The 55,352-nt window shown below is 74.6% G+C and carries 52 protein-coding genes (1 of these 52 running past the window's edge); 24 read left to right on the forward strand and 28 right to left on the reverse strand.

The window, feature by feature from the left end; genetic code table 11:
* Positions 1-54: 54 nt before the first annotated feature.
* A complete protein-coding gene (locus ABT160_RS31750) occupies positions 55-2,583 on the forward strand; it encodes a DUF6493 family protein (RefSeq protein ID WP_351651386.1) in 2,529 nt (842 codons plus the stop codon).
* A 76-nt stretch (positions 2,584-2,659) separates the two neighbouring features.
* A complete protein-coding gene (locus tag ABT160_RS31755) occupies positions 2,660-4,117 on the forward strand; it encodes a GNAT family N-acetyltransferase (RefSeq protein WP_351651387.1) in 1,458 nt (485 codons plus the stop codon).
* A gap of 44 nt (positions 4,118-4,161) precedes the next feature.
* Here ABT160_RS31755 and ABT160_RS31760 read toward each other — a convergent pair whose 3' ends face one another.
* On the reverse strand, positions 4,162-5,469 hold the full coding sequence (locus tag ABT160_RS31760) for a trans-sulfuration enzyme family protein (RefSeq protein ID WP_351651388.1): 1,308 nt from the start codon (positions 5,467-5,469) through the stop codon (positions 4,162-4,164).
* A 60-nt stretch (positions 5,470-5,529) separates the two neighbouring features.
* Here ABT160_RS31760 and ABT160_RS31765 point away from each other — a divergent pair, with 60 nt between their 5' ends.
* The 3 genes from ABT160_RS31765 to ABT160_RS31775 all read left to right on the forward strand — a co-directional run bounded on the left by ABT160_RS31765 (position 5,530) and on the right by ABT160_RS31775 (position 8,768).
* Entirely contained in the window at positions 5,530-6,027 is a 498-nt protein-coding gene (locus tag ABT160_RS31765) for an Lrp/AsnC family transcriptional regulator (RefSeq protein WP_351651389.1), read from the forward strand.
* Between the two features lie 48 nt (positions 6,028-6,075).
* Positions 6,076-7,764, forward strand: coding sequence for a DUF885 domain-containing protein (locus ABT160_RS31770; protein ID WP_351651390.1), 1,689 nt, complete (start codon positions 6,076-6,078; stop codon positions 7,762-7,764).
* Positions 7,765-7,985: 221 nt separating this feature from the next.
* Entirely contained in the window at positions 7,986-8,768 is a 783-nt protein-coding gene (locus tag ABT160_RS31775) for an ATP-grasp domain-containing protein (RefSeq protein ID WP_351651391.1), read from the forward strand.
* A 48-nt stretch (positions 8,769-8,816) separates the two neighbouring features.
* On the opposite strand, the gene ABT160_RS31780 is transcribed toward ABT160_RS31775, so the two are convergent.
* A complete protein-coding gene (locus ABT160_RS31780; protein WP_351651392.1) occupies positions 8,817-9,314 on the reverse strand; it encodes a rhodanese-like domain-containing protein in 498 nt (165 codons plus the stop codon).
* 94 nt (positions 9,315-9,408) lie between these two features.
* Between ABT160_RS31780 and ABT160_RS31785 the strand changes: the two genes are divergently transcribed.
* On the forward strand, positions 9,409-9,855 hold the full coding sequence (locus ABT160_RS31785; RefSeq protein WP_351651393.1) for an Lrp/AsnC family transcriptional regulator: 447 nt from the start codon (positions 9,409-9,411) through the stop codon (positions 9,853-9,855).
* Positions 9,856-9,902: 47 nt separating this feature from the next.
* Here ABT160_RS31785 and ABT160_RS31790 read toward each other — a convergent pair whose 3' ends face one another.
* The 3 genes from ABT160_RS31790 to ABT160_RS31800 form a co-directional block, all read right to left on the reverse strand.
* A complete protein-coding gene (locus ABT160_RS31790; protein WP_351651394.1) occupies positions 9,903-12,923 on the reverse strand; it encodes an AAA family ATPase in 3,021 nt (1,006 codons plus the stop codon).
* Positions 12,920-14,092, reverse strand: coding sequence for an exonuclease SbcCD subunit D (locus ABT160_RS31795; protein ID WP_351651395.1), 1,173 nt, complete (start codon positions 14,090-14,092; stop codon positions 12,920-12,922). The genes ABT160_RS31790 and ABT160_RS31795 overlap by 4 nt, the downstream gene beginning before the upstream one ends.
* Before the next feature lie 387 nt (positions 14,093-14,479).
* Entirely contained in the window at positions 14,480-15,100 is a 621-nt protein-coding gene (locus ABT160_RS31800) for a YigZ family protein (protein WP_351651396.1), read from the reverse strand.
* 68 nt (positions 15,101-15,168) lie between these two features.
* Between ABT160_RS31800 and ABT160_RS31805 the strand changes: the two genes are divergently transcribed.
* The gene (locus ABT160_RS31805) at positions 15,169-15,576 is read left to right on the forward strand and encodes a CoA-binding protein (protein ID WP_351651397.1); all 408 of its coding nucleotides are present in this window, start codon (positions 15,169-15,171) and stop codon (positions 15,574-15,576) included.
* A gap of 21 nt (positions 15,577-15,597) precedes the next feature.
* Here the strand turns inward: ABT160_RS31805 and ABT160_RS31810 are convergent, their stop codons facing one another.
* The gene (locus ABT160_RS31810; protein WP_351651398.1) at positions 15,598-16,404 is read right to left on the reverse strand and encodes an alpha/beta fold hydrolase; all 807 of its coding nucleotides are present in this window, start codon (positions 16,402-16,404) and stop codon (positions 15,598-15,600) included.
* 141 nt (positions 16,405-16,545) lie between these two features.
* Between ABT160_RS31810 and ABT160_RS31815 the strand changes: the two genes are divergently transcribed.
* Complete coding sequence (locus ABT160_RS31815; protein ID WP_351651399.1) at positions 16,546-17,469, forward strand: helix-turn-helix domain-containing protein; 924 nt, start codon at positions 16,546-16,548, stop codon at positions 17,467-17,469.
* 40 nt (positions 17,470-17,509) lie between these two features.
* On the opposite strand, the gene ABT160_RS31820 is transcribed toward ABT160_RS31815, so the two are convergent.
* Together ABT160_RS31820 and ABT160_RS31825 are read right to left on the reverse strand one after the other, a co-directional pair.
* Positions 17,510-18,073, reverse strand: a complete 564-nt coding sequence (locus ABT160_RS31820; RefSeq protein ID WP_351651400.1) for a YbaK/EbsC family protein — start codon at positions 18,071-18,073, stop codon at positions 17,510-17,512.
* 42 nt (positions 18,074-18,115) lie between these two features.
* Complete coding sequence (locus ABT160_RS31825; RefSeq protein WP_351651401.1) at positions 18,116-18,955, reverse strand: acyltransferase; 840 nt, start codon at positions 18,953-18,955, stop codon at positions 18,116-18,118.
* Between the two features lie 200 nt (positions 18,956-19,155).
* Between ABT160_RS31825 and ABT160_RS31830 the strand changes: the two genes are divergently transcribed.
* A complete protein-coding gene (locus ABT160_RS31830; protein WP_351651402.1) occupies positions 19,156-19,686 on the forward strand; it encodes a gamma carbonic anhydrase family protein in 531 nt (176 codons plus the stop codon).
* Positions 19,687-19,895: 209 nt separating this feature from the next.
* Here the strand turns inward: ABT160_RS31830 and ABT160_RS31835 are convergent, their stop codons facing one another.
* The 3 genes from ABT160_RS31835 to ABT160_RS31845 form a co-directional block, all read right to left on the reverse strand.
* Positions 19,896-20,555: a DedA family protein gene (locus ABT160_RS31835; protein ID WP_351651403.1), complete on the reverse strand. Its 660-nt coding sequence runs from the start codon at positions 20,553-20,555 to the stop codon at positions 19,896-19,898.
* Between the two features lie 236 nt (positions 20,556-20,791).
* Positions 20,792-23,347: a beta-glucosidase family protein gene (locus ABT160_RS31840; protein ID WP_351651404.1), complete on the reverse strand. Its 2,556-nt coding sequence runs from the start codon at positions 23,345-23,347 to the stop codon at positions 20,792-20,794.
* Positions 23,348-23,640: 293 nt separating this feature from the next.
* Positions 23,641-24,093, reverse strand: a complete 453-nt coding sequence (locus ABT160_RS31845; protein ID WP_351651405.1) for a DUF4442 domain-containing protein — start codon at positions 24,091-24,093, stop codon at positions 23,641-23,643.
* 106 nt (positions 24,094-24,199) lie between these two features.
* Here ABT160_RS31845 and ABT160_RS31850 point away from each other — a divergent pair, with 106 nt between their 5' ends.
* Both ABT160_RS31850 and ABT160_RS31855 read left to right on the forward strand, forming a co-directional pair.
* Positions 24,200-25,300 (forward strand): DUF8017 domain-containing protein, encoded by a 1,101-nt coding sequence (locus ABT160_RS31850; protein WP_351651406.1) that lies wholly within the window; start codon positions 24,200-24,202, stop codon positions 25,298-25,300.
* Between the two features lie 84 nt (positions 25,301-25,384).
* Positions 25,385-26,743 (forward strand): MFS transporter, encoded by a 1,359-nt coding sequence (locus tag ABT160_RS31855; protein ID WP_351651407.1) that lies wholly within the window; start codon positions 25,385-25,387, stop codon positions 26,741-26,743.
* A 76-nt stretch (positions 26,744-26,819) separates the two neighbouring features.
* On the opposite strand, the gene ABT160_RS31860 is transcribed toward ABT160_RS31855, so the two are convergent.
* From ABT160_RS31860 to tuf, 3 genes are all read right to left on the reverse strand, one after another.
* The gene (locus ABT160_RS31860; protein ID WP_351651408.1) at positions 26,820-27,665 is read right to left on the reverse strand and encodes a spermidine synthase; all 846 of its coding nucleotides are present in this window, start codon (positions 27,663-27,665) and stop codon (positions 26,820-26,822) included.
* A 4-nt stretch (positions 27,666-27,669) separates the two neighbouring features.
* On the reverse strand, positions 27,670-28,530 hold the full coding sequence (locus ABT160_RS31865; protein WP_351651409.1) for a patatin-like phospholipase family protein: 861 nt from the start codon (positions 28,528-28,530) through the stop codon (positions 27,670-27,672).
* Between the two features lie 195 nt (positions 28,531-28,725).
* Positions 28,726-29,898, reverse strand: a complete 1,173-nt coding sequence (gene tuf / locus ABT160_RS31870; RefSeq protein WP_351651410.1) for an elongation factor Tu — start codon at positions 29,896-29,898, stop codon at positions 28,726-28,728.
* 451 nt (positions 29,899-30,349) lie between these two features.
* Between tuf and ABT160_RS31875 the strand changes: the two genes are divergently transcribed.
* The 3 genes from ABT160_RS31875 (at position 30,350) to ABT160_RS31885 (ending at position 33,040) form a co-directional block, all read left to right on the forward strand.
* On the forward strand, positions 30,350-31,063 hold the full coding sequence (locus tag ABT160_RS31875) for a DNA alkylation repair protein (protein ID WP_351651411.1): 714 nt from the start codon (positions 30,350-30,352) through the stop codon (positions 31,061-31,063).
* A 155-nt stretch (positions 31,064-31,218) separates the two neighbouring features.
* On the forward strand, positions 31,219-31,932 hold the full coding sequence (locus tag ABT160_RS31880; RefSeq protein ID WP_351651412.1) for a TVP38/TMEM64 family protein: 714 nt from the start codon (positions 31,219-31,221) through the stop codon (positions 31,930-31,932).
* Between the two features lie 235 nt (positions 31,933-32,167).
* Entirely contained in the window at positions 32,168-33,040 is an 873-nt protein-coding gene (locus ABT160_RS31885) for an undecaprenyl-diphosphate phosphatase (RefSeq protein WP_351651413.1), read from the forward strand.
* A gap of 28 nt (positions 33,041-33,068) precedes the next feature.
* On the opposite strand, the gene ABT160_RS31890 is transcribed toward ABT160_RS31885, so the two are convergent.
* Positions 33,069-33,377, reverse strand: a complete 309-nt coding sequence (locus ABT160_RS31890; protein ID WP_351651414.1) for a hypothetical protein — start codon at positions 33,375-33,377, stop codon at positions 33,069-33,071.
* Between the two features lie 344 nt (positions 33,378-33,721).
* On the opposite strand from ABT160_RS31890, the gene ABT160_RS31895 reads away from it, so the two are divergent.
* The 3 genes from ABT160_RS31895 (at position 33,722) to lnt (ending at position 36,425) form a co-directional block, all read left to right on the forward strand.
* Positions 33,722-33,901 (forward strand): hypothetical protein, encoded by a 180-nt coding sequence (locus ABT160_RS31895; RefSeq protein WP_351651415.1) that lies wholly within the window; start codon positions 33,722-33,724, stop codon positions 33,899-33,901.
* A 230-nt stretch (positions 33,902-34,131) separates the two neighbouring features.
* A complete protein-coding gene (locus ABT160_RS31900; RefSeq protein WP_351651416.1) occupies positions 34,132-34,602 on the forward strand; it encodes a nuclear transport factor 2 family protein in 471 nt (156 codons plus the stop codon).
* Between the two features lie 104 nt (positions 34,603-34,706).
* Entirely contained in the window at positions 34,707-36,425 is a 1,719-nt protein-coding gene (gene lnt, locus ABT160_RS31905) for an apolipoprotein N-acyltransferase (RefSeq protein WP_351651417.1), read from the forward strand.
* Here the strand turns inward: lnt and ABT160_RS31910 are convergent.
* A complete protein-coding gene (locus ABT160_RS31910) occupies positions 36,349-37,254 on the reverse strand; it encodes a Gfo/Idh/MocA family protein (RefSeq protein ID WP_351651438.1) in 906 nt (301 codons plus the stop codon). The genes lnt and ABT160_RS31910 overlap by 77 nt on opposite strands.
* A 322-nt stretch (positions 37,255-37,576) precedes the next feature.
* Between ABT160_RS31910 and ABT160_RS31915 the strand changes: the two genes are divergently transcribed.
* A complete protein-coding gene (locus tag ABT160_RS31915; RefSeq protein ID WP_351651418.1) occupies positions 37,577-38,038 on the forward strand; it encodes a hypothetical protein in 462 nt (153 codons plus the stop codon).
* Positions 38,039-38,150: 112 nt separating this feature from the next.
* Here ABT160_RS31915 and ABT160_RS31920 read toward each other — a convergent pair whose 3' ends face one another.
* The 7 genes from ABT160_RS31920 to ABT160_RS31950 all read right to left on the reverse strand — a co-directional run bounded on the left by ABT160_RS31920 (position 38,151) and on the right by ABT160_RS31950 (position 44,219).
* On the reverse strand, positions 38,151-38,603 hold the full coding sequence (locus ABT160_RS31920; protein WP_351651419.1) for a hypothetical protein: 453 nt from the start codon (positions 38,601-38,603) through the stop codon (positions 38,151-38,153).
* A 173-nt stretch (positions 38,604-38,776) separates the two neighbouring features.
* On the reverse strand, positions 38,777-39,445 hold the full coding sequence (gene ung / locus ABT160_RS31925) for a uracil-DNA glycosylase (protein WP_351651439.1): 669 nt from the start codon (positions 39,443-39,445) through the stop codon (positions 38,777-38,779).
* Positions 39,446-39,598: 153 nt separating this feature from the next.
* On the reverse strand, positions 39,599-41,176 hold the full coding sequence (locus ABT160_RS31930) for an ABC transporter substrate-binding protein (RefSeq protein ID WP_351651420.1): 1,578 nt from the start codon (positions 41,174-41,176) through the stop codon (positions 39,599-39,601).
* Positions 41,177-41,293: 117 nt separating this feature from the next.
* On the reverse strand, positions 41,294-42,055 hold the full coding sequence (locus ABT160_RS31935) for an SDR family oxidoreductase (protein WP_351651421.1): 762 nt from the start codon (positions 42,053-42,055) through the stop codon (positions 41,294-41,296).
* 23 nt (positions 42,056-42,078) lie between these two features.
* Positions 42,079-42,840 carry a 3-oxoacyl-ACP reductase FabG gene (fabG, locus tag ABT160_RS31940; protein WP_351651422.1) on the reverse strand — a complete coding sequence of 254 codons (762 nt, stop codon included), beginning with the start codon at positions 42,838-42,840 and terminating at the stop codon, positions 42,079-42,081.
* A gap of 127 nt (positions 42,841-42,967) precedes the next feature.
* Entirely contained in the window at positions 42,968-43,363 is a 396-nt protein-coding gene (locus ABT160_RS31945) for a DUF3037 domain-containing protein (protein WP_351651423.1), read from the reverse strand.
* Positions 43,356-44,219 (reverse strand): HipA family kinase, encoded by an 864-nt coding sequence (locus ABT160_RS31950; RefSeq protein ID WP_351651424.1) that lies wholly within the window; start codon positions 44,217-44,219, stop codon positions 43,356-43,358. The genes ABT160_RS31945 and ABT160_RS31950 overlap by 8 nt, the downstream gene beginning before the upstream one ends.
* A gap of 108 nt (positions 44,220-44,327) precedes the next feature.
* Between ABT160_RS31950 and ABT160_RS31955 the strand changes: the two genes are divergently transcribed.
* Both ABT160_RS31955 and ABT160_RS31960 read left to right on the forward strand, forming a co-directional pair.
* The gene (locus tag ABT160_RS31955; protein WP_351651425.1) at positions 44,328-46,478 is read left to right on the forward strand and encodes a prolyl oligopeptidase family serine peptidase; all 2,151 of its coding nucleotides are present in this window, start codon (positions 44,328-44,330) and stop codon (positions 46,476-46,478) included.
* 65 nt (positions 46,479-46,543) lie between these two features.
* Positions 46,544-47,002, forward strand: coding sequence for a Rieske (2Fe-2S) protein (locus tag ABT160_RS31960; protein WP_351651426.1), 459 nt, complete (start codon positions 46,544-46,546; stop codon positions 47,000-47,002).
* A gap of 48 nt (positions 47,003-47,050) precedes the next feature.
* Here the strand turns inward: ABT160_RS31960 and ABT160_RS31965 are convergent, their stop codons facing one another.
* The gene (locus tag ABT160_RS31965) at positions 47,051-47,716 is read right to left on the reverse strand and encodes a cysteine hydrolase family protein (RefSeq protein WP_351651427.1); all 666 of its coding nucleotides are present in this window, start codon (positions 47,714-47,716) and stop codon (positions 47,051-47,053) included.
* Between the two features lie 221 nt (positions 47,717-47,937).
* On the opposite strand from ABT160_RS31965, the gene ABT160_RS31970 reads away from it, so the two are divergent.
* Positions 47,938-48,408 carry a pyridoxamine 5'-phosphate oxidase family protein gene (locus ABT160_RS31970; RefSeq protein WP_351651428.1) on the forward strand — a complete coding sequence of 157 codons (471 nt, stop codon included), beginning with the start codon at positions 47,938-47,940 and terminating at the stop codon, positions 48,406-48,408.
* Positions 48,409-48,532: 124 nt separating this feature from the next.
* Here the strand turns inward: ABT160_RS31970 and ABT160_RS31975 are convergent, their stop codons facing one another.
* A complete protein-coding gene (locus tag ABT160_RS31975) occupies positions 48,533-49,435 on the reverse strand; it encodes a LysR family transcriptional regulator (RefSeq protein ID WP_351651429.1) in 903 nt (300 codons plus the stop codon).
* Positions 49,436-49,509: 74 nt separating this feature from the next.
* On the opposite strand from ABT160_RS31975, the gene ABT160_RS31980 reads away from it, so the two are divergent.
* Positions 49,510-50,505, forward strand: a complete 996-nt coding sequence (locus tag ABT160_RS31980; protein WP_351651430.1) for a DMT family transporter — start codon at positions 49,510-49,512, stop codon at positions 50,503-50,505.
* Between the two features lie 74 nt (positions 50,506-50,579).
* On the opposite strand, the gene ABT160_RS31985 is transcribed toward ABT160_RS31980, so the two are convergent.
* Positions 50,580-51,911 (reverse strand): aminotransferase class I/II-fold pyridoxal phosphate-dependent enzyme, encoded by a 1,332-nt coding sequence (locus ABT160_RS31985; RefSeq protein ID WP_351651431.1) that lies wholly within the window; start codon positions 51,909-51,911, stop codon positions 50,580-50,582.
* Positions 51,912-51,946: 35 nt separating this feature from the next.
* Between ABT160_RS31985 and ABT160_RS31990 the strand changes: the two genes are divergently transcribed.
* Positions 51,947-52,669, forward strand: a complete 723-nt coding sequence (locus ABT160_RS31990; RefSeq protein ID WP_351651432.1) for a pyridoxamine 5'-phosphate oxidase family protein — start codon at positions 51,947-51,949, stop codon at positions 52,667-52,669.
* 10 nt (positions 52,670-52,679) lie between these two features.
* The gene (locus tag ABT160_RS31995; RefSeq protein WP_351651433.1) at positions 52,680-53,330 is read left to right on the forward strand and encodes an FMN-binding negative transcriptional regulator; all 651 of its coding nucleotides are present in this window, start codon (positions 52,680-52,682) and stop codon (positions 53,328-53,330) included.
* A gap of 33 nt (positions 53,331-53,363) precedes the next feature.
* Here ABT160_RS31995 and ABT160_RS32000 read toward each other — a convergent pair whose 3' ends face one another.
* Positions 53,364-54,326: a DMT family transporter gene (locus ABT160_RS32000; protein WP_351651440.1), complete on the reverse strand. Its 963-nt coding sequence runs from the start codon at positions 54,324-54,326 to the stop codon at positions 53,364-53,366.
* A 281-nt stretch (positions 54,327-54,607) separates the two neighbouring features.
* Positions 54,608-55,352: the 3' portion of an EamA family transporter gene (locus tag ABT160_RS32005; protein ID WP_351651434.1), read on the reverse strand. 251 nt of this gene lie beyond the right edge of the window; only the last 745 of its 996 coding nucleotides appear in the window; its start codon lies off the right edge, out of view; its stop codon occupies positions 54,608-54,610.

Below are 55,352 nucleotides of genomic sequence, written 5' to 3' on the forward strand. Positions count from 1 at the left end.
TGGTCGACCTCGGGGTGCGCACGATGACGATCAACTGCAAGCGGATCGACCAGCGTGGGCCGGGCCGTGCTCCTCGCGGGCGCCGCCTGCCACACCGGCGCGGCCGCGGCCGCCGCCTGGCTCGGCGCCCGGGACCTGCGCCAGGGCGACCGGCTGCCCAGGGGACTGCTCCTGCCGCTGCTCGCCGACCGCGACCCGGCCTGGCTGGGCGACGTCGCGCACCGGCTCGCCGCCCGCGCCTCCACCGCCGAGGACGACTACCCGGTGGTCCGCGAGCTGGTGCGGATGGCCCGCGCCGAGGTGCCGCTGACCGACGGGTACGTACGCGGCTGGGCGGGCGCGGAGCGTCGCGGCGGGCTGCTGCGCGAGCTGCGCACCGACCCGCAGACACCGCTGCTCGTACCGCGCCTGTTCGAGACCGCGGAGCTGGCCAGGCCGCTGGCCTGGACGGCGTCCTCGGAGTCGGCCGACAGCTGGCCCAGGGCCCTGGTGGCCCTGGCGGCGGAGGGCGTGGTCGCCCGCTCCCTGCTGGTGGACGCGGCAGTGGCCCGGCTGCTGCGCGGCGGGCGCCCGGCCGACCTGAAGTTCTTCCTGGTCCTCGTCGAGCGCCTGGAGCTGACCGCCGAGGAGGAGCGGGCGCACACGGCGGACTGGGTGGGCATGGCCGCGGACGCGCCGTCCACGGTGGCCGCCCGCGCCCAGCAGGCGCTGGCGCGGCTCGCGGAGGCCGGCGAGCTGCCCGCGCGGACCCTCGCCGAGGCGTCGGCGGCGCTGTTGTTCCGTACCGAGAAGAAGCTGGTGCGCGCCCAGTTGACGCTGCTGGGCAAGGTGCTGCGGCGCGAGCCGGGGTCGGCGGCGGAGCTGCTGCCGGCCGTGGCGGAGGCGTTCGGGCACGAGGACACCACCGTGCAGGAGCGGGCACTGAAGCTGGTCGCCCGGCACGCGCGGGACGTGGACGCGGACGTGCTGGCCGAACTGGCCGGCGCGGCGGCGCTGCTGAGCCCGGCGCACCAGCCGGCCGCCGCGGACGTGTTCGGCGCGGACGTCGTCGGGGGCGGCGACGCGCCCTACGAGGAGGTGCTGCCGCCGCTGCCGGTGCCGCGCCCGCTGGGTCCGCCGCTGACCGATCTGGCCGAGCTGGTCGAGGAGGTGGCGCTGCACCTGCGCTCGGACAGCGCCTTCTGGCGGGACTCCGCGCACGGCAGCGTGGCCGACGTGGAGCGCATCCTGGACGGGCTGGTCCGCCAGGCGCACCGCGACCGCGCGGCGCTGGCCCGCGAGCTGGACGAGATCGCCTCGCACACCTGGTGGTACCGCCGCGCCCACGGGCCCGGTGACGAACTGGGGCCGGTGGCCTCGGTGGTGGCGGCGCTCACCCGCGCCGAGCCCGGGGAGGCCGTCGCCCGGGAGTACCGGGCCAAGCGGCAGGACGGGCCGCGCTGCGTGCACGAGGCGCTCGCGCGGATACCCGCGGCGCGGGCGCGCGAGGCGGCCGCGCGGGTGGTGACGGACGCGCCGCCGTTCCTGCTGGCCACGCCGACCTGGCACACCGGCGCACTGGACGCGCGGGAACTGGTGGACCGGCTGCGGGGGTACGCGGAGCGGGGCGTGGAGCCCGGTCCGGTGGACTTCGCCCAGGCGCTGCTGCGGGTGCGGCGCGGGCAGCCGGAGGCGGCGGCCGAGGCGGCCCGGATCGGGACGCGTGAGGGCGGCCGGCTGGCCGCCTGGCTGGCCGGGGACGATCCGGCGCCGCCCGCGCTGCGCCGGATCAGCGCGCCCGACGACCCGGCCCGCACCACCTGGTCCTGGCGGCGGCCCGGCACCGCCCGGGTGGTCCTGGAGACCCGTGAGCGCCTCGCCTTCCAGCGGGACATGCCGCGCTCGTTCCACTGGCTGGGGCGCCCGCACTCGCCGACGTCGGCGGACTGCCACCACTGGTTCCAGAACGACGCGCACTGGCTCGCGGTCCTGCCGTACGACCGCGAGTACCTGGCGGCCTGGCTGCTGAGCCGGGTCACCGCGACGGCGGACGCGGAGTGGGACGGCGGCACGACCTGCCTGCTGCCGCTCGCCGAGGGCGAGGCCGGGGTAGGGGACGGTCCGGCCGGGCCCGCCCTGCACCTGGCGCTGGCCACCGGGTTCGGCGCGCGGCGCGCGGACGACCGGCTGGTCGCCGTGGACGCGCTGCTCGTGCTGGCCGTGCGCGGGCAGCTGGACGTGCGGGTGCTGGGCGCCGAACTGGCGGAGCTGGTGCGGCTGGGGACGGTGAAGCCGAACCGGCTGGCGGACGCGCTGCGCACGGCGGCGGCCACGGGGGCGTACGCGACGGTGGGCGGGGTACTGGGCTCCACGCTCCCGGTTCTGCTCGCAGGGGACTCGCCCGTGCGGGGCCTGGGCGAGATACTCGCGGTGGCGGCGGACTGCGCCGAGCGCAGCGGCAGCCCGGGCCCGCTGCCGGGCCTTGCGGAAGCCGCCGCTCGGCGGGGCGGCTCGCAGCTGGTCGTACAAGCGCGCAGGCTGCTGAACGCGACCGGTCAGTACGCCGATCACCGGACGGCACAAACGGAAGAAATCAACTCCTAACGGTTCAGACTGTCGCTTAACCCATCAGTCACAAAGCGTTTGTGATCACGCAACACCGCTCCGTCACAGTGATGCCATGGCAGACCTGACGGAGAAGACCGACACCCACGCCGCGAAGCGCGCCCGCCGCCACCACTGGCGGCGGGACGCCGTGGAGCTGGCCGCCCTGTTCATCGCCGTGGCGGTGGCCGACGCGATCGCGAACATGATCGGGCACGGCCCCGACGGGCCGTTCCTGCTGGTCGCCTCGGCGACCGCCCTGATGGCCACGGTCGCCTTCCACCTGTGGTGGTCACGGCGCCACGGCCTGGAACCGCCGACCGCGCCACGCACCGATACCGGCGCCGCCCGACGGGCGGCGTCCGGCAGCACCTCGTCCACCCCCGCACCCGCCGCATCCGAGGACGGCGGACGGGGCGCCACCGCCCTGTGGCGGATGCGCACCACCGTGCGCGACCAGCCCGGCAGCCTGGCCGCCCTGTGCACCGCACTGGCCCGCCACCGCGTCGACATCCTCACCCTGCAGACGCACCCGCTGGCCGACGGCACCGTCGACGAGTTCCTGCTGCGCGCCCCCGCCGCCCTGGAGAGCACCGAGCTGAGCCGGGCCGTCGGCGAGGCCGGCGGCACCGGCACCTGGATGGAGCGCGCCGACGCCCACGACCTGGTCGACACCCCCACCCGGGTCCTCGGCCTGGCCACCCGCACCGCCCTGGACGCCGCGGAACTCCCGCTCGCCCTGCGCCAGTTGCTGGGCCGCTGCACCATCCACTCGCTGCCCGCCGTCTCCCTCAGCGGACGCCCGACCGGCGCCACCGCCCCCGTCGAGGGCGTCCTGGAGGGGACCGTGATGCGGCTGCGCGACCCGCGCGGCGGCGCGATCACGGTGGAGCGCCCGCACCTGCCGTTCACGCCCACCGAGTTCGCCCGAGCCCGCGCCCTGGTGGAGCTGGACGCCCGGCTGGGCCCGCGCGTGCCGAACGGCCAGCACGTCCTCACCCTCCCCGAGGGCAACGAGATCACCCTGCGCCGCGCCGACCAGAGCGACCTCGTCGCCGCCCGCGCCATGCACGACCGCTGCTCCGAGCGCACCCTGGGCCTGCGCTACCACGGCCCGGTCGGCGACGCCGACCGCTACCTCTCCCACCTGCTCAGCCCGCGCTTCGGCCGCACCCTCGCCGTGCAGACCGCATCCGGCCGCCTCGTCGGCCTGGGCCACCTGCTCTGGGACGGCGACGAGACAGAGGTCGCGCTGCTCATCGAGGACGACTGGCAGCGCCGCGGCATCGGCGCCGAACTGCTGCGCCGGCTGGTCGAGATGGCCGTGGAGGCGCGCTGCGAGAGCGTGTACGCGGTGACGCAGTCCTCCAACACCGGGATGGTCGCCGCGATGCGCGGGCTGAACCTGCCGCTCGACTACCAGATCGAGGAGGGCACCCTGGTCATCACCGCGCGCCTGGGCTCGACTCCCGTACGGACCAAGGCCCCCGCGGAGCCGTCCGAGCGCGCCGACCGCCCGCGCCGGACGCGCTGACCCCGGCCGGCCGTCACGGCGCCCGCCGACCGGGGCCCGCCGCCCTAACCGACCGCGACCTCGGCGCCGACCCGCGCACCGGCGGCGCCCCGGCCCGCCGCGCCGGGCGGCCGGGCGCCGTCCAGCGCCCGCGTCAGGTCCCGCCACAGGTCCTCGACGTCCTCCAGGCCGACCGACATGCGCAGCAGCCGCTCGCCGAAGCCGCCCTCGCGGCGCTCCGCCTCGCCCACGATGCGGTGGCTGATCGAAGCGGGGTGCTGGATCAGCGAGTCGACGCTGCCGAGGCTGACCGCCGGGGTGACCAGCCGCACCCCGGCGATCACCGCGCGCGGGTCCCCGTCCACCTCGAAGGCGACCATCGCACCGCCGACGGACGGGTAGTGCACCCGGGCCACGCGCGGGTGCGCGGCCAGGCGCCGGGCCAGTTCGGCGGCGGTCGCCGACGCCGCGCGCACCCGTACGGGCAGCGTCGACAGGCCGCGCAGCAGCAGGTAGCCGGCCAGCGGGTGCAGTACGCCGCCGGTGGCGAACCGGACCAGGCGCAGTGTCCGGGCGAAGTCCTCGTCGCACGCCACCACCCCGCCGAGCACGTCGCCGTGCCCGCCCAGGTACTTGGTGGCGCTGTGCAGCACGATCCGCGCGCCCTGCTCGAGGGGCCGCTGGAGCACCGGCGTGGCGAAGGTGTTGTCGACAAGCAGCGGGACCTCGCCGCAGGCGAGCGCCAGGGCCCGCACGTCGGTCTCGGCGAGCGTCGGGTTGGCCGGGGTCTCCACCATGACCAGGCCGGTGTCGGGCCGCAGCGCGCCCGCGACGCCCGCCGGGTCGGTCCAGGTCACCTCGGTGCCGAGCAGTCCGGCGGTGAGCAGGTGGTCGCTGCACCCGTACAGCGGGCGCACGGCCACCACGTGCCGCAGGCCGAGGCTCGCGCGGGCCAGCAGCACCGCGGACAGCGCGGCCATCCCGCTGGCGAACGCGACGGCCGCGCCCGCCCCTTCGAGCCGGGCCAGGGCGTCCTCGAAGCGGGCGGTCGTCGGGTTGTCCAGCCGCCCGTACACCGGGGGGCCGTCCGGGCGGGCCCCGGTCGCGGCGAACGCGTCGAGCCGGGCGGCCTCACCGGCCGCGTCCGCGCTGGGGTAGGTGGTGGACAGGTCCAGCGGCGGGGCGTGCACGCCGAGGGCGACCAGGTCCTCGCGGCCCGCGTGCACGGCGGCGGTGGCCAGCGCCCACGGGTCGCCGCCGCGGGCCCCGTCGCCGTACCCTTCGCGCCCGTACCCCTGGTCCGCGTACTCCCCGTCCCCGTACCCCTGGCCCGCGTACTCCTGGCCCGCATGCGTCACGTTGTCGGCTTCCATGGCCCGCAGCCTGAACAACTACCGGACGGTAGCGGCAGATCCCCGTGCTACGTTCGCCCGATGGCCGATTCTGTCGCACTGGACCCGGTGGATCTGCACATTCTGCGCCTGTTGCAGAACGACGCCCGGACCACCTACCGGGAGCTCGCCGCGGCCGTCGGGGTCGCGCCTTCCACCTGCCTGGACCGGGTCGCCCGGCTGCGCCGCTCCGGGGTGGTCCTGGGGCACCAGCTCCGACTGGATCCGGCCAAACTCGGACGTGGCCTGGAAGCGCTGCTCTCGGTGCAGGTGAGGCCCCACCGGCGCGAGCTCGTCGGGCCATTCGTCGAACGCATTCGCGCACTGCCGGAGTCCCGCGCGCTCTTCCACCTCGCGGGCCCCGACGACTACCTGGTGCACGTCGCCGTCGCCGACACCGCTGACCTGCAACGACTGGTGCTCGACGAGTTCACCTCACGCCGCGAGGTGGCCCGCGTGGAGACCAACCTGATTTTCCAGCAGTGGGACTGCGGTCCGCTTCTGCCACCCGCCCAGGGCGCTCGTTTGTCAGCCGAGTGAGATCGAATGAGGATGGCGCCGTCGCACCGCCCAGACGAGGATGACCCCATGCCAGACACCCTCACCCCGCTTCCCCGCCAGGTCGCCGACGCCTACGTCGACGCCCTCATCTCCCTCGACCCGATCACCGGCAGCTACCTCGGCGTCAAGGAAAGCGCCGGGCGGCTCCCCGACTTCACGCCCGCCGGCCAGGAGGCCGTGGCCGAACTCGCGCGCCGCACCCTGGCCGCGCTCGACGAGGCGGAGCGCCGGCCCGGCGCGGACAGCGACGCGGAGCGCCGGTGCGGACGGCTGCTGCGGGAGCGCCTGAACGCCGAACTCGCGGTGCACGAGGCGCAGGAGGGCCTGTGCGCGGTGAGCAACATGCGCTCGCCCGCGCACGCGGCGCGGATCGTGTTCACCGTGATGGCGACCGACACGGCGGAGGACTGGACGGCCGTCGCACAGCGCCTGCGGGCCGTCCCGCAGGCACTGGAGGGCTACCGCGCTTCGCTCGAACTCGGCCTGGAGCGGGGCCTGTTCGGCGGACCCCGACCCACCGCCACCTTCATCGAGCAGCTGACCGAGTGGACCGGCGCGGACGGCACCCGCACCAACTGGTTCGAGGACTTCGTCGCCCCCGGGCCCGAGTCCCTGCGCACCGAGCTGGACAAGGCGGCCCGGATCGCCTGCGAGGCCTACGCCTCGCTGCGCGACTGGATGCGCGAGGTGTACGCGCCCGCCGTCGCCGGCGCCCCCGACACCGTCGGCCGCGAGCGCTACCGCCGGTGGTCGCGCTACTTCAACGGCACCGACCTGGACCTGGACGAGGCGTACGCGTACGGCTGGTCCGAGTACCACCGCCTCATCGGCGAGATGCGCGCCGAGGCCGACCGCGTGCTGCCGGGCTCCGACCCCTGGCGGGCGCTGGCCCACCTCGACGAGCACGGGACCCGCATCCACGGCGTCGAAGAGGTCAGGGTCTGGCTGCAGGAGCTGATGGACGGGGCGATCGAGGCGCTGGACGGCACCCACTTCGAACTCGCCGAGCGGGTCAAGGTGGTGGAGTCCCGCATCGCCCCGCCCGGCGGCGCCGCCGCCCCGTACTACACCGGCCCCAGCGAGGACTTCTCGCGCCCCGGCCGCACCTGGCTGCCGGTCGGCGAGGAGACCAGCTTCCCGGTGTACGACCTGGTGTCCACCTGGTACCACGAGGGCGTCCCCGGCCACCACCTCCAGCTCGCCCAGTGGGCGCACGTCGCCGACCGGCTCTCCCGCTACCAGGCGACGATCGGCGGCGTCAGCGCCAACCTGGAGGGCTGGGCGCTGTACGCCGAGCGCCTGATGGACGAACTGGGCTTCCTGCCCGACGCCGAGCGCCGGCTGGGCTACCTGGACAGCCAGATGATGCGTGCCTGTCGCGTCATCATCGACATCGGCATGCACCTGGGGCTGACCATCCCCGACGACTCGCCGTTCCACCCGGGCGAGGTCTGGACGCCCGCGCTGGCCCAGGAGTTCTTCCAGCGGCACAGCAGCCGCCCGGCGGACTTCATCGAGAGCGAGCTGACCCGCTACCTGTCGATGCCGGGCCAGGCCATCGGCTACAAACTGGGCGAACGGGCCTGGCTGCTGGGCCGCGAGAAGGCGGCCGCGGCCCACGGGGACGCCTTCGACGCCAAGGCGTGGCACATGGCGGCACTCTCCCAGGGCCCGCTCGGCCTCGACGACCTGGTGGAGGAACTGGCGCGGCTGTGAGGGCAGTTGTCCGCCGCGGTCGCCATCGGCACACCGGCGACCGCGCGTGCCGCTCCACGACCACGGCCGACCGCCGCCGTTCGACCGGACGCGCTCGCCGTCGGCACCCGGCGACGGCGCGGCGACGACCGCGGGCGACCGCCTCACGACGGCCGCCCGCGCGAAGGGCCCGCGCGAAAAGCAGGTGCCGGGCACGTCCGCGTACGGCAGTCTCTGCTGCCATGCGCACGCTCTACCTCTCCCCCAGGACCACCGCCACCGGCAACGCCCTGGCCGCCGCGGCCCGGCGCCGCGGCATGAGCGCCCTGACCCTGCGCGACTGGCGGGTGCCCGAGGGCCGCGTCGGCGACCCGGGCGCCTCGCTGTACGCGGGGCCGCTCTTCGCCGACGCCGTCGGCGCGGACCTGGGGCTCGCGCTGCTGGAGGCGCCGGAGGACTGGCTGGCCACGCTCCCGTACGAACTGACGCTGCGCGAGGTGGAGTTCAGCACGCTGGGGCGGGCCAGGCAGCTGCGCCGTCCGGCGTTCGTCAAGCCGCCCAACGACAAGAGCTTCCCGGCCCGGATCTACCCGGACGGCAGCGGACTGCCCGGCCCCGACGCGGCCGACGACGCCACCCCGGTGCTGGTCAGCGAGGTCGTGGCGTTCTCGGTCGAGTACCGGCTCTTCCTGCTCGACGGCGAGGTCGCCACCGGCAGCCGCTACGCGGTGCGCGGCGAGCTCGACGTGGCCCCGCTGGACGCCGACCCGCGCCGCGCGGACGTGCTCGACTTCGCCGCGCGCGTGGCCGCCCGGCCCGGGCTGCCCGGCGCGATCGTGGTGGACGTGGGCCTCGTCGACGGCCGGTGGGCGGTCGTGGAGGCCAACGCGGCCTGGGCGAGCGGGCACTACGCCTGTGACGACGACGCCGCGCTCGACGTCGTCCTGCGCGCGGCCCTCCCCCGCGACCGGGTCACGGGGGCCGACGCCCGTTTCGTACGGCGGACGCCGACGGTCGTACGGTGACGGGACCTCGGGCGACGGACGATCAACGTCCGCGCTCCGGGGCCTCGTTCAGCAGCCGCAGTCGTCGGAGTCGACGGGGGCGGTCAGCGGGTCGGCGTCGGAGCGGGCCGGGCCCTCCCAGGTCTCGTACGCGAAGCCCTCGCGGACCCAGTACTCGAAGCCGCCGAGCATCTCCTTGACCTGGAAGCCGAGTTCGGCGAGGGCGAGCGCGGCGCGGGTCGCGCCGTTGCAGCCCGGGCCCCAGCAGTAGGTGACCACCGGAACCGACTTGTCCAGGAGCTTCTCCGCCTGCTCGGCGATCTGCGCGGTCGGCAGGTGCACGGCGCCGGGCACGTGGCCCTGGTCCCAGGAGGCGGTGGAGCGGGAGTCGATCACCACGAAGCCCGGGTCGCCCTCGGCGGCCAGCGCGCCCGCGACGTCGGAGACGTCGGCGTGGAAGGCGAGGCTCGCGGAGAAGTAGGCGGCGGCCGCGGCCGGGGAGGCCGGGGGCACCCGCAGGACGGGGTTCACGGGGAGCTGGGCGGTGGTGGTCTGCGTCGTCGTCATGGCTGAAAATCTATGATCATCAAGCAGGGAACTGAAGGGACGATCCCCGGCCCTCCTCTTGATCTGCCGGGGAATCCCCTGCTATTCCTGCCCCATGAACGCATATTCCCCGGACGCCACCGACTGGCGCATCCTCGAAGCCCTGCAGGCCCAGGGCCGGGCCAGCTTCGCCGAGCTGGCGCGCGCCGTCTCGATGTCGCCCAGCGCCGTCACCGAGCGGGTACGCAGGCTGGAGGAGGCCGGGGTGATCGCCGGGTACACGGCGGTGGTCGAGCCCGAGCGCCTCGGCCTGCCCATCCTGGCGTTCATCCGACTGCGCTACCCCAACGGCAACTACAAGCCGTTCCACGACCTGCTCGACGCCACCCCCGAGGTGCTGGAGGCCCACCACGTCACCGGCGACGACTGCTTCGTCCTCAAGGTCGCCGCGCGCTCGATGGGTCACCTGGAGGAGGTCTCGGGCCGGATCGGCGCCCTCGGCTCGGTGACCACCAGCGTCGTCTACTCCTCGCCGCTGCCGCGCCGCGCGATCGGCCACTGACACCCCGGGCCGGCGTCCCCGGCCGCCCGGGGCGGGCCGCGGGCCGGTCAGCCGCCGCCCGTGCGCAGCCGCACCGCCGAGCCCCCGCGCTCCTTCACGACCTCCAGCTGTGCCGGGACGCGGCGGCGCAGGTCGGCGACGTGGCTGACGATCCCCACGCAGCGGTCCCGCTCGCGCAGCGAGTCCAGCACGTCCAGCACCTCGTCCAGCGTCTGGTCGTCCAGGCTGCCGAAGCCCTCGTCGATGAAGAGCGTGTCCAGGCGCACGCCGCCTGCCTCGTCGGTCACCACGTCCGCGAGGCCGAGCGCCAGCGCCAGGGAGGCGAAGAACGTCTCGCCGCCCGACAGCGTCGCCGTGTCCCGCTCGCTGCCCGTCCAGGCGTCCACCACGTGCAGCCCCAGGCCCGCGCGGCGCCCGCCGGAGCGCGCGTCGGAGTGCACCAGCGTGTAGCGGCCCGCCGACATCCGCCGCAGCCGCACCGTCGCGGCGGCGGCCACCTGCTCCAGGCGCGCCGCCAGGACGTACGACTCCAGGCGCATCTTGCGCTCGTTGTCCACCGAGGTGCCCGCCGCAAGCCCGGCCAGCCGCGCCACCCGGTCGTACTCCTCGCGCAACGGCCCGAGCCTGCGCACCTCGGCCTCCGACTGCCGTGAGAGCCGGGCCAGTTCACTTCCACGGTCGCGTACGGAGGACAGCGCGGACGCCGCCTCGCGCACCGCCCGCTCCGCGCCCTCGTAGGACGCCAGCGCCTCCTGCGGGCGGGCCGGGGCGCGCTCGGCGGCCTCCCGGGTGCGCGGCTCGGCGAGCCGGTCGGAGACGGCCGCGGCCTCCGCCTGCCAGGCGTCGACGCGGTGCTGCAGGTCCCGGTGCGCGGCGTCGTCGAGCAGCGCACCGGCCGCGGCGGCAGGGGTGTCGAACCCGGCGCGGAACGCCGCGTCGGCCAGCCGGTCGTCGGCCTCCTTCAGGCGCTGCGCGGCCAGTTCGGCCCCGCGCACCACCTCCGCGGCCTCCTCCAGGATCGCGACGCGCCGCTCAAGGCGGTGCGCGTGCTCGGCGACGCTGCCGGTGCCGCCGTCCCGCACCCGGCCCAACTCCTCTTCCAGGGCGGCCCGTTCGTGCTCCAGGGCCTCGCGGCGCGAGAGCCGGGCGGCGACCCGCTGCTCGGCACCGCGCCGGGCCTCCAGACGCTCCGCGTGCTCGCGCTCGGCCCGGGCCAGCGCCTCGCGCGCCGGGTGGGCACCCGCCGCGAGGGCATGGGCCCCGGCGTGGGCGCGCCGCAACTCCTCGACGGCGTCGGCCAGTTCCCGTTCGGACGCGTCGGCTCCGCCGCCGGACGCCGCCTCCGCGCGGGCCGCCGCGAGCGCCTCGCCGACCACGGCCAGCCGGCGCTCCGCCTCCGCGCGGTCCGCGTCCGCGCCCGTGAGCGCCGCGTAGGCGGCGTCCTCGGCGGCCGGGTCCACCCGCGCGCCCTCGGCCCGCGCCGGGTCCGGATGGCCGACCGCGCCGCACACCGCGCACGGCTCGCCGTCCACCAGTCCGGCCGCGAGCTCCGCCGCCATGCCGCGCAGCCTGCGCTCCTTCAGGTCGAGCCAGTGCTCACGGGCGTCGCCAGCCCGTTCCCGGGCCGCCGCGAGCCGCTCCCCCGCCGCGCGCTCCTCGCCTTCGAGCTCGTCGCGGCGACGGGCGGCGGCCAGCCTGCGGCGCGCCGGATCGAGGCGCCCCGCCAGCTGCTCGGCCAGCGTCGCGGACGACCTGGCCTCCTCCACCCGCTCCTCCAGGCGCGCCCGGGCCGCGTCCCAGCCGTCCAGCCACCCGGCCGCCTCCTGGATCACCTCGTCGTCGGCGCGGGCCTGCCGGTCCAGCCGGGACCGCTCCTCGTCGATCTCGGCGGCCCGCGCCTCGGCCCGGCGCGCCGCGTCCAGGCGGCCCAGGTCCTCGCGGAACGACCGTTCCAGGGCGGCCAGTTGCTCCACGCCCGCGTCGGCGAGGTCCGGCCGCAGACCGCTCCGGACGCGGCGGCGCTCGGTGTCGGCCTCCCGGTGCGCGCGCTCGGCGTCGTCCCGCAGGGCCAGCGCCGGGGCGACCCGCTCGGCCTTGCGGCCCAGCGCCATCCGGGCCTGCCACCGCTCGAACTCCGGCCTGCGCGCCTCCAGTTCGCCCTCGCGACGGCGCGCGTCCAGGTGGCGCCGCTGCAGCTCGGCGAGCTCCCGCTCCTCGTCGAGCAGCAGCCGGGCCGCCGACTGGCGGCCCTCGGCCGCCGACAGGGCCAGCGCCGCCGTGTCGCGGCGCTCGCGCAGGCCCGCCCGGGCCACCGCCGCCCACACAAGGACCGCCTCGGCGAGCCCGGGATCACCGGGCCGCTGCTCCGGCTGCGGCCACGGATCGGCCGCACCGCCCGCCGCCTGCGCCATCCGCTGGGCGAGGCCGAGGAGCTTCTCGTCCCCGGCGCGCACCTCCTTCTCGGCGGCGCGGCGCAACTCCACCAGGCGGTCCTCCACCGCCGCGAACCGCCGCGTGTCGAAGAGCCGCCCGAGCAGCCGGCCGCGCGCCTCCGCGTCGGCCCGCAGGAACCGCGCGAAGTCGCCCTGCGGCAACAGCACCACCTGGCAGAACTGCTCGCGGCTCATGCCGAGCAGCTGCCCGATCTCCTCGCCGATCTCCTGGTGGGAGCGGCTCACCGCGCGCCACTGGGCGCCCTCGGCGTCGTACTCGCGCAGCCAGCTCTGCGCCTTCTCGGTGGTGAACCCCTCGCCCTTCTTCTTCGGGCGCGGCTGCGCGGGCCGCCGGGTCACCTCCATCCGCCGCCCGGACACGGTCAGTTCGAGCGTGACCTCGGTGTACGTCCCGGGGGCGGCGTGGTCGCTGCGCAGCGAGGTCCCCGGGCCCTGCCGGACCCCGGGCACCGCCCCGTACAACGCGAAGCACACCGCGTCGAGCACGGACGTCTTGCCCGCGCCGGTCGGCCCGTGCAGCAGGAACAGCCCGGCGGCGGACAGCTCGTCGAAGTCGATCTCCTGGGCGGACGCGAACGGCCCGAAGGCGCTCACGGTCAGGCGGTGCAGTCTCACGGCGTGGCCACCTCGCGCTCGGCGGAGTCGACCCGCACGTCGTCGAACGCGCCGCGCAGCACGGTCCGTTCGCGCTCGTCGGGCCCTGAGCCGCCGCGCACGTGCGCCACGAAGTCCTCCGCGATCTGCTGGTCGGTGCGGCCGCGCAGCCGCTCGGCGTAGGACGCCTCCGGGTCGTCCTCGGACCGCTCGGGGTCGAAGACCAGGTGCAGGACGTGCGGGAAGCGCGCCGCGAGCCGCGCCATCGGCTCGGCGGGGCGCACCGGGTCGGTGAGCGTGGCCTCCACCCAGGACCCCTCGTGCGGGGCGAGGCGCTCGTCCTCCAGGAGGTCCTCCAGACGGCCGCGCAGCCGGGCCAGCGGCCGGGGCACCGGGCAGTCGACGCGCTCGTCGGCCTCGATCCGCCCGTCGGCACCGAGGTCGACCAGCCACATGCTCTTGCGGTGGTCCACCTCGGAGAAGGAGTACGCCAGCGGGGAGCCCGAGTAGCGCACTCGCTCGCTGACCCGCTGGCTGCCGTGCAGATGGCCGAGGGCGACGTAGTCGACCCCGTCGAAGACCCCGGCCGGTACGGCGCAGACGCCGCCGACGGTGATGTCGCGCTCGCTGTCGCTGGGCTCGCCACCCGCGACGAAGGCGTGCGCGAGGACGACGGAGCGGGTGCCGGAGGGGCGCTGGGCCAGGTCCGCGCGCACCCGGTCCATGGCGGCCGAGAGCACCGCCTCGTGGCTCGCCCGGTCCACGCCGAACTCACCACGGGCCAGGGCGGGTTCGAGGTAGGGCAGCCCGTAGAGGGCGACGTCGCCGTGCGCGTCGGCCAGCACCACGGGCACCCCGGCACCGGCCGGGTCCGTCCGCAGGTGGATCCCGGCCCGCTCGATCAGCCCCGCGCCCACGCCCAGGCGGCGCGCCGAGTCGTGGTTGCCGGAGATCATCACGGTGGGCACCGCCGCCTCGGCGAGCCGGTGCAGGGCCCGGTCGAACAGCTCGACCGCCGCCAGCGGCGGCACCGCCCGGTCGTAGACGTCACCGGCGACGAGCACCACGTCGACCTCGCGCTCGCGCACGGTGGCCACGAGGTGGTCGAGGAAGGCGGCCTGCGCGTCGAGCAGGCCGACCCGGTGGAACGACCGTCCCAGATGCCAGTCCGAGGTGTGCAGCACTCTCAAGGGACGGATACCTCACTTCGATGACCTGGGCCCGTGCGACAGCACCCACCACGCTAACGCCGCCGAGCCCCATCTCCCGCACGGACCCCGCAACCGGGTCGGCGATGACGGGCGGTCGGGGTGGGGATGACAGACGACAGACGACAGACGACAGACGACGGCTGACGGCTGACGGCTGACGGCTGACAGCTGACAGCTGACAGCTGACAGCTGACAGACATCACCATCTGTTATCTGTCGCCCGCTATCCGTCACCTGACATCTGGCATCGGACATCTGGTCATCTGACATCCGTCAGGCACCATCTGTCAGCCGTCACCCGTCAGCTGTCAGTGGTCAGCCGTCATCGCCCCGGTGCGACGGTGTCCGGTGCCGGACGTCCGCGCCTCACCCGTACGCCTCGCCCCCCAGCTCAAGCTTGGCCGTCCCCGCGGTGGTGTCCGCCAGCCAGGCGCGGAACAGGTCCACGTCCGCGTCCGGCAGGCCGATCTCGATCGTGACCGCCTCGCCGTAGGTGACCTCGCGCACGTCGCGGCCCGTCGCGCGCAGATCGTTCTCCAGCTTCCCGGCGCGCTGGTGGTCGACCGTGACCGTGGCCAGGCGGAAGCGCTGGCGGGTGACGGCGCCCAGGGCGTCGAGGGCCTCGCCGACCGCGCCGCCGTAGGCGCGGATCAGCCCACCCGCGCCCAGTTTCACGCCCCCGTAGTAGCGCGTGACGACGGCGGCGACGTACCGCATCTCGCGGCGCGTGAGCATCTGGAGCATGGGGACGCCCGCCGTGCCGCCGGGTTCGCCGTCGTCGCTGGCCTTCTGGACCGACGCGTCGGCGCCGATCACGTACGCGAAGCAGTTGTGCGTCGCCGTCGGGTGTTCCTTGCGCACCCCCGCGATGAACTCCTGCGCCTCCTCCTCCGTGGCCACCGGGGCCAGCGAGCAGATGAAGCGCGAGCGGTTGACCTCGGTCTCGTGCACGCCCGCCTGGGCGATCGTCCGGTACTGCTCCTGCATGCCCTCCACCCTATGCGCCCAGGTGGGCGGGGTGGGAATGGACCGTGCGGGCCGTCCGTTGTCCGGGCATGTACGCAGACGCAGAGACGATCCGGAAGATCCTCACCACCGACGGCGACACCTGGGCGGTGGTCGGACTGTCGAACAACCAGTCGCGGGCCGCCTACGGCGTGGCGGCCGTGCTCCAGCGGTTCGGGAAGCGGATCGTGCCGGTGCACCCGAAGGCGGAGGCGGTGCACGGGGAGCAGGGGTACGCCTCGCTCGCCGACATCCCGTTCCCGGTGGACGTCGTGGACGTGTTCGTGAACTCGGAGCTGGCCGGTGCCGTCGCCGACGAGGCGGTCGCCAAGGGGGCCAAGGCGGTGTGGTTCCAGCTCGGGGTGGTCGACGAGGAGGCGTACGCGCGTACGCGCGCGGCGGGCCTGGACATGGTCATGGACCGCTGCCCGGCGATCGAGATCCCCAAGCTCGGCTGACCCGTCGGCCCCGCCCCGCGCTCACGCGCGCGTGAGGCGGCGTCCTTCCCCGGCTGCCGCGCGCAGCAGCAGTGCGGCCAGTTCCGCGGGGGCGGAGAGCATCGGATAGTGGCCGGTGTGGAGGTCGAAGAAGGTCGTCCGTTCGTCGATGAGCCACTGCACGCGCGGGTCGCCCGTGTCGGCCATGGTCTGGACGGTGTCGACGGTGGTGCCGCCGGCGGTGCAGAAGATGCCGGTGGCGGGCAGGGTGCGGGCCGCGCCGGTGAGGCCGAGCGGCTGGGTGTACGTGCGCGCGGGCTGCGGGGCGGCCATCCGCTGGAGGAGGGCGCCGGCGGTGGCCGGGAGGTCGTTGGCCGCACCCCAGGCGTCCCAGTCCCCGGGGGCGGGCGCGGGTATCCGCCAGCCGTCCTCGGCCTGGGCGATCCGGGTGAGCATGCGGGTGCGCGGCTCGCTGTCGGGCATGTCCTCGCGGATCTGGTCGAGGAGCGAGCGGCCGTCCTCGGGGAGCGGTGAGTCGAGGTAGACGACGCGGGAGACCCGTTCGGGGCGGCGGTCGGCGGCGCCGACGGTGGGGCAGATGCCGTAGCAGTGGCCGACCAGGACGGCCTCGGGGGTCCCTGCGGGGTCGAGGTGGTCGATGAGCTGGACCAGGTCCTCGATGTGGGTGTCGAGGCCGGTGCCGGGGTGGGCGAGGTGGCGGCGGTCGCCCATGCCGGTGAGCGTGGCGGGGTGGGCTTCGGCTCCGGCCGCGCGCAGGTGGGTGGCGAGTTCATGCCAGAGCCAGCCTCCGGTGAAGGTCCCGGAGACCAGGACGAAGGTCGTCGTCATGGGGTGCGCCTGCCCTTCTTCGTGTCTTCGTGGGGCCCGTGGGGCGGTTCGGCACGGGTGCCGGGTCCCGGCGGGTGTCAGTGCCGGGCCGTACCGTAGGAACTCCCTTAACGGGAGGTTCAAGCGCGGACTTGAAGTGGGGTGGGCGCTGTGGTCGGGGGCGACGGGGTGTGGAGCATCGGCGAGCTGGCCGAGCGGGCGGGTGTGAGCGTGAAGGCGGTGCGCTTCTACTCGGACCGGGGGCTGCTGCCGGAGGGGGTGCGCAGTGCCGGGGGTCATCGGCGTTACGGGCAGGGCGCGTTGGAGCGGCTGCGGTTGATCCGGTCGTTGCGGGGGCTGGGGGTGCCGGTGGCGGAGGTGGGCCGGGCGCTGGCGGGGCACGAGGCGTTGGAGGGGGTGCTGGCGGGGCGCTTGCGCGAGGTGGGGGCGGAGGTGGTGGCCCTGCGGTGGCGGGAGGCCGGGTTGCGCGCGCTGCGGGACTGCCCGGCGGATGAGCGGGTGGAGCGGCTGCGCCTGGTGGGGGCGCTGGACGGACCGCCGGACGCGTCGGTTCTGGCCCGGTTCTGGCGGCGGGTGCTGCCGTGGGGGCTGCCGGAGCGGCAGTTGGCGCGGGTGCTCGCGCACGCGGTGCCGGGGGTGCCGGAGGATCCGTCTCCCGAGCAGGTGGTGGGGTTCGCGCGGCTGCACGACCTGGTGGCGCGTCCCCGGCGGGCGTCGCCGTTGTCGTACGTGGCGTTCCAGGGGGCGGACAGTACGCGGGCGTGTCGTCCGGGGGTGTTGTACGAGGGGTTGTTCGAGGCGCACGCGCTGGCGTCGCCGGGGGTGCGGGCGGGGCGGGTGCCGGGTGGGGGTGAGGCGTTGGACTGCTACGTGGCGGCGCACGCGCGGGCGCGGGGGCGGCGGGACACCGGGGCGTTCCGGCGGGAGCTGAGTGCGCTGATGGTGCATGTGTCGGATCCGGTGCTCGACCGCTACTGGGAGGTGGTGGCGGAGCTGTCCGGGGAGGTGACGGCGGGGGTGACGGACGTGTGGCTACGGGCGGCGCTGGAGCGGGAGGCGGGGTGAGGGGGCGCCCCGCGTGCCCGTGCTCGTGCTCGTGCTCGTATCAGTTCGCCGGGGTGCCGAGGCCTTCGACGACGACGGCGCCGGGGAGCTGGGCGAAGGCCTTGCCGGGGACGATGAGCTTGCCCCGGCGGCGTCCGCTGCCGATGAGGACCCATTCGGTGTCGGCGACCGCGGCGTCGACGAGGACCGGCCAGTCGGCGGGCAGGCCGATGGGGGTGATGCCGCCGTACTCCATGCCGGTCTCGCCGGTGGCGGTGTCCATGGAGGCGAAGGAGGCTTTGCGGGCGTCGAGTTGACGGCGTACGACTCCGTTGACGTCGACGCGGGTGTGGGAGAGGACGAGGCAGGCGGCGAGGGTGGTCTCACCGCCGCGGCGGCCGGCGACGACGACGCAGTTGGCGGAGGTTTCGATCAGGTCCTTGCCGTAGTGCTCGACGAAGGCGGCGGTGTCGGCGATGTCGGGGTCGGTGTCGACGTACAGCAACTGCTGCGCGGGGACGGGACCCTGCCAGGCGCGGACGGCGTCGGCGACGGGGGGTGTGAGTGCGTCGAGGCAGTCGGGGCAGGGGCGGGCGTTGTCGAAGTCTCCGATGGGTGCGCGCATGCGGGCACCGTAACAGCGCGTGGGGGCGGCGGCGCGGGCGTCTCAGCGGGCGGGAGAGTCCGCGGTCCCGTGGGCCGCGTTCTCCGGCCGTGCCTGCTGTTCCCGCGGCTCGTGCTGGCCCCGCGGCTCGTGCTGCTCGTGCTGTTCCTCGTCCTCCCATTCGGCGAGGGCGACGAGTTGTTCGGGGGTGACGTCCTCGGGGATGGGGACGGGTGCGGGGGTGCGCAGGGGCGGCTGCCAGCCGTGGTCGGGGTGGTAGCTGCGGACGATGCGGGCGGGGGCTCCGGCGACGACGGAGTGGTCGGGGACGTCGCCGCGTACGACGGCTCCGGCGGCGACGACGACGTTCCGGCCGAGCCGGGCGCCGGGCAGGATCACGGCGTTGGTGCCGATCCAGCAGCCGGGGCCGATCTCGACGGGGGCGGAGCGGGGCCACTGGCGGCCGACGGGTTCGTCGGGGTCGTCGTAGCTGTGGTTGGTGGAAGTGACGTAGACGTAGGGGCCGAAGAAGCAGTCGTTGCCGATGGTGACGCGGGTGTCGGCGATGACGTGGCTGCCGCGGCCGAGGACGACGCCGTTGCCGAGGGTGAGGACGGTGTCGGGGCCGAGGTCGAGGCCGGGCATCATTCCGGCGGTGAGGGTGACCTGTTCGGCGATGATGCAGTGGTCGCCGATCTCGATCCACTGTTCGCCGAAGACGGTGCCCTGGGGGAAGGCGAGCCGGGTGCCGGTGCCGATGCGGCGGAAGGCGAGGCGGCCGGGGTGGTCGGCGGTGACGGAGCCGGTGTTCTGGATCCACTGCCAGCCGCCCTGGACGGCGCGGGCGAGGGCGCGGCGCCGCCAGGCGGCCAGGGACGAGAACGTGTTCCGCTTCTTGGGCACGCGGACACGGTAGTCGGCGGGGCGGGAGGCGATCAGCGGGCGGGGCTGTGATGTTCGCCCCACCCCGGCCCGTACTGCCTGCTGAACGGGTGTGCGACTAACGTGCGTACGGCGCGACACGGAACCCACGGCCGCTCTGACCGGCCGGTGGACCTTTTCCGGACCCTTGTGTGGACCCGGACCCTATGAGGAGCGGTGCGATGACGGAGCGGGCGTTGGTCAGCGGTGTGGGCGGCAAGGAGCCGAAGGTGGATCCGGAGGCGTTCGCGGCGCCGACGTCGGTGGTGCTGGGCGAGGTGACGCTGGCGGCGGGCGCGAGCGTCTGGTACCACGCGGTGCTGCGGGCGGACTGCGGTCCGATCGTGCTGGGTGCGGACAGCAACATCCAGGACAACTGCACGGTGCACGTCGACCCGGGGTTCCCGGTGACGGTGGGCGAGCGGGTGTCCGTGGGGCACAACGCGGTGCTGCACGGCTGCACGGTGGAGGACGACTGTCTGATCGGCATGGGCGCGACGGTGCTGAACGGGGCGCGGATCGGCGCGGGTTCGCTGGTGGCGGCGCAGGCGCTGGTGCCGCAGGGGATGGTGGTGCCGCCGGGGTCGCTGGTGGCGGGCGTCCCGGCGAAGGTGCGGCGTGAGCTGACGGAGGAGGAGCGCGAGGGCATCAAGCTGAACGCGGCGATGTACCTGGGGCTCGCGCGCGACCACCGGGCGGCGCACGAGGGGTGACGGGCGGCCGGGCCCCGGGTGAGCCGTCCCCGGGTGAGCCGTCCCCGGGTGAGCCGTCTCCGGGTGAGCCGTCCCCGGGACGAGCCGCGCCGGTGTGAGCCGCCGGGTGCCAGAAACACCGGCGGGGCCGGTACGGAGGGCGTACGCGTGTGCGTGCGTACGCCCTCCGTACCGGCCCCGGTCACACCGGACAGCCGAATGAGGAGGCCCTACTCGGCCGCCGCGGATGCCGCGCCGGCGGCCGTCTGGGCGCTCTCGTGGCGGGCCGCCGCCTTCTTGGCGCGGTTCTTGAGGACCAGCATGGAGACGACGCCGATGAGGACGGCGAGGAGCAGTCCGAGCCAGGAGAAGCGCTTGAGCCAGGCTTCGGCGACGACGCCGACGGAGTAGATGACGGCGGTGGTGCCGCCGGCCCAGAGGATGCCGCCGAGGACGTTGGCGATGAGGAACTTCCAGTAGGGCATGCGCAGGACGCCGGCGAGGGGGCCCGCGAAGATGCGCAGCAGGGCGACGAAGCGGCCGAAGAAGACGGCCCACATGCCCCACTTCTCGAAGGACCGTTCGGCCATGGAGATGTTGGCTTCGCTGAAGTGCTTGGGGAACTTGCCGCCGAGCCAGGCGAGCAGCGGGCGGCCGCCCTTGCGTCCGATGGCGTAGCCGATGGAGTCGCCGATGATCGCTCCGGCGGAGGCGCAGGCGCCGAGGACGTAGGGGTTGATGTCGCCGTGCTGCGAGGCGAGCAGGGCCGAGCTGACGAGGACGATCTCGCCGGGCAGCGGGATACCGAGGCTCTCCAGTCCGATGACCACCCCCACCAGGAGGTAGATGCTGACCGCGGGGACGGTCTCGAGCCACTCCTGGACGTGCAAGGCAGTTCCTCCCGTGTGTGGTGGTGCGGGCGGCGCCCGCGGGTGCGGCGTCGCCCTGGCGCCGTGGGTGCGGACGCGTGGGTGTAGACGCGTGCGGGGTCGTTCGCGTTGCGCTCCCCCGGCGGGAAGTGCGCCGGGGTGTGCGCCGACGGGTGGTGGTCCGGCGGGCGCGGGCTTCCCCGGCGTGCGCGTGCGGTGCGCGCACGCCGGGGAAGCCTACCGGTTCGGTGCGGGCGTCATGCCCGCCCGGGAGCCGTCCGGTCCGCGGGCCTGCGGGCGTCCGCGGGTCCTTCGGCGTCGGCGGGGGCGTCCGCCGGGGTGATGTCGACGCGAGTGGTGAGGGGCAGGTCGCGCGAGGACGTTCCGGCGTGCAGGGTGCGCGTTCCGGTGCCGAGGGTCCAGCGGTGGGCGTGGGGGTCCCAGGAGGACAGGGTGCGATCGTTGACGCGGAGGGTGACGCGGCGGCCGTCCCCGGGGGCGAGTTCGAGGCGGCGGTATCCGGCGAGGAGGCGGCGGGGCTGGTCGAGGGTGAGGTGGGGGGAGGGTCCCGCGTAGACCTGGGCGACGGTGGTGCCGGTGCGCCCGCCGGTGTTGCGGACGGTGAGGGTGACGTCGACGCCGCCGGGGACGCGGGTGGCGGTGAGGTGTTCGTACGCGAAGGTGGTGTACGAGAGTCCGTGGCCGAAGGGGAACAGCGGCCGCACGTCGTGGGCGTCGTACCAGCGGTGGCCGGTGTGGATGCCTTCGCCGTACTCCTCGGTGCCGTGGCTGCCGGGGTAGCGGCGGGGGTCGCCGGCGACGGGGTGGCTGTCCTCGTCGGCGGGATAGGTCTGGGTGAGGCGGCCGCCGGGGTCGGCGTCGCCGTAGAGGACGGCGGTGGTGGCGGCGGCGCCTTCCTGGCCGGGGTAGTACATCTGGAGAACGGCGGGGGCTCGTTCGAGCCAGGGCATGGTGACGGCGGACGAGGTGTTGAGGACGACGGCCGTGCGCGGGTTGGCGGCGGTGACGGCGTCGATGAGCGCTTCCTGGTGGCCGGGCAGGGCGAGGGTGGTGCGGTCCTGGCCCTCGGTGGCGTCCTCGTGGGCGAACAGGACGACGGTGTGGGCGGCGCGGGCGGCGCGTACGGCCTCGGCGACGTCGGCGGCGCGGGTGGCTCCGGTGGTGTGCCGCAGGCGGAACAGCTGGCCCTTGGCGCCGCCCTTGGCGGTGACGGTGAGCCGGTGGGGGCCGGGGGTGAGGGCGAGGGTGGCGCGGCGGACGTCGAGGCCGTCGGGGGCGTTGGCGGTGAGGCCCCCGGCGAAGAACTCGTTGACGCCGAGGCGGACCGGGAAGAGGTCGGTGCCGTCGAGGCGGACGGTGGGGCGTTCGCCGCTGTAGTGGACGGTGAAGGTCCATTCGCCGCCTTCGGTGGCGGTGAGGGTGCCGCGGTAGTCGAAGGTGGCGCCGGGGGCGACGCCCTGGGCGTCGAGGTCGGTGGCGGGGGCGAGGGCGGTGGGGGGCAGGGGTTTGCCGTAGAGGTCCTCGCCGAGGGCGTGGGTGACGCGTACGGGCTGTCCGGCGCGGGCGCGCAGCGTGTCGAGGGGGCCGGCGGCGTGGTCGGGGACGACGTGGGCGCTGCCGCCGCCGCTGACGAAGGGCTGGGTCGCGGTGGGGCCGATGACGGCGAGGCTGCTGACGGCCGGGGTGAGGGGCAGGAAGTGCTGTTCGTTGCGGAGGAGGGTGGCTCCGGCGACGGCGACGTCGTAGGCGACGCGGGCGCCGGCGCGGGGGTCGCGTCCGGGGCGGGCGGGGGGCGTGTCGTCGAGGTGGCCGAAGCGGGCGAGGGTGGTGAGGACGCGGCGGACGGCGCGGTCGACGTGGGCGGCGGGGACGCTGCCGTCGCGTACGGCCTTGGCGAGGGCGGCGCCGTAGCGCAGGCCCTCGGGCATCTCCATGTCGAGTCCGGCGGCGAGGGCGGCGGCGGTGGAGTGGGCGGCGTACCAGTCGCTCATGACCCAGCCGTCGAAGTGCCAGGTGTCGCGCAGGAGTCGGGTGAGCAGGGGGGCGTTCTCGGCGGCGTAGGTGCCGTTGACCTTGTTGTAGGCGCTCATGACGGCGCCCACGCGCGCGTGGACGGCTGATTCGAAGCCGCGGGCCTCGGTCTCGCGCAGGGTCTGTTCGTCGGCGTGGACGTCGACGGTCATGCGGTCGTGTTCCTGGTTGTTGAGGGCGAAGTGCTTGACCGTGGCGATGAGGCCTTCGCCCTGGATGCCGCGGATCTGTTCGGCGACGAGGTCGGAGGTGAGGAGGGGGTCCTCGGAGAACGTCTCGAAGTTGCGCCCGGCGTAGGGGGTGCGGATGAGGTTGACCATCGGGGAGAGCAGGACGTCCTGGCCGAGTGCGCGTCCTTCACGTCCGATGACCTGTCCGTAGCGGCGGGCGAGGCCGGGGTCGAAGGCGGAGGCGAGCAGGACGGGGGCGGGCAGGGCGGTGGCGGGGTGCTTGTCGACGCGGGCGCCGGCGGGCCCGTCGGCGAGGCGGACCGGGGGGATGCGCAGGCGGGGTACGCCGGGGAGGTAGCCGGCTCCGGCGAGGCCCTGGGGGTCCTTGGCGCCGTGCAGGAGGGAGATCTTCTCGTCGAGGGTGAGGCGGCGCAGGAGTTCGTCGACGCGGGCGGTGCGGGCGCGCCGGAGGCGACGGGCGGCGGGGCTCGCGGCGCGGGCGGTGGTGGTGAGCCGGGTGGTGGCGGCCGCGGCGAGGGTGGCGGCGCCGGTGAGCAGGGCCAGTGCGGTTCTTCGGGTCACCTCGGGCACGGCGGCGTCTCCTTGGGGAGGGAGGGGCGGGGGCGCATGGCGTCGCTCTTGTCACGTGAAAGACGGAATGAGCTACAAGCGCACTATGCGTCACTTGTCGGGTGACACGCCGATGACACCTCCGACGCGGGTACGCGCGCGTGGACCGGGCGCGCGAACGTACGGACACGCGCACGCCCGGGCACGCGGAAGGGCCGCCGCGCGAGGTACAGGCACGCGAACGCGAGGGACGGGTACGCGAAAGGGCCGCCGCCCGGTGTGCGGGCGGCGGCCCTCCTTGCGCGAGCGGTTGCCTAGGAGTTCGGGCGCAGCGTCCAGGTGATGGTCATCTCGCCGGTGACGGCGCCGTCGGCGCGGGTGATCTCGACGTGGACGGGGAACTCGGGGCGCTGTCCGGCGTCGAGTTCGTCGAGGACCTCGGCCTTGGCGCGGCCGAGGGTCGCGGTGGCGAGGAGGTCGCCCTTGGCGAGCTTCTTGTAGCCGATTTCGGCCTTGACGGCCAGCGGCACGGCGCGGCTCATCTGGTCGCCGAAGGCCGCGATCACGATGGCGCCGCTGGCGGACTCGGCGAGGGTGAACATCGCTCCGGCGTGCGGCCCGCCGACGTGGTTGTGGTACGCCTTCTGGTCCGTCATGCGCAGCACGGCGCGCTGGTCGGTGGTCTCGAGGTACTCCAGGCCGAGGGTGGCGACCATGGGGACCGAGGCGGTGAGGAACTCGCCGACGTTGAACTGATCTGCGGTCATGCACCCGGATGTTACCCATGAGTAGTACGTCTTGGCCATCCCTTCACGCACTCCTCCCGGGGCCGGGCGTAGCACTGTTCCCGCCACCCCTCTATCGTTACGCCCCATGTGGCCAGGACAGCAGCCGCCCGGGGGCGAGCAGAACCCGCAGGACCAGAACCAGAACCCGTACCAGCAGCCGGGGTACCAGCAGCCGAACCCCTATCAGCAGCCGGGGTACCAGCAGCCCGGCTATCCGCAGCAGCCCGGCCAGCCCCAGCAGCCGCCGACCGTGCCCGGCGCGGGGTACCAGCAGCCCGGCTACCCGCAGCAGCCCAACCCGTACCAGCAGCCGACCGTTCCGCAGTACCCGGGCCCCGGCGCGCAGCCCGGCCCGCCCGGCCCCGGCGGGTCCGGCGACAAGAAGAAGACCACCGTCATCGCGATCGTCGCGGCGACCGCCGTCGTGGTCGCCGCGGGCGTGACCGGCTACCTGGTGCTCGGCAAGGACGACGCGAAGGACACCGCTGGCGGCGACAAGCCGGCCGCGAGCTCCTCCGCCTCCAAGCCCGCGGCGGGCGGCTCCTCCCCCGCCGTGGACAACCCGCGCGACGGTTCCGCCGCCAAGCCGACGATCCCGGGCTGGAAGGTCGTCTACAACCCGAAGTACGGGACGCAGTTCGACGTGCCGCCGGACTGGGAGGTCGCCAAGACCGGCAGCATCACCTTCTTCGAGGACGAGAAGAAGCAGGACGGCAGCCCGGTCGTCACCATGTCCTCGCCGTCGTACCTCAAGCGCGAGTGGTGCACCGTCGACTCCGACGCCAACGGCTCCAAGGAGAACTACGTCCTGAGCTCGGCCGGCACCAAGGGCGGCCAGGGCGCCAAGAACACCGACGAGGCGGCCTACAACGAGGCCGGCAACTGGGTGTGGGCCGGGTACGCGCAGAAGATGCCCAAGGGCACCATCAAGATCACCAAGGCGGTGCCGTACACCACCAAGTCCGGCCTGGCCGGCAGCGTCGCGACGGCCGTCGCCCCCGGGATCAAGAAGACGAACAAGTGCGTCACGGACGGCAAGTCCATCGCGTTCTCCTTCAAGAACGCCAAGGGCGACTTCGCCTCCTTCGTGCTGTACGGGGCGGACGGCGTCGCGGACGAGCTCCCGGACGCCAAGATCCAGCAGATCCTGAGCACCGTACGGCTCGCGCCCGCGGGCACCTCCTGATCCACCGCCCGGGGCCCGTCGCCCGCAGCGGGTGCGCGGCGAAAGCGTTTGTCAAGACGGGCCCGGGGCGGCGATAGTCCCCCAGTGACCTCTCCCGCCGCCCCCGCCCGCCGTGCCCGGCGCCCCGCCTGGGCCGGGCGCAACTACACGCTGCTGACCGCCGCCGCGATCGTCACCAACCTGGGCGCCCACGGCGCCCTGATCGCGGCGGCGTTCGCCGTGCTGGAATCGGGTGGCGACGGCGGGGACGTCGGCCTGGTCGCGATGGCGCGCACGCTGCCGCTGGTGCTGTTCCTGCTGATCGGCGGCGCGGTCGCCGACCGGCTGCCGCGCCACCGGGTGATGGTCGCGGCCAACGCGCTGAACTTCGTCTCCCAGGGCGTCTTCGCCGTCCTCGTCCTCAGCGGCGAGGCCAGGCTGTGGCACATGATGCTGTTGTCCGCGCTCGGCGGCACCGGCCAGGCGTTCTTCAACCCGGCGGCCGAGGGCATGCTCATGTCCAGCGTGTCCGGCGAGCAGGCCAGCCGGGCGTTCGCGATGTTCCGGATGGCGATGCAGGGCGCGGGCCTGGGCGGCGCGGCGCTGGGCGGGGCGCTGGTGGCGGTCGTGGGACCGGGCTGGGTGCTGGCGGTGGACGCGGTGGCGTTCGCGGTGGCGGGCGCGCTGCGGGCGTTCCTGGACGTGAGCCACATCGCCCCGCGCGAGCCGGGCGGCGGGCTGCTGTCGGACCTGCGCGAGGGCTGGCGCGAGGTGATCGGGCGGCCCTGGCTGTGGTCGATCGTGCTGCAGTTCTCCGTGGTGGTCGCCGTGATCGGCGCCGCCGAGTCGGTGTACGGGCCGCTGGTCGCCGAGGAGCACCTGGGCGGTCCCGGGCCGTGGGGCCTGGCGCTGGCCGCGTTCGGCGCGGGCACGCTGCTCGGGGCGCTGGTCATGATGCGCTGGAAGCCCCGGCGGATGCTGCTGGTGGGCACCTTGTCGATCTTCCCGCTGGCGCTGCCCTCGGCGGCGCTCGCGGTGCCGCTCCCGGCGTCCGGCCTCGCCCTGGTGATGTTCTTCAGCGGGGTGTCGGTGGAGGCGTTCGGCGTGGCCTGGATGACGACGCTGCACCAGGAGATCCCGGAGGACAAGCTGTCGCGCGTCTCGGCGTACGACTGGTTCGGCTCGACGGCGATGCTGCCGCTGTCCACGGCCCTGGCGGGCCCCGCGGAGAACGTCTTCGGGCGGAGCACGGCCCTGTGGGGGTGCGCGGCGCTGATCGTGGTGGTGACGGCGCTGGTGCTGCTGGTGCCGGACGTACGGAACCTGACGCGGCGCACCAGGGAGGTGTCGGCGGGCCCGCCGGAGCTGCCCGGCCTCCCGGCCCCGGCGGACGCGCACGCGCCGCTGGAGGTGCCGCTGCCCGCCGACGCGCCCGTGCCCGCGCCGGGGGACGCGAAGCGCTGAGGACCGCGCGGGCTCCGTCCCGTACCGCCGCTCGGACCCCGGCCCGTACGCCCCGCATGCCCCGCCCCGTACGCCCTCAGCCGATGCCGAACGACCCTCCCGGCGGTGTCGGGGACGCGACCGCCTCCCCGTCGCCCACCGGCCGCGCGTCCCCGGTGAACGCCCGCAGCGCCGCCCCGTGCTCCACGCGCGCGGGGAACGGGTCCGCCGCCGCCCGCCGCGCCAGGTGCGCCACGTCGATCTCCTGGTGCGAGGCGACGAGCACCGCGTTGCCGAACCGCCGTCCGCGCAGCATCGCGGGCTCGGCGACGAGGGCGACGTGCGCGAAGACGGCGGCGAAGACCGCCAGCTGGGAGCGGAGGAAGTCGAACGGGGCGCCGTCGGCGAGGTTCGCCGCGTAGGTCCCGCCGGGCCGCAGCACGCGCTCGGCGGCGCGCGCGTACTCCAGGGACGTCAGGTGGGCGGGCACCCGTGAGCCGCCGAAGACGTCGGCGACCAGGACGTCGTACCGCTCGGCCAGCCCCCGCGCGAGCCACTGGCGGGCGTCCGCGGCGTGCACCGTGACGGGGACGCCGTCGGGCAGCGGCAGGTGCTCGGTGACCAGGTCGAGGAGCGCGCGGTCGAACTCGACGACGTCCTGGCGCGAGCCGGGCCGGGTCGCGGCGAGGTAGCGGGGCAGCGTGAGGGCCCCGCCGCCCAGGTGCGCCACGTCCAGCGGCTCGCCCTCGGGCGCGGCGCCGTCCAGGACGTGGGCCAGCCGCCGGGCGTACTCGAACTCCAGGTGCTCCGGGTCGTCCAGGTCGACGTACGACTGGGGCGCGCCGTCCACGGTGAGCAGCCAGGCCCGGTCCCGGTCCACGTCCGGCATGAGCTTGGCGGTGCCGCTGTCCACGGCGCGGGTCACGGGTATCTGGTCGTCCACCCGGTCATTGTGCCCACAGGGCGGCGGCCCGCTCGACGTGCGCGGGTGCCTGGGCCAGGCCCGCGCGGGCGGCGGGGGCGCGCCGGGCGGGGTCGAGGGCGTTGCGGCCGAAGGCCTTCCGCGCGGCCTGGTCGGGGGTGATCAGCAGGACGCGGGCTCCACGGGCGGTGAGGGCGGCGGCCTGGGCGGCCGGGGTGGCCAGCGGCCCGCCGCCGAGGGTGAGGGGCGCGATGACGACGACGCGGCGGTACCCGGCGGCGAGGTGGGCGTTGGCGGAGGAGTGCATGCCGCCGTCGATGTGTCGGCGGCCGTCGAGGGTGACGGCGGGCCAGACCAGGGGGACGGCGCAGCTGGCGGCGACGGCGTCGACGAGGGGGACGCCGCTGGCCGCGTCGAGGGCCCGCAGTTCCCCGGTGAGGGCGTCGACGGCGGTGACGGTGAGGGGGCGCTCCGGCCAGTCGTGGGAGAGCAGGCGCCCGGCGATGACGGCGCGGCGGGTGGACTCGTCAGCGGTCCTCGCGGCCAGGGCCATCCGGCCGATGCGCCGGCCGTACGCCTCCGGGGTGCGGGCGGTGAGCGCAGCGCGCGCGTAGCGCAGGACGACCGTGAGGCCGAGTTCGGCGGCGATCTCTCCTTCGGGGGCGGCGAGTTGGCGTTCGTACAGCTCGGGCAGGGTGAGCACGCCGGAGCGCACCTGGGCGGCGACGACGGAGCCCGCGGAGGTGCCGACGAGGAGGTCGGCGTCGGTGAGGTCCACGCCGGCCCGTGCGAGGCCGTGCAGGATGCCGATCTCCCAGCCGACTCCGGTGAGTCCCCCGCCGCCGAGCACCAATGCCGTGTCCGCCGTGTCCGCCGTGTCCGTCATGGAGCGCAGTGTGCACCACCGCGCGCGTGCCCGTCTGCCCCTGTGGATGCCCCCCTGTTGAAGGTCCTGTGGGCGATCCCTGTGGCTGATCCCCGTGACTGATCCCTGTGGGTGATCCCTGTGGGTTGCCGAGAACGGACGGGTACGCGCCGGGCCGTACGGGGTCGTACGGCCCGGCGCGTCGTGCGTGGTGCGTCACAGCACCTCGGTGACCGTTCCGGCGCCCACCGTGCGGCCGCCTTCGCGGACCGCGAAGCCGAGCCCGGCCTCCAGGGGTACGTCACGGCCGAGTTCGACGGTCATCTCGACGGTGTCGCCGGGCCGGGCGACACCCGCCGCGCCGAGGTCGACCTCGCCGACGACGTCCGCGGTACGGAGGTGGAACTGCGGCCGGTAGCCGGTGGCGACCGGGTTGCCGCGACCGCCCTCGGCGCCCGAAAGGACGTGCACGCGCGCGGTGAAGCGCCGGCTCGGGGTGACGCTGCCGGGCGCCACGACCACGTCCCCCCGGCGCACCGCGTCCCGTGGCACCCCGCGCAGCAGCAGCGCGACGCTGTCCCCGGCCTGCGCGGACTCCATGGTCCTGCCGAACGTCTCCAGGCCGGTGACGACGGTCTCCGCGGCGGACCCGCCGAGGACCTGGACCCGGTCGCCGACGCGTACGGTGCCGCGCTCCACGGCCCCGGTGACGACGGTGCCCCGGCCGGTGATCGTGAGCACGTTCTCGACGGACAGCAGGAACGGCGCGTCGACGTACCGCTCGGGCGTCGGCACGTACGTGTCGACGGCGTCGAGCAGCGCCTCGATCGCGCCCGTCCAGCGCGGGTCGCCCTCCAGGGCGCGCAGGCCGGAGACGCGTACGACGGGCGTCGCGTCGCCGCCGTAGCCGTGCGCGGTGAGCAGCTCGCGCACTTCGAGCTCGACGAGGTCGGTGAGCTCGTCGTCCCCGGCGTCCGCCTTGTTGAGGGCGACGACGATGTGGTCGACACCCACCTGGCGGGCCAGCAGCACGTGTTCGGCGGTCTGCGGCATGACGCCGTCCAGGGCGGACACCACGAGGATCGCGCCGTCGAGCTGGGCGGCGCCGGTGACCATGTTCTTGACGTAGTCGGCGTGCCCGGGCATGTCGACGTGGGCGTAGTGGCGGGTGTCGGTCTCGTACTCGACGTGCGCGATGTTGATGGTGATGCCGCGGCGGGCCTCCTCGGGGGCGCGGTCGATGCGGTCGAAGGGCACGAAGGCGCCGGTGCCGCGCGCGCTGAGGACCTTGGTGATGGCGGCGGTGAGCGTGGTCTTGCCGTGGTCGACGTGGCCCATGGTGCCGATGTTGAGGTGGGGCTTGGTGCGCACGAAGGCGGTCTTGGGCATGGCTCGTTCCTCGGAGCTCGATGCTGAGTGGTCTCCGGCGTGTGCGGAGACGGGGACCCCTGGACCGACCGACCCTCCCCCTGCGGGGTCCGCCGGACGATCCGGGAAGGGTCAGCTTCGGGCGCCGCCGAGGGGCGCCGCGGCCGCGGTGGATGCCGCGGACGGAGTGGATGCGGTGGGCGCCAGGGACGCGGTGGATGCGGTGGACGCCGTGACGGCAGCCTTCGGCGTGTCCGCGACTGCGGACGGCGCTGAGGGGAAGGCGTACCGGGGCATGGGGCAGATCCTCGTCCACGCGCGCGTCGGCGTCGAACGATTTTCCGCGCACCGCCGACGGCCGCTGCGGACGACCGCGCCGGGGGGCGTGGAGTGGGCACGCGTACGCGCGTAGTGGTGGATGTGGGCACGCGTACGCGCGCGTAGTCGTCCCGTCCCGCCGTACCGTGGCCCCATGTCCTCCGCGCCACCGTCCCCCGCACCGCCCGACAGTGTGCTCGCCGACGACGTGATGCGGCGGCTCACCGCGGCGTACCCGCCCGCGGGGAACCCCTTCCGGGCGCAGGAGATGGTCGCGTACATGAAGGGCGCGGCCCCGTTCCTGGGCATCCGCACGCCCGAGCGGCGCGCGCTGTCCCGTGCGGTCCTCGAAGGCACCGCACGTCCCGCCGAGGCCGACTGCGCGGCGATCGCCCTGCGCTGCTTCGCGCTGCCGGAGCGGGAGTACCACTACTTCGCCGTGGACTACCTGCGCCGGCACGTGGGCCGCTGTTCCTCGGGTTTCCTGCCCGTCGCCCGCGCGCTCGTGCGGACCGTGTCGTGGTGGGACACGGTCGACCTGCTGGCCGCGCACGTGGTCGGGGGCCTGGTGCGCGCGGACCCGGCGCTCGCGGAGCGGATGGACGAGTGGATCGGGGACGAGGACCTGTGGACGGCCCGCACCGCGCTGCTGCACCAGCTGCGGTTCAAGGCGGACACGGACACCGGGCGGCTGTTCGGGTACTGCCTGCGGCGGGCGGACCACCCGGACTTCTTCGTCCGCAAGGCGATCGGCTGGAGCCTGCGGGAGTACGCCAAGACGGACCCGGCGGAGGTCCGGGCGTTCGTGACCCGCAACGAGGCGCGCCTGTCCCCGCTGTCGGTGCGCGAGGCGCTGAAGAACCTGTGAAGACGCGAGGCGCTGAAGAACCCATGGGGGCGCGACGGGACCTGGCCGAGGCGCGGCGCCGGGGCCTGAGACGTCCGCGCGGCCCGATTGGTTCCGGTTCGTCGGCGAGGTGTGCGTTACGGCGATCAGACACCCTCTTCGGTTACCCTCCCCGGATGCTCGACTCCGTCACCAGGCCCCAGGACGGCTTCGTCCTCCGCTGCGGCCGAGCACTGCTCTCACCGTGGTCCCGGCTGTCGCTGCTCGTCCTGCTGCTGGCGTCCGCCGCCGCGGCCGTCCTGCTCTTCGAACCCCAGAGAATGCTCTCCTCGGGCTGGCCGTCGCAGTCGGCGGGCGGCCCGGCCGTGGTGCTGTTCGGTCTCGCGTACGGGCTGTGCACCGCGGCGTTCGTGCCGCGCCCGATCCTGAACATCGCCGCGGGCGCCCTGTTCGGCACCCAGGCGGGCCTGGCGTCCTCGCTGGCCGGGACGGTGCTGGGCGCGGGCATCGCCTTCACGCTGGGCAGGGTGCTCGGCCAGGACGCGCTGCGCCCGCTGGTGCGCGGGCGGTGGCTGAAGGCGGCGGACGGGCAGCTGAGCCGGCACGGCTTCCGTTCGATGATGGCGATCCGGCTGTTCCCGGGGGTGCCGTTCGCCGCGGCCAACTACTGCGCGGCGGTGTCCCGGATGGGCTACGTCCCGTTCCTGGTGGCCACCGGCCTCGGCTCGGTCCCGAACACGGCCGCGTACGTCGTCGCGGGCAGCACGGCGTCCTCGCCCACCTCTCCCGCGTTCCTGGCGGCGATGGGGTTCATCGTGCTGTCGGGCGCGGGCGCGGCGGTCGTGGCGTGGCGCAAGCGCCACCGGCTCGCCGCGCGTCCGGCGGAGTGAGCGGTCCGGCGGAGTGAGCGGTCCGGGCGGCGTGAGCGGTCCGGCCGGGGGCGTCGAGCGGTCCGTTCGAGGGCGTCGCCGGGCGCGCGCGGGCACCTGACGGCAGGTCATTCACCCGGGGGCGGTACGCTGCGGGCGTCCGGCCGCTGATCACTACGGCGCCCGTCACACCCTTTGCACCGTTTACTCCCCTTGCCCTTGACCGCACGCGCACATCCGGGACGGCCCAGGCCCCATGAGTTGGTTCGAATCGTTCATCCTCGGACTCGTCCAGGGGCTGACGGAGTTCCTCCCCATCTCCTCCAGCGCGCACCTGCGCCTGACCGCCGCGTTCGCGGGCTGGCAGGACCCCGGAGCGGCGTTCACGGCGATCACGCAGATCGGCACCGAGGCCGCCGTGCTGATCTACTTCCGCAAGGACATCGTGCGGATCGTGTCGGCGTGGGCGCGGTCGCTGTTCGACAAGTCGATGCGCTCCGACCACGACGCCCAGATGGGCTGGCTGGTCATCGTGGGCTCGATCCCGATCGGCGTGCTCGGCGTGACGCTGAAGGACCACATCGAGGGCCCCTTCCGCGACCTGCGCCTGATCGCGACCACCCTCATCGTGATGGGCATCGTCCTCGGCATCGCCGACCGCCTGGCCGCCCGCGACGAGACGGGCGGCCGGCACCGCGCGATCAGGGACCGCAAGACCCTGAAGGAGCTGGGCGTCAAGGACGGCCTGATCTTCGGCCTCTGCCAGGCGATGGCCCTGGTCCCGGGCGTCTCCCGGTCCGGCGCCACCATCAGCGGCGGCCTGCTCATGGGCTACACCCGCGAGGCGGCGGCCCGCTACTCGTTCCTGCTGGCCATCCCCGCGGTGCTCGCCTCGGGCGTGTTCGAGCTGAAGGACGCGGGCGAGGGGCACGTCTCCTGGGCCCCGACGATCTTCGCGACGGTCATCGCTTTCGTGGTGGGTTATGCCGTGATCGCATGGTTCATGAAGTTCATCACCACGAAGAGCTTCATGCCGTTCGTGATCTACCGCGTCCTGCTCGGCATCGTCCTCTTCATCCTGGTCGGCATGGGCGTCCTCAGCCCCCACGCGGGCGAGTCGGCCGGCTGACGCGCCGCCGTACGATCCGCGCGCGTCCTCAGTCGCGTGCGGCGTCGTCCAGGTGCGCCTCCAGGTCCGCCATCACCGGGTCCCGGCGCATCCCGTCGAGCCTGCGGCGGCGCATCTCGGGGGTGTACGCGGCCACGAACGCGTCGACGTCCACCTTCAGCGACTGGGCGATCTGCTCCCAGTCCTCGGGGCCGTAGCAGTCCTCCAGCGCCAGCCGGGCCAGGAACGCGATCTGCTGCCGCGTCGCCGGCTGGTCGACGGACCACCCGGCGCTGCGCGCCGTGCTGGTCAGCCACTGCTCGAAGCGACTGCCGGACGGCTCCACGTGGAAGGGCATGGACTCTCTCCTCGGGTCGGCGTTCCGGCCGGGGCGGCGGCCGGACGGGGGCGCCCGGCGGGCCCTCGCGAAGGGGCGCTGCGGGTGCGGGACTCGGTCCCCCACATGGCTTACCACGGGCCGTCGGGGCCCGTCCTCGTCCAGCGGAGGTACGCGTCCACCGCGCGCGTGGGCCCTCAGACCGAGCCGTGGGGGCCGTCACTCCCGGTACACGGGGGGCCACGAATGTGACATCCCCCACGACGTGGCGAAGGGCTCCGCGAAAGCGCAGGTGGAAGCCGGGTGTTCAAGTGCCGGTGGTTCGGCGTCTGCCGATTGTCCTACCGGACCCGTAGGCTTGCCCCATGTCCCCGAACTCCCGAGAGCCTGGTTCCGTGCGGTCTGCCGCTGACGTCAACGAGCAGATCCGTGACCTCTGGCTGCGCTCGGGCGGCTCCCTGACGCCCGCGGGCGAGGCCGAGTACCAGCGGCTGCTCTCGGAGTGGGCGGAGGCCATCGGCCGCGAGGTCGTCGAGGCGGCCTGAGCGAAGCCCGGCCGGAGCGGGTCCGCGGAGGCGTTCCCGGCGCTGCGGACGGCGCCCGCAGGGGCCGCGCCCGGCCCACCCCGAGATCACTCTCGGCCATTCTTGATCGCTTTCCCGGCCATTCTGATCGCCCCCCGCGCGCGCCGGGGGCGGGTCGCCGACGCGCGCCGGGGGCGCGTGGCGCGTGCACGCCCCTTGGCCTCGCGCGCCCGCTGCCCGAAACTGACCCGATGACGCAGCGCGTGGACCTCGCGACCGTGATGGACCGGCTCGCCATCGACGAGTTGATCACCGGCTACGCCGTGGCCGTGGACGACGCCGACTGGGCCGCGTACCGCGCCCTGTTCACCGCGGGCGGCCGCGCCGACTACCGCTCCTCCGGGGGCATCGAGGGCGGCGCGGGCGACGTCGCCGACTGGCTGGCCCAGGTGCTCGCCCTCTTCCCGGTGCGCCAGCACTACATCGTCAACCGCCGGGTGCACATCCAGGACCTCGGCGGCTACCCGGGCGACCGGGCGGAGGTCAGGGCCGACTACCTCAACCCGATGCGCACCGAGGCGGGCGACGAACTGGTCGGCGGCGGCCGGTACGAGTTCGCCCTGGTCCGGGTCGCCGACGGCTGGAGGCTGACCTCGGTCGTCGTCCAGGAGAAGTGGCGGCGCGTCACCGGGGCACTCGCGGGCGGGGCGCAGCCGGGCTGAACCCGCGCTGACACGCCGGGGCGCGCTCTGTCGGCGCCCGGGCCGCTCCCGCAGACTGGACCGCACCACCAGCGGCCCGGTTCACCCCGGCGAGGAGGCGCGGCATGCGAGGTCCGGTCGGCCCGCGGACACCGGCGGACGGTCCCCCGGGACGGTCACCGGGAGATCCGGCACCGCCGTCCCACGCGGATCCGGCGGAGCCGCCCGCGGACGGCTCCGCGCCGCCCGGTGCCCCCGCCTCCCCCGGCCCCCGGTCGCCCGCCCGCCTGCGCCCCCGGCTCGACTCCCCCTGGTGGCGCGGTGCGGCGGCCCTGGCGGCGGGCGCGCTGCCCGCGCTGGCGTTCCCGGCCCCGGCGCTGTGGTGGTGGGCCTACGCGGCCCTCGTGCCCTGGCTGCTGCTCCTGCGCTCCGCGCCGACCTGGCGCCGCGCGGCCCTGGACGGCTGGCTGGGCGGTACGGGGTTCATGCTGGCGGTCCACCACTGGCTGATGCCGAGCCTGCACGTGTTCATCGTCGTACTGGCCGCCCTGCTGGGTCTGTTGTGGGCGCCGTGGGGCGGACTCGTGCGGTACGCGCTGCGGGGCGCGCCGTCGCCGGGGCGGGCCGTGGTGGCGCTCGCGGTGGTGCCGTGCGGCTGGCTGGTGGTGGAACTGGCCCGCTCGTGGGAGGGGTTGGGCGGCCCGTGGGGGCTGCTCGGCGCCAGTCAGTGGCAGGTGCCCCCGGCGCTGCGGCTCGCGTCGCTGGGCGGAGTGTGGCTGGTGTCCCTGCTGGTGGTGGCGGCCAATACCGCGCTGACCCTGGCCATGGCGGTGCCATCGGCCCGTACGACGGGGGTGGCGGGGGTCGTGGTGTGTGCCGCCACCATGGGTGCGGCGTTCTGGTGGGTGTCGCCACCACCGGAGACCGGGCGGGTGCGGATCGCGGTGGTGCAGCCGGGGGTGGTCGACGGTCCGGAGCCGCGGTTCGACCGGGGCGAGGCGCTGACCCGCCAACTGGCCGGGAAGGGCGTGGACCTGGTGGTGTGGGGCGAGTCCAGCGTGGGCTCGGACCTGGGGGCGCGTGCGGACCTGGCGGCGCGGCTCGGCGCGGTGTCGCGCCAGGTGGGTGCGCCGCTGCTGGTCAACGTGGACGCGCGCCGCTCGGACCGGCCGGGGATCTTCAAGAGCAGCGTGCTGATCGGCGCGGACGGTCCGACCGGGGACCGCTACGACAAGATGCGGCTGGTGCCCTTCGGCGAGTACGTGCCCGCGCGTTCGCTGCTCGGCTGGGCGACGTCGGTGGGCAAGGCGGCGGGCGAGGACCGGCGGCGCGGCACCTCGCCGGTGGTGATGGCGCTGCCGGGCGAGGCTCCGCTGCGGGTGGGTCCGCTGGTGTGCTTCGAGTCGGCGTTCCCCGACATGAGCAGGCGGCTGGCCCGGGACGGTGCGCAGCTGCTGGTGGCGCAGTCGGCGACGTCGTCGTTCCAGCACAGCTGGGCCCCGGAGCAGCACGCGTCGCTGGCGGCGCTGCGGGCCGCCGAGAGCGGCCGTCCGATGGTGCACGCGACGCTGACCGGGGTCAGTGCGGTGTACGGGCCGGACGGCGCGCGGGTCGGCGGGACGCTGGGGACGGACGAGAGCGCGGCGGCGGTCTACGAGGTGCCGCTGGCCCGGGCGGCCACGCCGTACGTGCGGCTGGGCGACTGGGCCGTGTACCTGGCCCTGGTGGTGCTGGCCGCGCTGTGCGCGGTGGAGGGGGTGCGGGCGCTCAGGAAGCCTGCTCCTGGGCCCGCAGTACCACCTGCTCGCACAGCTCGTGGGTCCGCAGGGCGTCGCGGGCGCTGACCGTCTTGCCGGCCCGCACGTCGTCGAGGAAGGCGAGGACGGCCTGCTCGATGCCGCGCTGGCGGGAGACGGGCACCCAGTCGCCGCGGCGGCGGGTGGTGGGCTGGCCCTTGTGGTCGACCACGTCGGCGAGGTTGAGGACCTGGCGCTTGGTGTCCTGCCCGGATACCTCCAGGACCTCCTCGGTGGAACCGCTCATGCGGTTCATGGTGCCCAGGGCGGTGAAGCCGTCGCCGGAGAGCTGGAGCACCACGTGCTCCATCAGCCCGTCGCGGATCCGGGCGCGCACGTCGGTGTGCTCGACGGGCCCGGGCAGCAGGAACCGCAGGGTGTCCACGACGTGGATGAAGTCGTCCAGGACGAGGGTGCGCGGGTCCTCGGGCAGTCCGACGCGGTTCTTCTGCATCAGGATCAGCTCGCGCGGGTGGTCGGCGCACTGGGCGTAGGCGGGGGCGTGGCGGCGGTTGAAGCCGACGGCGAGGCTGACGCCCCGTTCCTCGGCGAGCTCCACCAGGCGCCGGGACGCGTCGAGCTCGTAGGCCAGGGGCTTGTCGACGTAGGTGGCGACGCCCGCTTCGAGGAGCCGGGTGACGATCTCGGGGTGGGCGGCGGTGGGCGCGTGCACGAACGCGGCGTCGAGCCCGGCGGCGAGCAGCGCGTCGAGGTCCGTGTGGCGCCGCTCGTCGGGGACGCGGTGGGTGTCGCCGACGTCGGCGAGGGTGGCGGGGGTGCGGGTCTGGAGGTGCAGTTCGGTCCCCGGGAGGGTCGTGAGGACCGGCAGGTAGGCCTTCCGCGCGATGTCGCCGAGCCCGATGCAGCCGATCTTCACGGGGGTGTTCACGGGGGTCTCCTACCGCGTCGCGTGCCGTGACCTCGGGGTGTGTTCCCGCAGGTCGTCCCTGTCGGCAGGATACGTGGCGACGGGCGGGCGCCGGTCGGCGATGCCGTCGGGGTGTACGGCACCGGGGCGGGTCCGGGCCGAGGGGCGGCGCGGGCGGATATCGCGGACGACGGGCCGCACGGATGCCGACGAGTGGAGCGCGGTGGGCTCCGCGGTCCGGGGCGCCCGCCGGCCGGGGCAGGTCACCCGTGCGGGGCATTCGGGCCCGGTTCGTCCCCGAAGCGGTGGCCGTACCAGCAGAGTTGCCCGGGTGCACTCCCGAACCACCACCGTGAAGGCCCTGGCCGGGCTCGGCATCGCGGCGGCCGCCGTCACCGGCTGCGTCACCGTGCGCCAGCCGCCCGCTCCCCCGGCTCCCCCGTCCACGCCCGACGCCGTGCGCACCGCGCCCGAGGTCGCCCCGCAGATCGTGCCCGCCCCGGCCCGCGAGGCCCTGGCGGTCGTGGAGCCCGCGCCGGACGCGGCGCCGGGCCCGTCGCCGTCCACCGCACCGGACGTCCCCGCGCCGCGCCCCGCCGGGCCCGCGCACCGTGAGGAGCGGTCGGTGCCGCGCCAGGCGCCGCGCGCCCGCCCGCAGGCGCCCGCGCGACAGGACCCGCCACCGGTGCGCGTCACCGGCACGGACGTGTGCGCGCTGGGCCGGCAGTACGGCGGCTGGCGGGCGGACAGCCCGGAGTCCCGGATCTGCTCGGACGCGTACGGAGGCGACTGACCGCCCCCGGGCGGAAGCCCGGGGCCCGGGCCCCGAAGACCGCGCGCCGAAGGCCGCTCGCCCGAAGTGCACGCGCCCCGGAAACCCTCGCCGGTCCAGGGCGCCGGGTCCCCTACGCCTCCCGCATCCGCAGTTCCAGGCGGGCGATGTCCGCCCGCACCCCGTTGCCGTACCCGTCGTCGGCGAGGGTCACCGAGGCGGCGCGCGCCCGGTCCAGGTGGTCGCGCGCGGCGTCGGGGCGGTCCAGCTTCACGTAGTCGGCGGCCAGGTTGAGGTGCAGCGACGGGTACAGGGCCCGTACGGCGGCCGTACGGGCGGCCTTCCCCTCGGCGGCGGTCAGCGCGCGCAGGTCCCAGGCCAGTTCGGCGTCCGGGTCGTCCTGCGCGTCGGCCATGTAGTGGGCGAGCGTGCAGCGGTGCACCGGGTCGCCGTCGGCGCCGAGCTGCTGCCAGATCTCCCCGAACCGGTTGCGGGCCTCTTCCCGGTCGCCGCCGTGCAGCAGCATCATCGCCTGCCCGATCCTGGTCATGACGGCGTCGTCAGACGCCTGCTGCTGCTCCGTCACTTACGGCCTCCGCTGCCGGTCGGGCGATCCTCGGGTGTCCGCTGCCGACGGTAGCCGCCACCGCTCCGGATCCCGCGCAGGCGCCCGGGGCCCGGGGCCCCCGCCCGGACGGGAGCCGCGCGGGTACCCGGCCGGACGCCCGGACGGACGGGCGCCGGAGGCCGTACCGGGGCTCAGCCCAGGTCCGGGATCCGCCAGTCGATCGCCTCGTGGCCCTGGGCGGCGACGGCCCGGTCGATCTGGGTGAAGGGCTGCGAGCCGAAGAACTTCTTGGCGGACAGCGGCGAGGGGTGCGCGCCCTTGACCACCACGTGCCGCTCCTCGTCGATGAGCGGGAGCTTCTTCTGCGCGTAGTTGCCCCACAGCACGAAGACCGCCGGGTCGGGGCGGGACGCCACCGCGCGGATCACCGCGTCGGTGAACTTCTCCCAGCCCTTGTTCTTGTGCGAGTTGGCCTCACCCGCGCGCACCGTGAGCACCGCGTTGAGCAGCAGGACGCCCTGCTCGGCCCACGGCATCAGGTAGCCGTTGTCCGGGACGGGGTGGCCCAGCTCCTCCTTCATCTCCTTGTAGATGTTGCGCAGGGAGGGCGGCGTCTTCACGCCGGGCCGCACCGAGAAGCACAGGCCGTGGCCCTGGCCCTCGCCGTGGTAGGGGTCCTGGCCCAGGACCAGGACCTTGACCTCGTCGTACGGGGTGGCGTCGAGGGCGGCGAAGACCTCGTCGCGCGGCGGGTAGACCGGCCCCTTGGCCCGCTCCTCCTCGACGAACTCGGTGAGCTCCTTGAAGTAGGGCTTCTCCAGCTCCTCACCGAGCACACCGCGCCAGGACTCGGGCAGCATCTGGATGTCGGTCACGTCAACAACCTCCGGTACGCAAAGACTTCTCGACCACTGGGACAGAACCTACCGGGGACCACTGACAACGCCGTCCGCCAGGTCGTTGACCTGTGCGGACGGCGTCGGTGGCGACCGGGCCGGGGGCCCCGGGGGGTGCTACCAGCTGGCCTTGCGCTGGAACTCCCACATCTGCATGACGGTCTGCGGGTCGAGGGCGCGCTCGCTGCCCGCGATCTCCTCGCTGCCGGCGACGTACAGCTTGCCCTGCCACAGCGGCAGCAGCCGGGTGTCGTCGACGAGCGCCTCCTGGGCCGCCTTGAGCACGTCGGCGGCGTCCTTGCGGACGGTCATGCGGCGCGAGTCGGGCAGCAGGTCCTTGGTGATCTTCGCGTTCTCGTACGGCGTCTTGAGGGCGTTCTGCTTGCCGACGAACGGGGCGATGAAGTTGTCCGGGTCGGGGAAGTCGGGGAACCAGCCGCGCCCGAAGACCGGGTACTCGCCCTTGCCGTAGGACTCCTGGAACGTGTCCCAGGGGGCGCCCTGGAGGGTCACCTTGAACAGGCCGGACGCCTCCAGCTGGCGCTTGATCTCGGTGAACTCGGCCTTGGTGGAGGAGCCGTAGCGGTCGGTGGTGTACCCCAGGGTGAGCGCGACGGGCTCGGTGATGCCGGCGGCCCGCAGCGTCCGCCTGGCCTTGGCGGGGTCGGGCTCGCCGTAGCGGTCGAAGTAGCTGGTGGTGTGCCCGGAGATGCCCTTGGGGACCATCGAGTACAGCGGTTCGGCGGTGCCCTTGTAGACCGTGGAGACCAGCGCGCCGCGGTCGATGACCTGGGCGATGGCCTGGCGCACGGGGAGCTTGCGGACGGCCGGGTCCTTGGCGTTGAAGACCAGGTAGCGGATGTCGGCGCCGGTCGACTCGACCAGGTTGATGCCGCTGTCGCCGCCCTTCTTGCCCTGGAGGTCGACGACCTCGCTCGCGGTGAGGCCGCGGTAGATGACGTCGATCCGCTTGTCCTTGAGGGCCGTCACCATGGTGTCGGAGTCCTCGAAGTACTCGATGGTGACGGAATTGTTCTTGCGGTCCGCGAAGCCCTTGTAGTTCGGGTTCTTGGACAGTTCGGCCTTTTTCTTCTTCTCGTACCCGTCGAGCACGTAAGGACCGGAGCCGGTGATTTCGTTCCCGGTGCGGAGCTTGTCCGCCGGATAGTCCTTCGGGTCGACGATGGACATGGCGGGAGCGGCGAGAATGAAGGGGAACGTCGCGTCGGGCTCTTTCAGCTGGAAGACGACGACGCGGTCGCCCTCGGTCTTCACCGACTTCAGGGAGCCGAGGAGCCCGGCGGGGCCGGTGGGCGAGTCGATCTTGATGATGCGGTCGAAGGAGTGCTTGACCGCCGCGGCGTCCAGCTCGTCCCCGTTGGAGAACTTCAGGCCCTCGTGCAGTTCGCACCGGAAGACCTGGCTGGAGGTGCCGTCGAACTTGCAGTCGGCGGCGTCGGGTTGGGGCGACACGCTGCCGGTGGGGAAGCTCAGGAGGGTCTGGTAGACGTTGCGGTACAGCTCCCAGGAGCCGTCCCACGCGGCGGCCGGATCGAGCGAGCTGGGCGCACTGGTCGTGCCGACGGTGATCTTCTGGTCCGCGGTTCCGCCGTCCTCCGAGAAAACGCCGCAGCCGGCTACCAGGGATATGGACGCAAGGGCCGCAGAGACCTGCAGACTGGTCCGGTTGAACACGTGCACGCTCCTCGTTCAGCCATGGGTCGGCCGACCATACCGCAGTGCCCCGCCGGGTCAACGGTGAGGCCCGGCGGGGCACTTGAGGCATTCAGCGGTCAATCAGGAATTTCGGGCTCAGCCCACTCCGGCATTCAGGAAGATTCCCCCGTCGACGACGAGGGTCTGTCCGGTAATCCAGTCGGCCTGTCCGGAAGTCAGGAATGCGGCCGCCCCGCCGATGTCGGAGGGGACCCCGAGCCGGCCGAGGGGGTACGCGGCCGCCGCCTCCTCCTCGCGGCCCTCGAACAGGGCCTGGGCGAACTTGGTCTTGACCACGGCCGGGGCGATGGCGTTGACCCGGACCGACGGCGCGAACTCGTGCGCCAGCTGCACGGTCAGGTTGACCATGGCCGCCTTGCTCATGCCGTACGCGCCGATGAAGGGCGAGGCGGAGATCCCGGCGACGGACGCGATGTTCACGATCGAGCCGCCGTTCTCCTTCTGCCAGGCCTTCCAGGTCTGCTGGGCGAAGCCGAGCGCGGAGATCACGTTGGTCTCGTAGACCTTGCGGGCGACGTTCAGGTCGAGCTCGGCCATCGGGCCGAACACCGGGTTCGTACCGGCGTTGTTGACCAGGTGGTCGACGCGGCCGAACGCCTCCATGGTGCGCTCGACGGCGACCGCCTGGTGCGCCTCGTCGTGGGCCTTGCCCGCGACGCCGATGACGCGGTCGGCGCCGAGCTTGTCGACGGCCTCCTTGAGGGCGTCCTCGTTGCGCCCGGTGATGCAGACGCGGTCGCCGCGGGCGAGGAGCGCCTCGGCGATGCCGTAGCCGATGCCCCGGCTGGCGCCGGTGACCAGGGCGACCTTGCCGGAGAGTGCGGGGAGGTTGCTCATGGGGTGTGACTCGTCCTTCCGGTTCAGTTGAGCGGGCCGCCGGCCACGTACATGACCTGCCCGGAGACGAAGCCCGCGTCGTCGCCGGCGAAGAAGGCGATGGCGTTGGCGACGTCCTCGGGGCGGCCCACGCGCTGCACCGGGATCTGGGTGGCGGCGGCGGCCTGGAAGTCCTCGAAGCCCATGCCCACGCGCGCGGCGGTGGCGGCGGTCATCTCGGTGACGATGAAGCCGGGGGCGACGGCGTTGGCGGTGATGCCGAACTTGCCGAGCTCCTTGGCGAGGGTCTTGGTGAAGCCCTGCAGGCCGGCCTTGACGGCGGCGTAGTTGGCCTGGCCGCGGTTGCCCAGGGCGGAGGACGAGGAGAGCGAGACGATGCGGCCGAAGCCGGCGTCCACCATGTGCTTCTGGCAGGCCTTGGCCATCAGGAAGGCGCCCTTGAGGTGGACGTTCACGACGGTGTCCCAGTCGGACTCGCTCATCTTGAACAGCAGGTTGTCGCGCAGCACGCCGGCGTTGTTGACCAGGATGGTGGGTGCGCCGAGCTCGGCGGCCACACGCGCGACGGCGGCCTCGACCTGGGCGCCGTCGGAGACGTCGCAGCCCACGGCGAGGGCCTTGCCCCCGGCCTGCGTGATGGTGTCGACGGTGTCCTTGCAGGCGGCCTCGTCGAGGTCGAGCACGGCGACGGCGCGGCCCTCGGCCGCCAGGCGCACGGCGGTGGCCGCGCCGATGCCCCGCGCCCCTCCGGTCACGACGGCGACGCGCTGCTCGGTGGTGGACATGCTGGTTCTCCTCGGCCTTGGGGTCCGCGGCGCCCGGTCCCTGAGCAACCGCTTAGTAGCTTCAGCAGACGAGACGCTAGAAGCCCTGGCACCCGGTGTCAACGGGCGCCGCGGACCACCGGGCCGATCAGCGCACCAGCAGGTCGAGCAGCCGTTCGACCTCGGCCTCGGGGTCGGCCGTCAGACCGGTGTGCACCGGACCGGGCTGTACGACGGTCGAGCGCGGCGCGATCAGCCAGCGGAAGCGCCGCCCCGGCTCGTCCCCGGCGGCCTGTCCGGCCCCCTCGCCGCCGCCGCAGATCCCCTCGACGGCCCGCAGGGCCGCGCGCACGCCCGTGACGTCCGCCTTGGGGTCCAGGGCCAGCAGCTTGCCCTCGTCCAGGTGCGTGCGGGCCGCGACGAAGGACCGCGCCCTGCAGTACACGAGCACGCCCGCGTTGAAGCACTCGCCGCGCTCCACGCGCGGCACCACGCGCAGCAGCGCGTACTCGTAGACGTCCCTCCGGACCTGCTGCTCACTCACCGGCCGCGTCCTCGTCCTGCTGGGGCTTCCTGGTCGGGTGGGGCCACGGCTTGGCGTGCTCGGTGAGCCAGCCCGGGGCCTGCGAGGGCTTGTCGGCCGTGGGCGCGCCCAGCGTGATCCGCTCGTGGATCGTGGCGGCGCGCGCGAGCAGCGGCGCCGCGTAGGCGCGGCGCAGGGCGTCCGTCGTGTCGAAGCCCGGCTCGTCGACCAGCCACTCGTCGGGCACCAGGGAGGTGACCTCGGTGAGCAGTTCCCCGGTGACCAGGGGGGCCAGTTCGGCGGCGGCGGAGGCCACGTCGGGGCCGAACGGCGCGAGGGCGTGGTCGGACGCGTCGTACGGCTTGGCGGCGGAGGCCTGCGCGCCGGGCCAGTTGTGGTGCCAGATCATGGTCGCGCCGTGATCGATGAGCCACAGGTCCCCGTGCCAGACCAGCATGTTGGGATTCCGCCACGAACGGTCTACGTTGTTGATCAGCGCGTCGAACCAGACGACCTTCCCCGCCTCGGCGGGGTCGACCCGGTACGCGAGCGGGTCGAAGCCCAGCGACCCGGGCAGGTAGTCCATCCCGAGGTTCAGCCCGCCGCTCGCCTTCAGCAGCTCCTGGACCTCCTGGTCGGGCTCACCGAGCCCGATGACGGGGTCCAGCTGGATGGTGACCAGCTCCGGTACGCGCAGCCCCAGGCGCCGCCCGAGCTCGCCGCAGATCACCTCCGCCACCAGGGTCTTCCTGCCCTGTCCGGCGCCGGTGAACTTCATGACGTACGTACCGAGGTCGTCGGCCTCGACGATCCCGGGGAGCGAGCCGCCCTCACGCAACGGCGTGACGTAGCGGGTCGCTGTGACTTCAGTGAGCATCCCCCCAGGCTACTGGCGCGGATGCGCACGTCCGATCGGATTTCGACCCGCCCGCCGGCCCCGGCGGGCACCGAGAAGGGACCCCGCGTCCCAGGAGAGGAAGCCCGCGTGCACGACGAGGACCTGCCCCTGCAGCTGGCCCGTACCAAGCGCTTCACGCACGGCGTGCCGCGCGCGTTCACCGTCGCCCCGGACGGCGCCCGGGTGCTGTTCCTGCGCTCGGCGGGCGGGCGCGACCCGGTGGCCCGGCTGTGGAGCCACCAGGGCGGCGGCGAGCGGCTGCTGGTGGACCCCGGGGCGCTGGGCGCGCGCGGGGGCGTCGCCGCGTACGCGACGGACGACGCCGTGCGGACCGTGGCCCTGGCCGTGGACGGCGCGCTGTGGCTGGCGTCCGCGGACGGCGGGCCGGTGCGACGGCTGCCCGCCGCGGGCCCGGTCGGCGATCCGCGGCCCTCGCCCGACGGCCGGCACGTGGCCTACGTGAGCCGGGGCGCGCTGCACGTGGTCGGCGCCGACGGACGGGGCGGGCGTCCGCTGGCCGTGCCGGAGGGCCCGGAGGTGGAGTACGCCACGGCCGACCACGTGTCCGCCGGGTCCATCGGCCGCGCGCGCTCGTACTGGTGGGCGCCCGACGGCTCCGCGCTCCTCGTGGTGCGGGTGGACCACTCCCCCGTGGGCCGCCTGCACCTGGGCGACCCGGCCGACCCCGGCGCGCGGCCCGGGGTGCTGCGCTTTCCCGCGGCGGGCACGGCCAACGCGCGCGTGGAGCTGCACGTGGTGCGCCTGGACGGCACGCGCGTGCGCGTGGAGCTGCCCGGGGAGGCCGAGGCGCACGGGCACCCGGGCGGGGCGTGGACGGACCGGGCCCTGGAGTACCTGGTGGCGGCGGGCTGGGACGCGTCGGGGCCGTACGCGCTGACGCAGACCCGGGACCAGCGCACCGCGTACCTGCTGGGCGCCGACCCGGCCAGTGGGCGCGTCGAGGTGCTCGACCGGCGGCACGACGACGCCTGGCTGGAGTTCGTGCCGGGCACACCGCTGCGCACCCGGGAGCGCGGCTGGGTGGTGACGGTGCGCGAGGGCCGCCGCGGGCTGCTGATGACCGGTACGGGGCGGCGCACGCCCGAGGAGCTGTACGTGGACGAACTGCTCGGCGCGGACGGCGAGCGGCTGTACTTCACCGCGGTCGAGGACAGCGGCGACACCCATGTGTGGTGCCACGAACCGCGCGGCGGCTTCACCCGGCTGACCGGGGAACCGGGCACCCATACCGCGGTGGTGGGCGGCGGCGCCATGGTCCTGGAGCGGCGCACGGTGTCGGACCACACCGTGGAGGTCCTGCGCGACGGCGAACCCGCCGGGACGGTCGCCGTGCTCGCGGAGGACCCGCTGGTCGCGCCGCGCCCGGAGTTCCTCACCCTGGGGGAACGGGGGCTGCGCGCGGCGCTGTACCTGCCCTCCGGGCACGAGCCGGGCAGCGGGCGGCTGCCGGTGGTGGTGCACTCGTACGGGGGCCCCGGCGTCCGGACCGCGGTGCGCACGCGCGCGTGGTGGCACGCGGTGAACCAGTGGTACGCGGAGCAGGGCTTCGCCGTCCTCACGGTGGACGGGCGCGGTACCCCGGGGCGCGACAGGGACTGGGAGGTGGCCGTCCACGGCGACCAGTCGACCCCGGTCCTCGATGACCAGGCGGACGCGCTGCGGGCGGCCGCCCGGCACTGCCCCGACCTGAACACCGGCCGGGTGGGCGTCCGGGGCTGGTCGTTCGGCGGCTTCCTGGCTGCCGCGGCCGTGCTGCACCGCCCCGAGGTCTTCCACGCGGCCGTGGCGGGGGCGGCCACCGCCGAGCCCGCGCTCTACGACACGTACTGGAAGGAGCGCTACCTCGGCCACCCCGGCGTGTGTCCGGAGGCGTACGAGCGGTGCTCGCTGGTCGCGCACGCGCACCGGCTGACGCGCCCGCTGATGCTGGTCCACGGCATGGCCGACACCAATGTGGTGCCCGCGCACATGCTGCGGTTCTCGGCGGCGCTGCTCGCGGCGGGACGGCCGCACACCGTGCTCCCGCTCGCCGGTCAGACCCACCTGGTGACAGCGGAGGGTGTGGCGGACACACTGCTGCGGGCGGATCTGGAGTTCCTGCGGCGAGCACTCGCCACGGAAACCACGGAAGTCCCGGAAGTCCCGGAGACCACGGAAACCACAGAAGGCATGGAAGGCATGGAAGGCACGTACGCCAGTGAAACCACCGGGCGTTGAACATTCCGGGACCCCGCCGCGTACCCCTTGAACAAAGCGCCGTCACGTCGAAGGGACAAGCCAGCATGAGCACCGAGTCACTCCGGACCGGGCCCGGGGCCCCGGGCCGCCGCACGGTCATCGCCGCGGTCGGCGCGGCCGGCCTCGCCGCCGCCCTCACCGCGTGCGGCGACGGCGCCGAGCCCGGGCAGTCGGCCGCCGAGAAGCCCGCGACGGGCGGCACCGGGGGCGGGCAGGACAAGGGCAAGGTGCTGGCCAGGACCGCGGACATCCCGGAGGGCGGCGGAAAGGTCGTCGGCGGGGTGGTGGTCACCCAGCCCAGGGCCGGCGAGTACAAGGCGTTCTCCGCGACCTGCACCCACCAGGGCTGCACGGTCAAGGACGTCGCCGGCGGCACCATCAACTGCCCGTGCCACGGCAGCAAGTTCGATCCGGCGGACGGCAGCGTCAAGGCGGGTCCCGCCAGTACGCCGCTGCCCGCCGCGCCGATCACCGTGGAGGGCGGCTCGATCAAGCTGGCCTGAGCACCCGGCCTCGGCCCTTCGTGCCGCCGGCCCTCGGCGGACCCGGCCTCAGCCCTTGGCTCCACTGGGCTTCGCCGCGCGCCGGGGGCGCTTCCAGATCCCCAGCACGTCGTCGGTCGTGGTGATGGTGGCGACCAGGGCGAGGGTGTTCTTCACCATCGCGGGGGTGTAGTCCGCGGGCACCCCCGCGATCGCGTCGGACGGGACGACGGCGGTGTAGCCGAGGTTGACCGCGTCGAACACCGCGTTGGGCACGGCCACGTTGGAGGAGACGCCGGTGACCACCAGGGTGCGGCAGCCCAGGTTGCGCAGCAGCGGGTCCACGTCGGTGCCCGCGATCGGCGAGAGCCCGTGCAGCCGCCGCACCACCAGGTCCTCGTCGGCCACCTCGATCGGTTCGGCCACGCGCACCGCCGTACTGCCCGAGTGCTGCTGCACGGGGAGCCGTTCGGCGGCGCGGAAGAGCCTGGCGTTGTGGTTGGCGCCGCGCCCGTCGGGGCGGCGCTCGGCGATGGCGTGCACCACCTGGACGCCCGCCTCGTGGGCGGCGGCGACCAGCCGGGCGACGTTGAGCAGGGCGCCGGAGGAGCGCGCCTCCGCCGCCAGTTCGGGCAGTGCGCTCTGCGTGCCGACGACGCCCTGCTGGCACTCGACGGTGAGCAGGACGGTGACGGCCGGATCGAGCTGCTCCGCGAGCTGTTCGAAGGACGGCATGGCCCTTCCCCTTCCGTGGATCCGCCGGGGGTCCGGCGGTGGACCGGGCGCCGGGGCCCGCGGGTCCGGCTGGTCCCGGTCGTGGAGCCGCGGATCCGGCTGTGGAGCCGGGGGCGCGACGGCGGAGCCCCGGAGCGCGCGAGAGTAGCCACCATTGCGCGCCGAGGGAAGAGCCCCCATGATTTCTGACACTCAGTCAGACTCTGGAGAGGGGGCGGCAGATGGCCGCCAGCACCCAGCGCCGTGGCCGCCGCATCATGATGGCGCCCGAGGAGCTCGACACGTTCCTGCGCGAGGCGCGCACCTGCCGGGTGGCGACGGTGTCGGCCGACGGCACCCCGCACGTCGGCGCCCTGTGGTTCGTCTGGGACGGCACCTCGCTGTGGCTGTACTCGATCACCCGCTCCAAGCGCTGGGCCCAGCTGCGGCGCGATCCGCGGATCTCGGTGGTGGTCGACGACGGCGAGGACTACGGCGAGCTGCGCGGCGTGGAGCTGTCCGGCACGGTCGAGTTCGTCGGCGAGGCACCGCGCACCGGCGAGCCGTGTCCCGAACTGGACGTTCCCGAGAGGCTGTTCCCGGCCAAGAACTTCGGGCTCGACGACATGCCGCACGACGGCCGGCACGCCTGGATGCGGCTCACCCCGACGGCGATCGCCTCCTGGGACTTCCGCAAACTGGGCGGCCTCTGACGACGGGCGGCGACGCGGACCCCGCCCCCGACCGGCACCGGCGCACGGCGGCCGACGCCCACACACCGTGGCCGGCACCCGCACCCGGTGGCCGGCACGCACCCGCGGCGGCCGCCGTCCCCCGTCACTCCAGCTGCCCGGCCACCTCCAGCAGGGCCCGGGCCGCGGCCTGGACGGACGGCCGCCGGTCGGCGTCGCTGCGCCACACCGCGTACACGTGCCTGCGCACCCGCTGCCGTACGGGTACCACCGCGACGCCCTCCGGGACCGGGCCGCGCCCCAGCCGGGGCGCCACGCACACCCCGAGCCCGGCCCCGATCAGCGCCAGCTGGGTGTGGTGCTCGCCCGCCAGGTGCGCGATGCGCGGCTCGATGCCCTTGGAGCGCAGGGTGAACACCAGCCACTCGTAGCAGAACTCGCCCTCCGGCCAGGACACCCAGTCGTCGTCCGCGAAGTCCTCCAGGTCCACCGCGTCACGGCCGGCGAGCGGGTGGTCCGCGGGCATCGCGACGTCCGCCGCGTCGTCCATCAGCCGCGCCATGGTCAGCCCGCCCGGCACCGGCAGCCGCTTGTTGCTCCAGTCCAGGACGACCGCGAGGTCCGCGTCGCCGCGCAGCACGTCGCGCAGCGCCACCTCGGGCTCCGACTCACTGGTGCGCACGCGCAGTTCGGGGTGGTCGCGGCGCAGCCGGGAGACGGCGGCCGGGAAGAGGCCGCGGGCCGCGGTGGGGAACGCGGCGATGCGCACCTCCCCCACGACCTGTCCGCGCTGCGCCTCGATGTCGGCCTGCGCCAGCTCGACCTGGGAGAGGATCCGGGCGGCGTGGTCGGCGAGCAGGATCCCGGCGTCGGTCAGCCGCACGCCGCGCCCGTTCTTGGCGAGCAGCCGCTGGCCGACCTCGCGCTCCAGCTTGGCCAGCTGCTGGGAGACCGCCGAGGTGGTGACGTGCAGCCCGTCGGCGGCGGCGCTCACCGAGCCGTGCCGGGCGAGGGCGTCGAGGGTCCGCAGGCGCTCCAGGTTCAACATGTAAGCAATGCTAAGCAAAGAGGTCGAGGAATTCTCGCTTGTTCTTAGAGATCGTGCCACGGCAGGCTGGGGCCATGAGCCCCGCAGCCGCCTCCCCGGCCACCCCGACCACCCAGAGACCCGCCCCCGCAGCCGCCGTCCCGACCGCCAAGGGACCCGCCCCCGAGGCCCGCCGCCCCCGCGCCCTCCTCCTCGACTGGCGGGTGCGGTTCGGCGCGCTCTCCCTCATCTGGGGCTTCAGCTTCCTGCTGATCAAGGTCGGTACGCACGCCTACGCGCCGTTCCAGGTCACCCTGGGGCGGCTGCTGTTCGGCACGGCGGTGCTCGCCGGGGCGATGCTGGTCAAGCGGCACCGGCTGCCGCGCGGCGCCCGCACCTGGGCGCACCTGGCGGTCGCGGCGTTCCTGCTCAACGCCCTGCCGTTCTCGCTGTTCGCGTACGCGGAGCTGACGATCCCCTCCACCCTGGCCGGGATCTGCAACGCCACCTCCCCGCTGTGGGGCATGGTCCTCTCGCTGGTGGCCCTCTCGGAGGACCGGCCGACCCGGCGCCGGGTGGCGGGCCTGGGCCTCGGCTTCCTCGGCGTGCTGACCGTGCTGGGCGCCTGGCAGGGCTTCTCGGGGCTCGACGTGACGGGCACGGCGATGGCGCTGCTGGCCTCGCTGAGCTACCCGGTGGGCTGGATCTACGTACGCCGCACGCTGGCCGGGAGCGGGGAGTCCCACCTGTCCCTGACGGGTGCGCAGCTCGGTCTGGCGACGCTCCAACTGGCTCTGGTCACGCCCCTGTTCACCAGCTGGCCGACGTCGTTCCCGGCCGTGCCGCTGCTGGCCGTGATCGCCCTGGGCGCCCTGGGTACGGGCCTGGCGGTGCTGTTGCAGTACGGCCTGGTGGCGGAGGTCGGCCCGACGACCGCGCAGATGGTCACGTACTTCATCCCGGTCATCGCGACGGCGGCGGGCGTGGCCCTGCTGAGCGAGCCGCTGAGCTGGAACACGCCGGTGGGCGCGGCGATCGTGCTGGCGGGCGCGGCCCTCACCCAGCAGCGCCCGCGCCGCACGGCCGCGTAGGCCCCACCCACGTACAGGCACCACCCAGGTACAGGCGCCACCCAGTCGTACCGCCACCCCCGTACAGGCGCCCCTCAGTCGTAACGCCACCCGCCCCCCGGCCGCACCGCCCCTGCGATCGCGTCGGCCAGCGGCTCGATCTCGTCGGCCCGCAGCGAGGAGACGGTGACGCGCACCCCGGGCGCGGCGGACATCCGGAAGCGGGCGCCGGGGGACACCGCCCAGCCCGCGTGCAGCAGCCGCGACACCGCCCCGGTCTCGTCGGGCACCGGCACCCACACGCTGAACCCGCTGCGCCCGTGGGCCTCCACGCCCCGGGCGCGCAGGGCCGCCACGAGCGGGTCGCGCCGTTCCCCGTACGCGCGCGCCACCTCCCGCGGGTCCACCGCCCGCGTCCGCCACAGGTGCACCACCGCGCGCTGGAGGAGGCGACTGACCCAGCCGGGGCCGAGCCGCTGCCGACCACGCACCCGGTCGACGGTGACGGCGTCGCCGGTGAGCACGGCGAGCCGCAGGTCGGGACCGTACGCCTTGGCCACGGAGCGTACGAACGCCCAGTGGGTGCGGCCCCCGGCGAGCGGGTGCGGCGGCAGGTCGACCATGCCGTGCCCGTGGTCGTCCTCGATGAGCAGGACGCCGGGGAAGTCGTCGAGCACCCGGCGCAGTTCGCGGGCGCGGGCCCGGGAGACGGCCGCGCCGGTGGGGTTCTGCGCGCGGCAGGTCACGACGAGGGCCTTGGCGCCGGCCCGCAGCGCGGCCTCGACGGCCCCGGGCAGCGGGCCCTCGTCGTCGAGCGCGACCGGCTCCGGCCGCAGCCCGAGCGCCGGTACGAGGTCCAGGAGCGAGCCCCACCCGGGGTCCTCGATCGCGACGGCGTCCCCGGGGCGCAGGTGCGCGGCGAGGACCCGCTCGATCGCGTCGAGGGAGCCGGAGAGCACCGCGACGGGCCCCCCGGGCACGCCGTCGGCGTCCAGGTCGGCGCGGGCCAGCCGGGCGAGGTCGGGGTCGACGGGGTCCTGGCCGTACATCTCGGCGCTCTCCGCCTCGCGGCGGGCGGCCTCGGCGAGCGCGTCGGCCAGCGGCGGGAGCAGCGCGGGGTCGGGGTTGCCGTCGGCGACGTTGCGCACGCCCTCGGGCACGTCCACGCGGATGGCGTCGCGTGCGGTACTGGCGGGGCGGGGGCGCACCCGGCTGCCGCGCCGGCCGTTGGTCTCGATGACGCCCCGGTCGCGCAGCTGCCGGTAGGCGGCGGCCACGGTGTTCGGATTGACACCCAGCTCGGCCGCCAACTCCCGCATGGGGGGCAGTAGTTGACCGGGCGGCAGGGCACCGCTGCCCACGCCCTCTTCCACGCTGGCCGCAATGTCCGATGCGCCGCGCCCGACGATCCGATACTCTCCTAGCACAAACCAGATTATGCACTAGTGCAATGGAGTGCGCAATGCCGGACACCACGCAGCACGCGTCCACCACCCCCGCCGGGGGAGCCGGGGAAGCCGGGGACGAGGACCGCCCGTACGCGGCGAGCGGGCGCACCGTGCCCACGCGGTACGCGGACCGCGCCTCCTACGACCGCGCACTGGTGCACGCGATCCTCGACGAAGCGTACATATGCCACCTCGGCTTCGTCCGCGACGGCGCCCCGGTGGTCCTGCCCACCGCCTACGCCCGCGTCGGCGAGCGGCTGTACGTGCACGGCTCGACCGGCTCGCGCCCGATGCGGACGGCCGGCGGCGCGGACGACCCCGGCCTGGACGTCTGCCTCACCGTCACCCACCTCGACGGCCTGGTCCTCGCCCGCTCCGCGTTCAACCACTCCTTCAACTACCGCTCCGTCGTGGTCCACGGCACCGCCCGCCAGGTCACCGACCCGGACGAGAAGCGCCGGGCGCTGGACGCGCTGGTCGACCACATCGTCCCGGGCCGCGCCGCCGACGCCCGCCCGGCCAACGCCAAGGAGCTGGCCGCCACGGCCGTGCTCCGCCTGGACCTGGACGAGGTGGCGGCCAAGGTGCGCGCGGGCGACCCGTCGGCCGAGCCGGGCGAGGAGGGGACGGCGAACTGGACCGGCGTCGTACCGCTCACCCGTGGCTACGGCACGCCGGTCCCGGCGCCCGCCCCCGCCCCGGCGGTCGCCCTGCCCGACTACCTCCGCGCGCTGTAGGGGGCCCGCCGTGCTCATCCACCCCTGGGACGCGCCGCTCGACGAGACCGAGTGGCGCACCTGGCTGGCCGGCCACGACTTCGGCCAGCTGGCGGTCAACGGCGGCCCCGGCGAGGCGCCGTGGGTCCAGCCGACGCACTTCCTGTACGACGCCGGGGCCGGGCCGCTCGGTGAGGTGCTGCTCCACCTGGCCCGCCCCAACCCCCTGTGGCGCGCCCTGCGGGACGCGCCCCGGGTGCTGCTCAGCGTGGTCGACGACTACGCCTTCTCCCCCGGCCCCTGGGCCGCCCCGGAGGGCGCCCCGCCCGGACACGGCACGCCCACGTCGTACTACGCCGCCGTCCAACTGCACTGTGTCGCCCACCTGGTGGACGACCCGCGGGAGAAGGCCCGGCTGCTCAACCGGCAGGTGGCGCACTTCCAGCCGGAGGGCGGCACCGACGAAGTGACCCCGGACGGCGGCCCGTTCGACCGACTGCTGCCGGGCCTGCGCGGACTGCGGCTCGAAGTGGTCGACGTCCGCGCCAAGTTCAAGTACGCGGGCCGCAAGCCCGAGGCCGTGCGCGAGCAGGTGGCGGCCGGACTGCGCGCCCGGGCGGGCCACCACGACGAGGCGGCCCTGTCCCACCTGCTGCGCCGGGGCGCGACGGCTCCGGAGTGACGGCACGGTCCGGGGCCGCCGCGCCCCGGGCCGTCACCCCGCCCTGCGCCGCGCCGCCGCCCCGCGCGCCTCGGCCGCGGCCAGCGCGGTGACGGCGGTCAGCAGCACCAGCGTGCCGGTCACCGTCGCGGCCGTCAGCCGCTCCCCGAGCAGGGCCACCGCGATGACGGCGGCGCTCACCGGCTCCAGCAGCATGACGACCGAGACGGTTGCGGCCCTGACGACCGCCGCCCCCGCGAAGTACAGGGCGTAGGCGAGCGCGGTCGGCACCGCGGCGACGTACGCCAGGAGCAGCACCACGCGCAGCGACTCACCGGTGTGCGGCAGGATCCCCTCGGCGAGCGCCGACGGCAGCAGGCCCACGGCCCCGATCGCGAACGCCCAGGTGGTCGTGGTCAGCGCGTCGCCCCCGCCGCCGCCCCGGCCGAGCCAGCGCGTCAGCAGGGTGATCGCGGCGTACCCGGCGGCGGACACCAGCGCGAGGACCACCCCGGCCGGGCGCACCTCGCCGCTCCCGCCGCCGCCCAGGACCAGGACGGCGAGCCCCGCCAGGGCCCCGGTGACGGCGAGCGCGCCGCCGCGGCCGATGCGCTCCCCCATGGTGATCCGGGCGCCGAGCGCGATGAGCACGGGTCCGGCGCCGAGGGTGACGACGGTGCCGACGGCCAGCCCGGTGGCCTGCACGGCGGCGAAGTAGGCGCTCTGGAAGACGGTCAGGCCCACGCCGGTGGCGAGGATGCGCAGCACCTTCCGGCGGCGGGGCTCGGCGGGCCGCACGACGGCGCCGCCCTTGCCCCGGCGCCCGCGCAGTGCCAGCACGCCCAGGAGCAGGGCGAGTCCACCCGCGCAGCGCCAGAACGACAGGGCGAGCGGCCCGAGGTCACTGGCCCGGAAGACCAGGGAGGCGGCGGCCCCTGCGGTGCCCCAGGCGATCCCGGCGACGACCAGGTAGAGCAGGCTCCGCCCGACCGGATCGCCGTTGCCGTGGGCGGGCAGGTCGGAGGGGGCGTACGGGAGGGAGGTGGAGGCAGCGGGTACGGAGGACGGAGTGGAAAGGTTCGACACGTGGTTTCTTCCCCATGACGCTCCACGCGCGCCGGACTGCGCCGCTCAGGCGCGGGCCGCCGGCCGCGTGGGTACGGATCGGCTGGTCGCTCGGCTCCGGACGCGGGCAGCGACGAGCCGCTCGGGGACTGCCCGAGCGGGGAGTTCGCCGGAAGGTGCGGCCCGCGTTACGCGGCGGGCGGCGGAAGTACAGTCATGGGCACGGCGTCACCCTACGGGGCGCCCCGACCGGCTGACAACTCCCGCTCGTGGTCGGGCAGGTCGACGGCTCCGCCCGCGGCCACCGGCTGCGCCACGGGCGCCCTGGGGGTGGCCGACTGGGCGATGAAGGCGCCGACGAGGACCACCGCGCCGCCCACCACCTGGGGCGCCGACAGGTGTTCGCCGAGCAGCACCCAGGCCAGCACGGTCGCCACGACCGCCTCCAGGCAGGCGACCACGCCCGCGACCTGCGGGGAGAGCTTGCGCACGGAGGTGACTCCGGTGACGTACGCGAGGACGGTCGCGATGAGCACGACGTAGCCGAGCAGGACCCACGCGGGCAGGTCGGCGCCGCCGATGCGGGCGCTGCCGCCGAGGACGGCCCAGTCCATGCCCCAGGGGCGGGCGACGGCGGTCAGGACGAGGGTGCCGACGAGCAGTCCGTACGCGATGACGCCCAGCGGGTCGGCCGGTTCGGCCTCGTCGCCGCCGTGGTCGGACAGCACGAAGTAGCCGACCTGGCAGCAGGCGGCGGCCAGCGCGAGCAGCAGCCCGACGGCGTCGAAGCCGAGGCCGGCCCAGATCTCGACGACGCAGGCGAGTCCGCCGACGGCCAGGACCACGCCGACGGCGGCGGCCCGGGTGACGGGCCTGCGCTGTACGAAGCGGACCCAGCCGAGGACGAGGGCGGGGGCGAAGTACTCGACGAGCAGGGCGACGCCGACGGGGACGCGGGAGATGGCGGCGAAGTAGCAG

It is taken from the genome of Streptomyces sp. NPDC001941 (assembly GCF_040296945.1).
Taxonomy (GTDB): Bacteria; Actinomycetota; Actinomycetes; order Streptomycetales; family Streptomycetaceae; genus Streptomyces.

Coding starts and splice junctions, on each gene's coding strand:
- ABT160_RS31960 (WP_351651426.1), top strand. CDS start 46,544: ATGAGCACCGAGTCACTCCGGACCGGGCCCGGGGCCCCGGGCCGCCGC.
- ABT160_RS31975 (WP_351651429.1), bottom strand. CDS start 49,435: ATGTTGAACCTGGAGCGCCTGCGGACCCTCGACGCCCTCGCCCGGCAC.
- ABT160_RS31885 (WP_351651413.1), top strand. CDS start 32,168: ATGAGTTGGTTCGAATCGTTCATCCTCGGACTCGTCCAGGGGCTGACG.
- ABT160_RS31950 (WP_351651424.1), bottom strand. CDS start 44,219: ATGCTCACTGAAGTCACAGCGACCCGCTACGTCACGCCGTTGCGTGAG.
- fabG (WP_351651422.1), bottom strand. CDS start 42,840: ATGTCCACCACCGAGCAGCGCGTCGCCGTCGTGACCGGAGGGGCGCGG.
- ABT160_RS31900 (WP_351651416.1), top strand. CDS start 34,132: ATGACGCAGCGCGTGGACCTCGCGACCGTGATGGACCGGCTCGCCATC.
- ABT160_RS31865 (WP_351651409.1), bottom strand. CDS start 28,530: ATGACGGACACGGCGGACACGGCGGACACGGCATTGGTGCTCGGCGGC.
- ABT160_RS31845 (WP_351651405.1), bottom strand. CDS start 24,093: ATGACCGCAGATCAGTTCAACGTCGGCGAGTTCCTCACCGCCTCGGTC.
- ABT160_RS31800 (WP_351651396.1), bottom strand. CDS start 15,100: ATGCAGGAGCAGTACCGGACGATCGCCCAGGCGGGCGTGCACGAGACC.
- ABT160_RS31935 (WP_351651421.1), bottom strand. CDS start 42,055: ATGAGCAACCTCCCCGCACTCTCCGGCAAGGTCGCCCTGGTCACCGGC.
- ABT160_RS31990 (WP_351651432.1), top strand. CDS start 51,947: ATGCCGGACACCACGCAGCACGCGTCCACCACCCCCGCCGGGGGAGCC.
- ABT160_RS31830 (WP_351651402.1), top strand. CDS start 19,156: ATGACGGAGCGGGCGTTGGTCAGCGGTGTGGGCGGCAAGGAGCCGAAG.
- ABT160_RS31880 (WP_351651412.1), top strand. CDS start 31,219: ATGCTCGACTCCGTCACCAGGCCCCAGGACGGCTTCGTCCTCCGCTGC.
- ABT160_RS31770 (WP_351651390.1), top strand. CDS start 6,076: ATGCCAGACACCCTCACCCCGCTTCCCCGCCAGGTCGCCGACGCCTAC.
- tuf (WP_351651410.1), bottom strand. CDS start 29,898: ATGCCCAAGACCGCCTTCGTGCGCACCAAGCCCCACCTCAACATCGGC.
- ABT160_RS31780 (WP_351651392.1), bottom strand. CDS start 9,314: ATGACGACGACGCAGACCACCACCGCCCAGCTCCCCGTGAACCCCGTC.
- lnt (WP_351651417.1), top strand. CDS start 34,707: ATGCGAGGTCCGGTCGGCCCGCGGACACCGGCGGACGGTCCCCCGGGA.
- ABT160_RS31965 (WP_351651427.1), bottom strand. CDS start 47,716: ATGCCGTCCTTCGAACAGCTCGCGGAGCAGCTCGATCCGGCCGTCACC.
- ABT160_RS31895 (WP_351651415.1), top strand. CDS start 33,722: ATGTCCCCGAACTCCCGAGAGCCTGGTTCCGTGCGGTCTGCCGCTGAC.
- ABT160_RS31850 (WP_351651406.1), top strand. CDS start 24,200: ATGTGGCCAGGACAGCAGCCGCCCGGGGGCGAGCAGAACCCGCAGGAC.
- ABT160_RS31820 (WP_351651400.1), bottom strand. CDS start 18,073: ATGCGCGCACCCATCGGAGACTTCGACAACGCCCGCCCCTGCCCCGAC.
- ABT160_RS31810 (WP_351651398.1), bottom strand. CDS start 16,404: ATGACGACGACCTTCGTCCTGGTCTCCGGGACCTTCACCGGAGGCTGG.
- ABT160_RS31785 (WP_351651393.1), top strand. CDS start 9,409: ATGAACGCATATTCCCCGGACGCCACCGACTGGCGCATCCTCGAAGCC.
- ung (WP_351651439.1), bottom strand. CDS start 39,445: ATGCTGCCCGAGTCCTGGCGCGGTGTGCTCGGTGAGGAGCTGGAGAAG.
- ABT160_RS31980 (WP_351651430.1), top strand. CDS start 49,510: ATGAGCCCCGCAGCCGCCTCCCCGGCCACCCCGACCACCCAGAGACCC.
- ABT160_RS31805 (WP_351651397.1), top strand. CDS start 15,169: ATGTACGCAGACGCAGAGACGATCCGGAAGATCCTCACCACCGACGGC.
- ABT160_RS31970 (WP_351651428.1), top strand. CDS start 47,938: ATGGCCGCCAGCACCCAGCGCCGTGGCCGCCGCATCATGATGGCGCCC.
- ABT160_RS31765 (WP_351651389.1), top strand. CDS start 5,530: ATGGCCGATTCTGTCGCACTGGACCCGGTGGATCTGCACATTCTGCGC.
- ABT160_RS31760 (WP_351651388.1), bottom strand. CDS start 5,469: ATGGAAGCCGACAACGTGACGCATGCGGGCCAGGAGTACGCGGGCCAG.
- ABT160_RS31755 (WP_351651387.1), top strand. CDS start 2,660: ATGGCAGACCTGACGGAGAAGACCGACACCCACGCCGCGAAGCGCGCC.
- ABT160_RS31775 (WP_351651391.1), top strand. CDS start 7,986: ATGCGCACGCTCTACCTCTCCCCCAGGACCACCGCCACCGGCAACGCC.
- ABT160_RS31890 (WP_351651414.1), bottom strand. CDS start 33,377: ATGCCCTTCCACGTGGAGCCGTCCGGCAGTCGCTTCGAGCAGTGGCTG.
- ABT160_RS31875 (WP_351651411.1), top strand. CDS start 30,350: ATGTCCTCCGCGCCACCGTCCCCCGCACCGCCCGACAGTGTGCTCGCC.